The sequence below is a fragment of the Acinetobacter calcoaceticus genome (assembly GCF_051947995.1).
Taxonomy (GTDB): Bacteria; Pseudomonadota; Gammaproteobacteria; order Pseudomonadales; family Moraxellaceae; genus Acinetobacter.
In genome coordinates this window covers 230687-288357 of the sequence record NZ_JBLVVH010000001.1, presented here as the reverse complement: position 1 = coordinate 288357, position 57671 = coordinate 230687, and the positions used below count along the sequence as shown (strand labels likewise).

General features: G+C 41.4%; 55 protein-coding genes (2 of these 55 running past the window's edge). 20 read left to right on the top strand and 35 right to left on the bottom strand.

Going from position 1 to position 57671, the window contains the following annotated elements; translation table 11 throughout:
* The 6 genes from ACNQO6_RS01440 to gloB form a co-directional block, all read right to left on the bottom strand.
* On the bottom strand, nt 1-698 hold the 5' portion of the coding sequence (locus ACNQO6_RS01440) for an EAL domain-containing protein (RefSeq protein ID WP_440208061.1). 2176 nt of this gene lie to the left of the window's left edge; only the first 698 of its 2874 coding nucleotides appear in the window; the start codon lies at nt 696-698; its stop codon lies off the left edge, out of view.
* A 119-nt stretch (nt 699-817) separates the two neighbouring features.
* Nucleotides 818-1534, bottom strand: coding sequence for a 16S rRNA (uracil(1498)-N(3))-methyltransferase (locus tag ACNQO6_RS01435; protein WP_440207885.1), 717 nt, complete (start codon nt 1532-1534; stop codon nt 818-820).
* A gap of 22 nt (nt 1535-1556) precedes the next feature.
* Nucleotides 1557-2393, bottom strand: a complete 837-nt coding sequence (gene metF, locus ACNQO6_RS01430) for a methylenetetrahydrofolate reductase [NAD(P)H] (protein ID WP_005229551.1) — start codon at nt 2391-2393, stop codon at nt 1557-1559.
* 73 nt (nt 2394-2466) lie between these two features.
* The gene (gene ahcY, locus ACNQO6_RS01425) at nt 2467-3849 is read right to left on the bottom strand and encodes an adenosylhomocysteinase (protein WP_004771530.1); all 1383 of its coding nucleotides are present in this window, start codon (nt 3847-3849) and stop codon (nt 2467-2469) included.
* Nucleotides 3850-4150: 301 nt separating this feature from the next.
* The gene (locus ACNQO6_RS01420; RefSeq protein WP_004771531.1) at nt 4151-4357 is read right to left on the bottom strand and encodes a hypothetical protein; all 207 of its coding nucleotides are present in this window, start codon (nt 4355-4357) and stop codon (nt 4151-4153) included.
* Between the two features lie 299 nt (nt 4358-4656).
* The gene (gene gloB / locus ACNQO6_RS01415) at nt 4657-5388 is read right to left on the bottom strand and encodes a hydroxyacylglutathione hydrolase (RefSeq protein ID WP_440207884.1); all 732 of its coding nucleotides are present in this window, start codon (nt 5386-5388) and stop codon (nt 4657-4659) included.
* 351 nt (nt 5389-5739) lie between these two features.
* Here gloB and ACNQO6_RS01410 point away from each other — a divergent pair, with 351 nt between their 5' ends.
* Together ACNQO6_RS01410 and ACNQO6_RS01405 are read left to right on the top strand one after the other, a co-directional pair.
* The gene (locus tag ACNQO6_RS01410) at nt 5740-6726 is read left to right on the top strand and encodes a hypothetical protein (protein WP_440207883.1); all 987 of its coding nucleotides are present in this window, start codon (nt 5740-5742) and stop codon (nt 6724-6726) included.
* Nucleotides 6720-7589, top strand: a complete 870-nt coding sequence (locus ACNQO6_RS01405) for a histone deacetylase (RefSeq protein WP_440207882.1) — start codon at nt 6720-6722, stop codon at nt 7587-7589. Before ACNQO6_RS01410 ends, ACNQO6_RS01405 begins: the two co-directional genes overlap by 7 nt.
* Nucleotides 7590-7641: 52 nt before the next feature.
* Here ACNQO6_RS01405 and ACNQO6_RS01400 read toward each other — a convergent pair whose 3' ends face one another.
* The 9 genes from ACNQO6_RS01400 to ACNQO6_RS01360 all read right to left on the bottom strand — a co-directional run bounded on the left by ACNQO6_RS01400 (nt 7642) and on the right by ACNQO6_RS01360 (nt 17040).
* Nucleotides 7642-8337: a methionine ABC transporter permease gene (locus tag ACNQO6_RS01400; RefSeq protein ID WP_004654491.1), complete on the bottom strand. Its 696-nt coding sequence runs from the start codon at nt 8335-8337 to the stop codon at nt 7642-7644.
* Complete coding sequence (locus ACNQO6_RS01395) at nt 8334-9362, bottom strand: methionine ABC transporter ATP-binding protein (RefSeq protein WP_343580254.1); 1029 nt, start codon at nt 9360-9362, stop codon at nt 8334-8336. The genes ACNQO6_RS01400 and ACNQO6_RS01395 overlap by 4 nt, the downstream gene beginning before the upstream one ends.
* A 72-nt stretch (nt 9363-9434) precedes the next feature.
* A complete protein-coding gene (locus ACNQO6_RS01390) occupies nt 9435-10310 on the bottom strand; it encodes a MetQ/NlpA family ABC transporter substrate-binding protein (RefSeq protein ID WP_262754487.1) in 876 nt (291 codons plus the stop codon).
* A 610-nt stretch (nt 10311-10920) separates the two neighbouring features.
* Nucleotides 10921-12207: a phosphoribosylamine--glycine ligase gene (gene purD / locus ACNQO6_RS01385; RefSeq protein WP_343580251.1), complete on the bottom strand. Its 1287-nt coding sequence runs from the start codon at nt 12205-12207 to the stop codon at nt 10921-10923.
* 178 nt (nt 12208-12385) lie between these two features.
* A complete protein-coding gene (purH, locus tag ACNQO6_RS01380; RefSeq protein ID WP_199972475.1) occupies nt 12386-13960 on the bottom strand; it encodes a bifunctional phosphoribosylaminoimidazolecarboxamide formyltransferase/IMP cyclohydrolase in 1575 nt (524 codons plus the stop codon).
* A gap of 80 nt (nt 13961-14040) precedes the next feature.
* Nucleotides 14041-14310, bottom strand: coding sequence for a DNA-binding transcriptional regulator Fis (gene fis, locus ACNQO6_RS01375; RefSeq protein WP_001086304.1), 270 nt, complete (start codon nt 14308-14310; stop codon nt 14041-14043).
* 374 nt (nt 14311-14684) lie between these two features.
* The gene (locus ACNQO6_RS01370; RefSeq protein ID WP_343580246.1) at nt 14685-15545 is read right to left on the bottom strand and encodes a DUF3426 domain-containing protein; all 861 of its coding nucleotides are present in this window, start codon (nt 15543-15545) and stop codon (nt 14685-14687) included.
* A gap of 14 nt (nt 15546-15559) precedes the next feature.
* Nucleotides 15560-16462 carry a 50S ribosomal protein L11 methyltransferase gene (gene prmA / locus ACNQO6_RS01365; protein ID WP_005229571.1) on the bottom strand — a complete coding sequence of 301 codons (903 nt, stop codon included), beginning with the start codon at nt 16460-16462 and terminating at the stop codon, nt 15560-15562.
* Between the two features lie 185 nt (nt 16463-16647).
* Entirely contained in the window at nt 16648-17040 is a 393-nt protein-coding gene (locus tag ACNQO6_RS01360) for a hypothetical protein (RefSeq protein WP_032871982.1), read from the bottom strand.
* Nucleotides 17041-17291: 251 nt separating this feature from the next.
* On the opposite strand from ACNQO6_RS01360, the gene mnmG reads away from it, so the two are divergent.
* Nucleotides 17292-19172: a tRNA uridine-5-carboxymethylaminomethyl(34) synthesis enzyme MnmG gene (gene mnmG / locus ACNQO6_RS01355; protein ID WP_440207881.1), complete on the top strand. Its 1881-nt coding sequence runs from the start codon at nt 17292-17294 to the stop codon at nt 19170-19172.
* A gap of 118 nt (nt 19173-19290) precedes the next feature.
* A complete protein-coding gene (locus ACNQO6_RS01350) occupies nt 19291-19623 on the top strand; it encodes a DMT family transporter (RefSeq protein WP_005229577.1) in 333 nt (110 codons plus the stop codon).
* A 64-nt stretch (nt 19624-19687) separates the two neighbouring features.
* Here ACNQO6_RS01350 and ACNQO6_RS01345 read toward each other — a convergent pair whose 3' ends face one another.
* Together ACNQO6_RS01345 and ACNQO6_RS01340 are read right to left on the bottom strand one after the other, a co-directional pair.
* Nucleotides 19688-21142 carry a hypothetical protein gene (locus tag ACNQO6_RS01345; protein WP_440207880.1) on the bottom strand — a complete coding sequence of 485 codons (1455 nt, stop codon included), beginning with the start codon at nt 21140-21142 and terminating at the stop codon, nt 19688-19690.
* A gap of 278 nt (nt 21143-21420) precedes the next feature.
* Nucleotides 21421-21642, bottom strand: coding sequence for a DUF6500 family protein (locus tag ACNQO6_RS01340; protein ID WP_436869714.1), 222 nt, complete (start codon nt 21640-21642; stop codon nt 21421-21423).
* A 319-nt stretch (nt 21643-21961) separates the two neighbouring features.
* On the opposite strand from ACNQO6_RS01340, the gene ACNQO6_RS01335 reads away from it, so the two are divergent.
* The 4 genes from ACNQO6_RS01335 to ACNQO6_RS01320 all read left to right on the top strand — a co-directional run bounded on the left by ACNQO6_RS01335 (nt 21962) and on the right by ACNQO6_RS01320 (nt 27425).
* Nucleotides 21962-24169, top strand: a complete 2208-nt coding sequence (locus ACNQO6_RS01335) for a TonB-dependent receptor (protein WP_440207879.1) — start codon at nt 21962-21964, stop codon at nt 24167-24169.
* A gap of 310 nt (nt 24170-24479) precedes the next feature.
* Nucleotides 24480-24665 carry a hypothetical protein gene (locus ACNQO6_RS01330; protein ID WP_343580235.1) on the top strand — a complete coding sequence of 62 codons (186 nt, stop codon included), beginning with the start codon at nt 24480-24482 and terminating at the stop codon, nt 24663-24665.
* 329 nt (nt 24666-24994) lie between these two features.
* Nucleotides 24995-26314 carry an NCS2 family permease gene (locus ACNQO6_RS01325; RefSeq protein ID WP_440207878.1) on the top strand — a complete coding sequence of 440 codons (1320 nt, stop codon included), beginning with the start codon at nt 24995-24997 and terminating at the stop codon, nt 26312-26314.
* Between the two features lie 112 nt (nt 26315-26426).
* Nucleotides 26427-27425 (top strand): adenosine deaminase, encoded by a 999-nt coding sequence (locus ACNQO6_RS01320; protein ID WP_343581716.1) that lies wholly within the window; start codon nt 26427-26429, stop codon nt 27423-27425.
* 56 nt (nt 27426-27481) lie between these two features.
* On the opposite strand, the gene ACNQO6_RS01315 is transcribed toward ACNQO6_RS01320, so the two are convergent.
* Nucleotides 27482-28039 carry a cytochrome b gene (locus ACNQO6_RS01315; RefSeq protein ID WP_440207877.1) on the bottom strand — a complete coding sequence of 186 codons (558 nt, stop codon included), beginning with the start codon at nt 28037-28039 and terminating at the stop codon, nt 27482-27484.
* 225 nt (nt 28040-28264) lie between these two features.
* Here ACNQO6_RS01315 and ACNQO6_RS01310 point away from each other — a divergent pair, with 225 nt between their 5' ends.
* Together ACNQO6_RS01310 and rnhB are read left to right on the top strand one after the other, a co-directional pair.
* Nucleotides 28265-28648, top strand: coding sequence for a hypothetical protein (locus ACNQO6_RS01310; protein WP_396512983.1), 384 nt, complete (start codon nt 28265-28267; stop codon nt 28646-28648).
* 43 nt (nt 28649-28691) lie between these two features.
* A complete protein-coding gene (gene rnhB, locus ACNQO6_RS01305; RefSeq protein WP_343581714.1) occupies nt 28692-29258 on the top strand; it encodes a ribonuclease HII in 567 nt (188 codons plus the stop codon).
* 56 nt (nt 29259-29314) lie between these two features.
* On the opposite strand, the gene csrA is transcribed toward rnhB, so the two are convergent.
* The 3 genes from csrA to alaS all read right to left on the bottom strand — a co-directional run bounded on the left by csrA (nt 29315) and on the right by alaS (nt 33853).
* A complete protein-coding gene (gene csrA / locus ACNQO6_RS01300) occupies nt 29315-29578 on the bottom strand; it encodes a carbon storage regulator CsrA (protein WP_004771563.1) in 264 nt (87 codons plus the stop codon).
* A gap of 237 nt (nt 29579-29815) precedes the next feature.
* Nucleotides 29816-31096, bottom strand: coding sequence for an aspartate kinase (locus ACNQO6_RS01295; protein ID WP_343581712.1), 1281 nt, complete (start codon nt 31094-31096; stop codon nt 29816-29818).
* 66 nt (nt 31097-31162) lie between these two features.
* Entirely contained in the window at nt 31163-33853 is a 2691-nt protein-coding gene (gene alaS, locus ACNQO6_RS01290) for an alanine--tRNA ligase (RefSeq protein ID WP_440207876.1), read from the bottom strand.
* Between the two features lie 257 nt (nt 33854-34110).
* On the opposite strand from alaS, the gene ACNQO6_RS01285 reads away from it, so the two are divergent.
* The 6 genes from ACNQO6_RS01285 (at nt 34111) to ACNQO6_RS01260 (ending at nt 39768) form a co-directional block, all read left to right on the top strand.
* A complete protein-coding gene (locus ACNQO6_RS01285) occupies nt 34111-35136 on the top strand; it encodes a type I glyceraldehyde-3-phosphate dehydrogenase (protein WP_440207875.1) in 1026 nt (341 codons plus the stop codon).
* A gap of 39 nt (nt 35137-35175) precedes the next feature.
* On the top strand, nt 35176-35484 hold the full coding sequence (locus tag ACNQO6_RS01280; protein WP_440207874.1) for a hypothetical protein: 309 nt from the start codon (nt 35176-35178) through the stop codon (nt 35482-35484).
* Between the two features lie 69 nt (nt 35485-35553).
* Nucleotides 35554-36648, top strand: coding sequence for a hypothetical protein (locus tag ACNQO6_RS01275; protein WP_440207873.1), 1095 nt, complete (start codon nt 35554-35556; stop codon nt 36646-36648).
* A 177-nt stretch (nt 36649-36825) separates the two neighbouring features.
* A complete protein-coding gene (locus tag ACNQO6_RS01270; RefSeq protein WP_396512979.1) occupies nt 36826-37992 on the top strand; it encodes an ATP phosphoribosyltransferase regulatory subunit in 1167 nt (388 codons plus the stop codon).
* A gap of 59 nt (nt 37993-38051) precedes the next feature.
* Nucleotides 38052-39371 carry an adenylosuccinate synthase gene (locus tag ACNQO6_RS01265; RefSeq protein ID WP_343581007.1) on the top strand — a complete coding sequence of 440 codons (1320 nt, stop codon included), beginning with the start codon at nt 38052-38054 and terminating at the stop codon, nt 39369-39371.
* A gap of 79 nt (nt 39372-39450) precedes the next feature.
* The gene (locus ACNQO6_RS01260; protein WP_440207872.1) at nt 39451-39768 is read left to right on the top strand and encodes a putative quinol monooxygenase; all 318 of its coding nucleotides are present in this window, start codon (nt 39451-39453) and stop codon (nt 39766-39768) included.
* A 329-nt stretch (nt 39769-40097) separates the two neighbouring features.
* Here ACNQO6_RS01260 and ACNQO6_RS01255 read toward each other — a convergent pair whose 3' ends face one another.
* Entirely contained in the window at nt 40098-41105 is a 1008-nt protein-coding gene (locus tag ACNQO6_RS01255) for a helix-turn-helix transcriptional regulator (protein ID WP_440207871.1), read from the bottom strand.
* A 211-nt stretch (nt 41106-41316) separates the two neighbouring features.
* On the opposite strand from ACNQO6_RS01255, the gene ACNQO6_RS01250 reads away from it, so the two are divergent.
* From ACNQO6_RS01250 to ACNQO6_RS01235, 4 genes are all read left to right on the top strand, one after another.
* Complete coding sequence (locus ACNQO6_RS01250) at nt 41317-42867, top strand: circularly permuted type 2 ATP-grasp protein (RefSeq protein ID WP_440207870.1); 1551 nt, start codon at nt 41317-41319, stop codon at nt 42865-42867.
* A gap of 67 nt (nt 42868-42934) precedes the next feature.
* On the top strand, nt 42935-43537 hold the full coding sequence (locus tag ACNQO6_RS01245; RefSeq protein ID WP_440207869.1) for an alpha-E domain-containing protein: 603 nt from the start codon (nt 42935-42937) through the stop codon (nt 43535-43537).
* Nucleotides 43534-44313: a transglutaminase family protein gene (locus ACNQO6_RS01240; protein WP_440207868.1), complete on the top strand. Its 780-nt coding sequence runs from the start codon at nt 43534-43536 to the stop codon at nt 44311-44313. The genes ACNQO6_RS01245 and ACNQO6_RS01240 overlap by 4 nt, the downstream gene beginning before the upstream one ends.
* Before the next feature lie 16 nt (nt 44314-44329).
* The gene (locus ACNQO6_RS01235; RefSeq protein WP_343581000.1) at nt 44330-45064 is read left to right on the top strand and encodes a proteasome-type protease; all 735 of its coding nucleotides are present in this window, start codon (nt 44330-44332) and stop codon (nt 45062-45064) included.
* A gap of 48 nt (nt 45065-45112) precedes the next feature.
* Here the strand turns inward: ACNQO6_RS01235 and alr are convergent, their stop codons facing one another.
* The 13 genes from alr to ppsA all read right to left on the bottom strand — a co-directional run.
* Nucleotides 45113-46183 carry an alanine racemase gene (gene alr / locus ACNQO6_RS01230; RefSeq protein ID WP_262474905.1) on the bottom strand — a complete coding sequence of 357 codons (1071 nt, stop codon included), beginning with the start codon at nt 46181-46183 and terminating at the stop codon, nt 45113-45115.
* A 59-nt stretch (nt 46184-46242) separates the two neighbouring features.
* Nucleotides 46243-47688 (bottom strand): replicative DNA helicase, encoded by a 1446-nt coding sequence (gene dnaB / locus ACNQO6_RS01225; protein WP_343580997.1) that lies wholly within the window; start codon nt 47686-47688, stop codon nt 46243-46245.
* Nucleotides 47689-47869: 181 nt separating this feature from the next.
* Nucleotides 47870-48169 (bottom strand): TM2 domain-containing protein, encoded by a 300-nt coding sequence (locus ACNQO6_RS01220; protein WP_262474906.1) that lies wholly within the window; start codon nt 48167-48169, stop codon nt 47870-47872.
* A 114-nt stretch (nt 48170-48283) separates the two neighbouring features.
* Entirely contained in the window at nt 48284-48730 is a 447-nt protein-coding gene (rplI, locus tag ACNQO6_RS01215) for a 50S ribosomal protein L9 (protein WP_004771583.1), read from the bottom strand.
* Nucleotides 48731-48742: 12 nt separating this feature from the next.
* On the bottom strand, nt 48743-48970 hold the full coding sequence (gene rpsR, locus ACNQO6_RS01210; protein ID WP_000090661.1) for a 30S ribosomal protein S18: 228 nt from the start codon (nt 48968-48970) through the stop codon (nt 48743-48745).
* Between the two features lie 11 nt (nt 48971-48981).
* Complete coding sequence (gene rpsF / locus ACNQO6_RS01205) at nt 48982-49365, bottom strand: 30S ribosomal protein S6 (protein ID WP_004638540.1); 384 nt, start codon at nt 49363-49365, stop codon at nt 48982-48984.
* Nucleotides 49366-49742: 377 nt separating this feature from the next.
* Nucleotides 49743-50621 carry a heme o synthase gene (gene cyoE, locus ACNQO6_RS01200; protein ID WP_440207867.1) on the bottom strand — a complete coding sequence of 293 codons (879 nt, stop codon included), beginning with the start codon at nt 50619-50621 and terminating at the stop codon, nt 49743-49745.
* Nucleotides 50622-50631: 10 nt separating this feature from the next.
* Nucleotides 50632-50961 carry a cytochrome o ubiquinol oxidase subunit IV gene (locus ACNQO6_RS01195; RefSeq protein WP_004771585.1) on the bottom strand — a complete coding sequence of 110 codons (330 nt, stop codon included), beginning with the start codon at nt 50959-50961 and terminating at the stop codon, nt 50632-50634.
* On the bottom strand, nt 50961-51581 hold the full coding sequence (cyoC, locus tag ACNQO6_RS01190; protein ID WP_005229636.1) for a cytochrome o ubiquinol oxidase subunit III: 621 nt from the start codon (nt 51579-51581) through the stop codon (nt 50961-50963). Before cyoC ends, ACNQO6_RS01195 begins: the two co-directional genes overlap by 1 nt.
* 4 nt (nt 51582-51585) lie before the next feature.
* Entirely contained in the window at nt 51586-53577 is a 1992-nt protein-coding gene (gene cyoB / locus ACNQO6_RS01185) for a cytochrome o ubiquinol oxidase subunit I (protein ID WP_440207866.1), read from the bottom strand.
* 3 nt (nt 53578-53580) lie between these two features.
* Nucleotides 53581-54633, bottom strand: coding sequence for a ubiquinol oxidase subunit II (gene cyoA, locus ACNQO6_RS01180; protein WP_343581444.1), 1053 nt, complete (start codon nt 54631-54633; stop codon nt 53581-53583).
* A gap of 298 nt (nt 54634-54931) precedes the next feature.
* Nucleotides 54932-55696 (bottom strand): RDD family protein, encoded by a 765-nt coding sequence (locus ACNQO6_RS01175; RefSeq protein WP_343581443.1) that lies wholly within the window; start codon nt 55694-55696, stop codon nt 54932-54934.
* Nucleotides 55697-55764: 68 nt separating this feature from the next.
* On the bottom strand, nt 55765-57671 hold the 3' portion of the coding sequence (gene ppsA / locus ACNQO6_RS01170; protein ID WP_004771590.1) for a phosphoenolpyruvate synthase. 472 nt of this gene lie beyond the right edge of the window; only the last 1907 of its 2379 coding nucleotides appear in the window; the start codon falls outside the window, past its right edge; the stop codon is at nt 55765-55767.

Below are 57671 nucleotides of genomic sequence, written 5' to 3'. Positions count from 1 at the left end.
TCATGCTGCAGTTGCTGGCATAGTTCTTCTGTCCAGTGATTATGCTGTTCTGCGACATCAATCAGTTGTTTATTCTTTTCAAGTACCAGCGCAAGATGTTTATGAATCTTGTAGGTCGCCTGAGCACAAAGTACGGTTGCAAAAAACGATGAATAGTAGGCCAGATAGAATAAGTTATGTTCATGATCCCGATGCAAAAGCTGGGAAATGAGTAATGGGGTAATACTCGGGATGAAAAATAAAAAGAAATAACGAATATGTTGCGTTAAAAAGGTGAGTGCAATGATATGGGAGGCGGTAAGCAGTAAAGCTGTGAGCGTTAAAACATGGGAGCCAATCAGATTCGGAACATCAGTGCCTAAATAATCATTAATAATGACCGTATTGGCGCCAATCAATAGGCCTGTAAAAAAACAGATGAGCTGGAAAATAAGGTTGGTTTTACGGGCATAGCGAACCGCAGAATAACGTTTTAACAGAAAATGACAAATACCGGAAAAACTTAACAGGATGACAAGCGTTATACTCATCCAGGTGGTAAAAATATTGGATTCAAACGTATAAAAAACGCCAAACAGCGCATAATCTAACAGGCAAATACAAAACACGCTTATGACAAACAAGCGGACATGATTTGGATAACTGATTTGATCCGTATAGATAAACTGTGGCAAGCTTTTGTCCTGAACCCCTAACATATCAAGCATAATCCTTTTCATTTTTTATCTATGTGCACAGTCTTTGTTTTTTTGTAAACATAGTCACTTTTCGTTTTAAATTAACGCTAAACAAAAGGGAAAGCAATGCTCGGGCAGCATTAGCGGGCAAAGTGATAATTCAAAATGGATAAAGCCACAACCGGCGCGGTTTCTGTTCTTAAAACCCGGTCTCCAATACACCAGTTTTTAAAATTATTTTGATTGGCCGTGTTAATTTCTGCTTCACTTAAGCCACCTTCGGGGCCAATCAGTAAGGCCAGCTCAGGTAAACTATTTAACAGTACATTTTCCTGATCTTTATTCGGGGCAAGCACAAAACGGGATGCTGGTAAGTCGGACTCAACCCAGTCGCTCAGTGAAATAGGCGCAAGAATTTCCGGTACACGGTTCATGCCGCATTGTTCACATGCGGCAATGGCAACAGACTGCCAGTGATCCAGTTTCTTTTGATCACGATCATACTTTAAACGCATTTCGCAACGTTCACTGGTTAAGAGCTGAATCGTGGTAACACCGAGTTCAGTTGCCTTCTGGATCGCATAATCCATACGATCACCTTTACTCATGACTTGTCCTAAGATCACTTTAAAAGGTGCAGTACGATCTGCTGCATCAAATTGATCGACTGAAACAAAGGCATTTTTTTTGTTGATCTGAGTCAGTGTTACGACATATTCGCCACCTTTTCCATTGAAAAAGATGGCCTGTTCTTGTTCTTTGGCACGAAGCACGCGTACCCAGTGATGAAATACCGATTCTGTTAATTCAATGGTATGGCCAGTATTTAATTCGGTTTCGATATAAAAACGATTCATGCTTGGGTAGGGCTCGTACAAATTAGTTTAAACCAAGATCAACAACCAGTTGTCGAGTCGGTTCGGTTTGGTTCATTGAGTAGAAGTGCAGGGTTGGTGCGCCACCCGCGATCAGTCGCTCGCACAGATTCACAATCACTTCGTGACCGAAAGCTTTGATACTTGCGCTATCATCACCATAGGCAGCAAGTTGCTTGCGGATCCAGCGTGGAATTTCGGCACCTGTACCATCAGCAAAGCGGATCAGGTTACTGGCATTAGTAATCGGCATGATACCTGGTGCAACTGGAATATTCACGCCTGCTTTGGCAATTCGTTCAATAAAGTAGAAATATGCATCTGGATTGAAGAAAAATTGGGTAATGCCTGCATTAGCGCCTGCATTGACTTTCTCTACAAAACGCTGGATATCCCCATCGAAACTGTCTGCCTGTGGGTGCATTTCAGGATAAGCCGCCACTTCAATGTGGAAATGGTCACCTGAGTGTTCGCGAATAAAGCGAACCAGATCCTGAGCATAAGGGAGTTCACCCAGGCCGACCTGACCTGACGGTAAATCGCCACGCAATGCCACAATACGATCAATGCCTTGAGATTTATATAAGTCTAAAAGCTCAGCGATACGTGCCTTATCATCCCCGATACAAGACAAGTGCGGTGCAACAGGGGTGCCTTGACCATTAAAGTCATTGATCGCCGCTAAGGTACGTTCACGAGTAGAACCGCCAGCGCCATACGTAATGGAGAAAAACTCTGGATTTAACAGTTGTAGTTCTTGGTGAACAACACGTAACTTTTCCGCACCCGCATCAGTTTTTGGTGGGAAAAATTCAAAAGAAATAGGAACACGCTTGGTCATTTCAAATCCTTTTTAACTCGCCTGGAAAATTTTAGAAAAAAGGGCAGTCCGTAAAACGTCTGCCCTGATGTTCTTAGTATTTATAAGCGTCAGATTTGAACGGGCCTTCCACTGGAACGCCTAAGTAATCTGCCTGTACTTGCGTCAGTTGTGTTAATACACCACCGAAGCCAACAACCATTGCTGCAGCAACTTCTTCGTCTAATTTCTTAGGAAGTACTTCTACGCGAATCGCCGCTTGTTTTTGATCGGCAGGCAAATCAGCAAATTTCTCAGCGAATAAATGCATTTGACCTAAAACCTGGTTGGCGAAAGAACCATCCATGACACGTGATGGGTGACCTGTGGCATTACCAAGGTTGACTAGTCGACCTTCTGAAAGAAGGATCAAATAGTTGTTTTCATCTTCTGAACGATATACTTGGTGTACTTGTGGCTTTACTTCAACCCACTTGTAACCACGGAGGTAAGCTGTATCGATTTCAGTGTCAAAGTGACCAATATTACATACAACCGCACCCGCTTTTAAGCTATCTAACATGGCTGAATCACATACGTGGTAGTTACCCGTAGTGGTCACAACAAGGTCAGTATTGCCGAGTAGATCGTGATTGATGTCTTCTTTCTTGCCAGTTTGTACGCCATTTTTGTATGGAGAAACAACTTCGTAGCCATCCATACATGCTTGCATTGCGCAAATCGGGTCCACTTCAGTGACACGTACGATCATGCCTTCTTGGCGTAAAGATTGAGCAGAACCTTTACCCACATCACCATAACCGATCACAAGTGCACGACGACCAGAAAGTAACATGTCAGTCGCACGTTTGATCGCATCGTTTAATGAATGACGGCAACCGTATTTGTTGTCGTTTTTCGATTTAGTGATCGAATCATTCACATTGATGGCAGGAACTTTAAGTGAACCGTCTTTCCACATTTCCAATAGGCGTTGTACGCCTGTAGTGGTTTCTTCGGTAATGCCGTGGATGCGTTCTAACAGTGCAGGGTATTTTTCGTGAACAAGTGCAGTCAAGTCACCGCCATCGTCCAGAATCATGTTGGCATCCCAAGGCTGACCATTTACATTGATCTGTTGCTCTAGGCACCATACATATTCTTCTTCTGTTTCACCTTTCCAGGCAAATACAGGCACGCCGCTTGCAGCAATGGCAGCAGCAGCATGGTCTTGAGTCGAGAAGATGTTGCATGAAGTCCAACGTACTTCTGCGCCAAGTTCAACCAATGTTTCAATTAAAACGGCAGTCTGGATGGTCATATGGATACAACCCAGAATTTTTGCGCCAGCAAGTGGTTTAGCAGCAGAATAACGCTTACGTAAGCCGATCAAAGCTGGCATTTCTGCTTCAGCAAGTTTGATCTCTTTACGACCGTAGTCAGCAAGGGAAATATCGGCAACTTTATAATCTGTAAATGAAGCATTCACCGCGTTCATCAGGATCTCCTAGAAAAAATAGTATGGATCATTCTGTTCGCGGATGCCGTTGTTGGCTAAAGCGAATGTTTAACCGATCGTCGAGCCTGGCAAATTGATCTTTAGTACCGATCAATTGTCGCAGCATCCCTCGACTGGGCAATATGATACTTGGAAATCGGTTTCGTTCCAATGAAATTTTTATTGGAAATGGCTAGAAAATGAAGAATTAAAAAGGGAGATAAAATTGGAACTATGCTTATTTTTATAAATCAAGGATTCCAAATCCCTTTGAAACCCTCGTGTTTTGGAAATTTTATCATTAGGCTTTTAAATGATCTTCGAATTCTTCACCCAACTGCATTGCTAAAGCATTACCAGAGAGATCGCCTGTCACCAAACCATATTCTTTTTTAAAGCTAAAGGTAAAACCACGGTTATCTGTAAGATTTTTAACTGAATATCCCAATTTTTCTAACCAAATACGGAAAGCCAATACGTTTTTTGCTTTAACAACTCTGTTTTTCATGCCAGAGATCTCCTTGTGAACATGTATTTATTAATAAGGGTCAGCCAAATTTTTTTAAAGGGGCAATACATAGAATTATTTTGCCACGTGTAAGTAATGTAAAATTAGCGTAATTTTTCTAGGTATAATCTTATCTGATGGTTTTTCATCTATTTGAATTTATTAATTAAAATGTTTTTGTCTTTCTGTGTTTAAAAATTATTTTTTAAATAAATATTTCATGATAAATGTAAAAAATGATTTCATTTTCTACCTTAAATGAAACGTAGAAAATGAATTGCTCAAATTAACATCAATAATTAAAACTGATCTTTCAGGCTACGGATACGCGCGAACTCCTCAGCACTATCGGTACGTAAAAAAGGATTGGTTGCAAGTTCCAGTTCAATGGTGCTCGGCAAGGTGATTTGCTCTGCATCGCGTAATGCTTTGACCTGTCGCATCCGTTCTTGCAAGGCGACATTATGTGGCTCGACAGTCAAGGCAAACTCGCCATTGGCAAGGGTATATTCATGGGTGCAATACACTTTGGTCTGGATAGGTAATGCGGCCAGTCGATTTAAGGAATGGTACATTTGTTCGGCTGTGCCTTCGAATAAGCGCCCGCAGCCCATTGCAAACAGGGTATCACCACTGAACAGGCTATCCATTTCTTCAATAAAATAAGTGATATGACCTAAGGTATGACCTGGTGTTGCGATCACCTCAATTTTCAGATCATTAAAGTGAAAATGATCATTGTTCTGTAGCGGATTTGAGATGAGAGAGATTTTGCTCAATTCATCTCGCGGCCCAAAGACTTCAATATTCTGATTGGCCAATAAGCCAGGGACACCACCGGTATGGTCTGGATGCCAATGGGTCAGCCAGACCTGTTTCAGCGTGAGTTGATGTTGCTGGCAAAAGGTGGTGACCAGATCGGCTTCTGTGGGATCGACCGCAATAACTTCTTTGCTGCGTGTATCTTCCAATAACCAGATATAATTTTTTAAGGCATTTTTGACGTCAATGACATGAATCTTATAGTGCATGACCGAATCCTGGAGCTTTATTGCATGTGGTTATTGTGGGTGGGGTACTAAACGTTTAGTGCCTGTCTCTAGTTTAAGTGCAAATGTCATTCAGTGCAAAAAAGCGCTGCATTTGTACAGTAATACTGACTTTTTAAGGCAGATTCTGACGTCGATATCCACGCAATTTATTAATAGTTGACAAGTGTTGTATTTTCATTAAAGATGAAAGAAAAGTTTTATAAGTGAATGATTTATATTCATCTTTAATCCTATAAGAAATACTTTATTAAAGCTAAACTATTTAAAATTAGATTTAACAAAATAAGGATGAGGTCGTTGTAAATCATCATAACAAAGCAGGGGGAGCTTATGTCTGATGTGGTTGATCACGAAGTGGTCATGATTTTTAAAAAATATTTATATCCGCTCTCTGCCAAACTAACAGAAATGTTGAATGAACACTTTAGCCATCAAACAGAACGCAGAGGTTGTGGCTATACACAAGCGACGCGAGTGATTGCAGAGTTTGTTTCGCAGGTGCGTGATCCGGTTGGGTTTCAGGATTTACGCATTTTTGAAGATTATGAAAGCAAAGCGCTGAAAAATATTCTCAATCAAGCGGGTTCATATGGTCTGATACTAGAAACGTGGCGGAATCTTGATATCAATTTAGGAGTCCAACAGACTTTAAAGCGTTTAAACCAGCAAGAGAGCTTTGCACAGAATTTACAGCAAGAAGTCGACTTTCAAGCCAAACTCAGACATATTCATCAATATGCCCAGCTCGAAGAAAGTAAACTGATCTGTCAGTTGCTTGCCGATATTATCCTTCCTCATACAGCGCAGGATTTTGGCATGATCGAATGTCAGGCTTTGCCTGAAAAGCCTAAGGTGGGTTCTTGTCCCATGGCGGAAAAATTCTTTTTGCGCATTGCACATCACCGTTTATTGCGGCAGGGTGAAATCAATATTTTTGTAGATCAACATGATCAGCCGGTGATGATGGAAAAGCTGAATATGGGGGATAACCATTCCTGTATCAGTCTGGTTCCTTTAATGATGAATGGTGTGCGATTACCGGCAGGCAGTTTATTCTCTACACATTATGAGATTGAACAACTCGAAAAACATAAAAACAAGCAATATAAGGGATATGTGATCCCGATTGCTAAAATGAATGGTTTCTGGTTTTTACGTCTAACCACCTTGGCTGTATCGCCACAACATCGTGCGCGGGCATTCGGCTATCATTTTAAACAACAGGTCGATAATGGATTATTCAGACCGGATAGCACTGAGTTAAGTCAGCTGATGGATATTGCCAAAGATCAGATTTATGTAGGACATCCATGCTAAAGGCTTGTTACTCTCCACGCTACTTTGCACAGACGCATACCAATAGTATGGAAAAACTCACCGCTGTTGCCGATGTGCTGCGTACGCAGCACATGGCAGAGCTGGTTGATCCAGGGCTGATTGATATTGAGATCTTAAGAAAACTACATCATCCACACTACGTCGATGCTTTTCTATCAGGGCAATCGGCATTTGCAACCATTCAAGGTTTTAAGCCATGGAACGAGCAGTTGAGAGATGCGATTTTATCGGTTCAGGCGGGTCAATTGCGAGGCGCTGAGATTGCCTTGAAAGAAGGAATCGCTGCCAATATTGCCCAGGGATTTCATCACGCCAGTTATGAATCGGGTGCCGCGTATTGCACTTTTAATGGTCTGGCACTGGTCGCCAAGCAATATCCTGAGAAACGGATCTTCATTTTGGATTGTGATCAACATGGGGGGGATGGTACGGCTATTTTTACCAACCGTATGACCAACCTGATTAATTTTGGCATTTTTGGCATCCGTTTTGGCTGCAAGGCGGGTGAACGTAGTCTGACCCGATATATTCATCCGAAACATGGAAATTTTGATTTGTATCGAGAGGCGATCTTTGAGGCTTTTCAGTATGCATCACGCTGGGAATCGGATCTGATGATTTATCAGGCCGGGATGGACTGCCACCAGCATGATAAATATGGTTCCAAATGGTTGACCACTGAGTTGCTATTTGAACGGGATCGTATTGTCTTTGATATGGCCAAGAAAATGAAAATTCCACTCTTGTTTGTATTGGCGGGGGGATATCAGGCGCTGGATGATTTGGTGCCTTTACATGTCAATACATTCAAGGCTGCCAATGAAATCTATTTTTCCAACTAAAAGCTAAAAAACAAAAAACGCTCAAGTTGAGCGTTTTTTATAAACTCATGGATTAGCGCAATTTAGCCAACCAATCCCCAAGCATCTGTACCATTTGCACCAGTAGCAATAACACGATTACGGTTAAAATCACCACGCTGGTGTCGAAACGTTGATAACCGTACGAAATTGCCAAGTCACCGATACCACCTGCACCGACGGCACCTGCCATTGCTGTTGCACCGATCAGGGAAATTGTGCCTGTGGTCAGGTTAAGAATCAGGGAGCTACGTGCTTCGGGAATAATAAACTTGAAGATGATCTGCCATGGTGACGCCCCCATGGCCTGAGCGGACTCAACAATACCTTCATTGACTTCGAGCAGAGAGGTTTCAATCAAACGACCTAAGTATGGCCCAACATAGATTGTGAGCGGTACAATCGCAGCCCATGTGCCAATCGATGTACCCACCAGCATTTTGGTGAGTGGAATCACAGCGATCAAAAGAATAATGAAAGGCAGGGAGCGCAGGGCATTCACAATCGGATTGAGGAAATAATAAATCGCACGATTTTGTAAAATACCGCCAGTGCGGGTCACGACCAGGGTGATACCCTGAATCAAGCCCCAAATACAACCAAATAGCAAAGAGAAGAAGACCATCTGGAAAGTTTCTTGCAGTGCCGTTACAAACTGGTCGATCGAGAGCGAGCTATGCCAAAAAGGAGCAGTGACTTGCGTGAGCCATTGTACAATTAAATCTCTCATTGGCTGACCACTCCAGATTGTTCTACTTTCACGCCTTGAAGTTCAAGGAACTTTACGGTGTCTTGAATGATCAACGGATCGCCCAGCAGTTGAATAAACATTTGTCCGATCACGGTACCATTAATCTCGGTCATGTTGGCAAACAGAATATTTAAGCTGACATCAAACTGTTTAATCGCAGCCTGAATCACGGTTTCCTGTGCAGAAGTGCCCAGAAACTGCAGGCTATAGATACTATTGTGATGCTGGTGTTCAAGATTACTTAAAATATTGACAGGTAACTGCTGCTGTAAAACCGTTTGAATAAAGGTTTTGGTGGTTGGATGTTGCGGCTGGCTGAAAATATCCAAGGTTGGACCAGTTTCAATCACATGTCCTGATTCCATTACGGCTACATAGTCACATACCGATTCGATCACATCCATTTCATGGGTGACCATGACAATGGTAATGTTCTGTTCCTGATTGATCTTTTTTAAGAGTGCCAGAACTGATTTGGTGGTTTGTGGGTCAAGTGCGGAGGTTGCTTCGTCACAGAGTAGAATCTTAGGGTGATTGGCTAGCGCACGTGCGATACCAACACGTTGTTTTTGACCACCTGAAAGTTCATCAGGGTAGGCATCTTTTTTATGTTTTAGATCGATAAAATCGAGTAATTCAGCCAGACGTTTATCCCGTTCAGCTTTACTGTGCCCCAATAATTTAAGCGGCATCTCAATATTTTCAGACACGGTTTTGGTCTGAAGAAGATTGAAGTGCTGAAAGATCATGCCAATATTTGCACGTTCTTGACGAAGTGTGCGTGCGTCCATCGCAGTAAAGTCTTTTTGATTGATAATAACTTGTCCCTGCGTCGGGCGTTCAAGCAAATTAATCAAACGGATCAGTGTACTTTTACCTGCACCACTATAGCCGATAATGCCAAAGATACTGCCGTCCGGGATCTCTAAATTGATCTGGTCCAGTGCATTGATCGTTTGACCTTTCAACTGATAGTGTTTCGAAATGTTTTTAAATTGGATCATGTTCGTCAGTACTATGGCAGAAAAGAAAAAACAGGCAAAATCACTTTGCCTGTTTTATTTGAGAGCATTATATTACGAATTTGCTTCGGTGAGGTAGCTTGTTGGTTTGTTCACGTCAACTTTCGTACCCGCGAAGTGTTCTTGCACATATTTCTTCACCGCTTCAGTGTGGTAAAGCGTGCCAACTTTTTGCAATACAGGATCGTCTTTACGCGATTCTGCAGTGGCTAAAACGTTTACATTTAGCTTGGTGCTTTGATCTACAGGCTCATAGAAGATCGCATCTTTCAGAACGTTTAAACCACCTTCCATTGCAAGCGTATTACCTAATAAAATCGCATCAACTTCGTCTTTAACACGTACAGCTGTTGCCATTTGAATCGGTTTGATCACAATTTTTTTCGGGTTTTCGGTAATGTCGGCAGGTGTGCCTTTTACCGGATCAAAGTCAGCTTTTAACTTGATTAAGCCCGCGCTTTGTAAAAGTAATAATGCACGTGATTCGTTTGCGCCGTCATTTGGAATCGCAATGGTGGCACCTTCGGCAAATTCGTCAACTTTTTTGACTTTGCTTGAGTAGATACCCATTGGCTCTAAATAGGTGGTTGAAACAGGTGCAATCTTATCTTTATTGGCAGCATTAAATGCCACAAGGTAAGCGTAAGACTGGAATGCATTCAGATCAACTTCTTTGTTTGCTGCTGCAGTATTCATTGCAACATAATCAGTGAAGTTTTTAATTTCAAGTTTTAGACCTGCAGCTTTAGTTTCAGGTAAAGTTGCAATATAACGCCAGATATCGGCGTCAGAACCTGTAGAAGCGATTACAACAGTTTGTAATGCAGCAGCATCACCTTTTTGCTCGGTAGATGCGGTATCCGGTTGTTTACTGCAAGCAGCAAGTAATAACACCGATACACTTAAAAAAAGACTAATCAGCTTTTTCATGTATAAATCCTAATCGGAATAATGTCGAGAAAATCAGCTTTTCTCGAGCATTAATGATTGCAATAGGTTTGTATGTTGTAAATTGGCATCGTCCTCAAACAATCACGTGAATTATTCTTGAGGTTTTCAGTAGAGTCCTTTCCACAACACGCGAAAAATAAATGAATATTCATGTTCCCATTCAGTATATATACAGCGGGAAATAAGGTATTCATATCTTTTTCTAATCAAATTTGGATTTAGCTGCAATTTGTTTTGTTAGGCTAAATATTCTAATCATTTGAAATCAAAGAAAAAGAATACTGATTTAACATAAAAACAACATCTAAAATTTCGGCAATCATAGCAATAATTTAGTGCAGGGGACAGAGCAACAAAGTGTACTGTGAGGTATAAGACTATGATTATTTAGGAGAAATTACAGCATAAGTAAATATAAATTGATGATAGTTTTATGGTTTTTTTAAAAAAGTGCTGTAGCAGGTTGAATTAAAACATAAATATATATTTTTCTGAATTTTATATTTAAATAATGAATATAGAAGTGGAAATTATGCAATTTAAGGAATAAAAAAAGCCTTCCGAAGAAGGCTTTTTTTACAGGATTTACTTATTCTGCTTTTTCACGGGCGATGGCGCGATAGCCAATGTCGCTACGGTATTGCATGCCAGTGAAAGTGACCTGACCACACACCTCTAGTGCATTAATTTGTGCTTCAAGTACCGTATCACCTAATGCCGTAACGCAGAGTACGCGACCACCTGCAGTAATCACATGACCATCAGCACTCATTGCTGTACCAGCATGGAAAATTTTGGTGTCTTCCGGAGATTGACCAAGACCTGAAATGACATCGCCTTTGCGTACAGTTTCAGGGTAACCACCAGCAGCAAGCACGATACCAATCGATTTACGCTCATCCCATTCAGCTTCAGCTGGCAAGTTACCTGCAATACCTGCTTCTACCAAATCAACCAAAGATGATTTTAAGCGCATCATGATCGGTTGGGTTTCTGGATCACCAAAACGGCAGTTGAATTCGATCACACGTGGCTGACCTTGTTCATCAATCATCAAGCCCGCGTATAAGAAACCTGTATAAACGTGACCGTCCGCAGCCATACCATCAACGGTTGGGCGCATCACTTCATTCATGACACGTTCAAAGACTTCCGCAGTCACCACAGGGGCAGGAGAGTAAGCACCCATACCACCTGTGTTTGGACCTTCATCGCCTTCAAAAATACGTTTATGATCTTGCGATGTTGCCATTGGCAAAATGTTGTTGCCATCGATCATGCAAATGAAGCTGGCTTCTTCGCCTGCAAGGAACTGCTCAATCACTACACGTGAACCTGCATCACCGAATTTGTTGCCTGCAAGCATATCGTCAATCGCAGCGAAAGCTTCTTCGTTGGTCATGGCCACGATCACGCCTTTACCCGCCGCAAGGCCATCTGCCTTGATGACAATAGGTGCGCCATTTTGCTCTACATAAGCTTTAGCGGCATCGACTTCAGTAAAGACATCATAAAAAGCGGTTGGAATGTTGTGACGTTTCAAGAAGTGTTTCGCAAATGCTTTTGAACCTTCTAGCTGCGCTGCATATTGGGTTGGCCCCCAGATTTTTAAGCCAGCTTCGCGTGCTGCATCCACCACACCATTCACTAAAGGTGCTTCAGGACCAACGATGACCAATGCCACATCATTTTCTTTGGCAAAAGCAATAATCGCTGGATTGTCTAAAATATCGAGTTCAACATTTTCACATTTGTCTTCAGTTGCAGTACCTGCATTACCTGGTGCCACAAAGACTTTAGTGACTTTTGCATCTTGTGCGATTTTCCATGCAAGTGCATGTTCACGGCCACCGCTACCCAAAACTAAAATATTCATTATAAAGTTATTTCCCTTTTTCCGTATCTAAGAATATACCTGTTCAGAATAAAAAAGTCCCTCTGAATCTCCCCCAAACCCCTCTTTGCGAAAGAGGGGAGCAAGCTTATTCGGGTGAAAAAGTAAGTCCCCCTTTTTAAAGGGGGATTTAGGGGGATTGCGTTGAGACTCAGATCATTTAGTGACGGAAGTGACGCATACCCGTAAACACCATGGCAATACCAGCTTCATCTGCTGCTGCAATGGTTTCTTCGTCACGCATTGAACCGCCTGGCTGGATAATGCATTTAATGCCAGCTTTAGCAGCGTTATCAATACCATCACGGAACGGGAAGAATGCATCAGAGGCCATGACTGCACCTTCAACCACTAAACCAGCATGTTCAGCCTTAATGGCTGCAATACGTGCCGAGTTGACGCGGCTCATTTGACCTGCGCCTACACCGATGGTTTGGCGGTTTTTCGCATACACGATCGCATTTGATTTCACATATTTTGCAACTTTCCATGCAAAGATAAGATCATCAATTTCCTGTTCAGTCGGCGCACGTTTGGTCACAACTTTCAGGTCATCTTTAGTGATCATGCCCAAGTCTTGGTCTTGAACCAATAAACCGCCATTCACGCGTTTATAGTCAAGCTGTGGCGCACGTGCATCAATGGCCGGAAGTTCACCACAGACCAGTACGCGTACATTCTTTTTCGCACCGGTGATTTCAAGTACACCTTCTGCAATGCTTGGTGCAATAATCACTTCAACAAATTGACGATCAACGATTGCTTGTGCTGTCGTAGTGTCTAATTCGCGGTTGAATGCAATGATGCCGCCAAATGCTGATTCAGGATCGGTTGCATAAGCAAGATCATAAGCTGCCTTGATGCCATCCAGTGAAACTGCAACACCGCAAGGGTTAGCATGTTTAACGATCACACAAGCAGGTTTCGCAAATGATTTCACACATTCAAGTGCGGCATCGGTATCTGCAATATTGTTATAAGAGAGTTCTTTGCCTTGTAATTGCTTGGCAGTAGAAACAGAGGCTTCTTTTGCATTTTCTTCAACATAGAAGGCTGCGTTCTGATGCGGGTTTTCACCATAACGTAAATCTTGTGCTTTATTCAGTTGCGTATTGAAGGTACGCGGGAAGAGATCCGCTTCGCCTTCTGCTTTACCCACGCGTGCACCTAAATAAGAAGCAATCATGCCATCGTATTGTGCTGTATGCTCAAATGCTTTAACTGCTAAATCGAAACGTGTTTCATAAGACAGTGTACCATTTGCTTTTAGCTCGGCTACGACTGTGTCGTAGTCTGCTGCATTAACGATAATACCCACTGAAGCGTGGTTTTTCGCTGCCGCACGAACCATGGTCGGACCACCGATGTCGATGTTCTCGATTGCATCTGCAAGCGAGCAGTTTGGCTTTGCTACCGTTGCCGCAAATGGATACAGGTTAACAATCACCAGATCAATCGGATCAATGTTGTGTTCTTGCATCACCGCTTCGTCCAGACCACGACGCGCCAAGATGCCTCCATGAATTTTTGGATGCAGTGTTTTAACACGGCCATCCATCATTTCAGGAAAACCTGTATGTTCAGAAACTTCTACGACGGCAATATTGTTGTCTTTAAGCAACTTATAGGTACCGCCCGTAGATAAAATTTCTACCCCTAGCGCTACAAGATTTTGAGCGAATTCAACGATTCCGGTTTTGTCGGATACAGAGATTAAAGCACGTTTGATAGTCATGATTTTAGTCAACAGTTTGAAGTCTACAGATTAAAACAAAGGCAAAAAAAATGCCCACGAGAACGTGAGCATTTTATCAATTATTCACTCATTAAACCGTGAGCTTTTAACTTTTTGCGTAAAGTTCCGCGGTTAAGGCCTAAAATCTCAGCAGCACGCGTTTGGTTGCCACGAGTATATTCTAAGACCACAGATAAAAGAGGTTTCTCCATTTCTGCTAAAACCATGTCATACACTTGAGATGGTTGCTCACCTTGCAATTGTGCAAAATAATGACGAACTGCGCGATCTACATGGATGCGAAGAGCGACATCAGATTGAGCCGTAAAAATAGGAGATTTGCTATTCATGCGTGTTAATCCGAAAAATCAAAATATCACTTGGGTAAAGTGATATAAATGTGGTCTAAATTACTGAGCCCTGTTTTAGATCCTAAAACAGTGACTCTAAAACAAAAGGACTATTAGCTTGCCACAAATCCTCGAGTTGTGTAAAAAATAAGCGTAACAATAGTTAAATATTTGTTACTGCCTACTTTCAAAAACAAAAAAACCAACAATGCGCTTATTGGGTAAAAGCACAGTTCGTTTAACGATTTTATTGTCTGTAAATTACGAGGAGTAAGTGGGTCAAAGCATTCGTGGCGCGTATCATACCACTGTCAGCGAAAAAGTGAGCAAATTAACTGCACTTTTTTTTGTTTTTTTGTCACTTTTTTGAGCTTTTAGGGCTGTACAAATTCTAAACTATAGTCATTGAAGCTATTTTTGCTTTTCGGAATGGTAAATTCGAAGCGAAAAGGGCTATTGGATGGAATACGCTGAATGGTTTTTAAACTGTCGACTAAATAGTCTTGGGGTTTTAAAACGGTATAAGAAATCGCTTCACCATCTTGTTTGAGTACAACCTTGATTGGAGGAAGTACTACACTATTTTTATCCAGGTTAACCAATACACCAGAAAAGCCTGTAGCATCATGCTCAACCCGTTTCAGTTTAACTTTCTCAAAGGTGAGAGACTGGTATTGTTCATTATTTATCTTGCAGCTGAGAACACCACAGACATAATTAAACATCTGATTTAATGCCGGGCTTTCATGCATCAGTTTCGGGTTAAACCATAAAATCTGGAAAGCAAAGACCAGAATCAGGGCAATATTACCGATTCCCCAAAGGGTGTAATACAACCAGCCATGTTGTTTGTCACTATTTTCCTGATCAATCAAAACCGCATCTTCTGAAAGATTTAGGTTGGGCAGGGCAGTGACCGGCTCGGTATTAAAATAATTCAGGTTATTTAAATAAGTGAGTAGGTCAATATTGGAGTTTTCAATTTTCTGATCGAAGATCCTCAAGATCTGCATCTGTTTTTCTGCAAATGAGCTATCTGGCTGGATCGATGAAAACAGCGAGCGATTAACTGGTGTTGGCGTCGCTTCACTGTCTGTTTCGAGCAAATTGGTTAATGCATTAAAGTTAATCACGCATTTTGGGCAACAAACCATACCCTGTGCAACACTGAGTTGTGAAAGGGTCACTTTGTACACAGTTGAACATTTAGGGCAGCGGGTTTGTTTTTCACTCATAATTTATAAAATTCTCAGCTTGTTTTTCGTTTTCCTGAAATGCGGCACCAGTTTTCTTCACGCTTTTCAATTTCTAATATATCAAAAAACTCGGCGTAAACGCTAGAAACATCAGCAACTTGCTCTTCAATTACACCTGCTAGTGCGAACTCGCCCTCATTTTTTAATAAAGTTGAGAATTCAGGCGCAAGTGCCATTAGTGGGGCTGCAAGAATATTGGCAACCAGAATATCAGCCTGTTGAGGTTTGAATTCCTGATCAAACTCTTCAGGTAAGCCGACATATAGACGGTCAAGCACGCCATTTAACTCGGCATTCTGTTTAGTTGCGAGTACAGCTTGCGGGTCGATATCCGTTGCATAAACTTTTTTAGCACCTAATAAAAGGGCAGCAACGCCTAAAATACCTGAACCACAGCCATAGTCGATGACAACTTTATCTTTGACATCGGTTTTGCCTAACCATTGTAAGCATAAGAAAGTGCTGGCATGGTTACCTGTACCAAAAGCCAGACCTGGATCAAGCTTGATGTTGGTTGCATCGGCTTCAGGCGGTTCTAACCATTCAGGAACAATCCAGAATTTTTCACTGATTTGAATCGGTTCGTAATAATCCATCCAGGCACGTTCCCACACCTGATTTTCAAGGTATTCATGGCGCATCGGCACATCTGGAAGTTGAGCTTTAAGGAAAGTTTCCAAAGCATCTACATCAATCGGGTCATCTTCTTCTTGTTGGTAAATACCTGTAACGATGACTTTATTCCACAATGGAGTTTCGCCTGGTAATGGCTCAAGCAGGGCCTGATCTTCTGCATCATCTAAAGTAACACTCACCGCGCCCAATGAAAGAAGCAATGTTTCGGTCAGTTCAACTTGATTTTGATCAACAGTAATATGAATTTGTAGCCAGTTCACAGGAAAACCTAAATAAATGTATTTGTGGGTATTGTAATAGATTAAAACTTATTAAAGGGATTATAAAATAGACAGATTACAATTTTAAGGACAAATATTTGACGGCGTGAGCGCTATTACATTGTTTTTAGATTTTATAGACAAAAAAAAGAAGGTCATGAAGACCTTCTTTATTGTTGCTGCAATTATGGCGCAGTCTGTTCAACATCAGGAGCAACTGGCGGAGCAGGTGTCGCTGCCGGTGCACTCATCGCAGGCGCAGCTTCCATTGGAGCACTGCTCACTGGACGTGGAGCGGACTGGGTTTCAGAGAGACGACTTTGTGTGTCTACAGCAGCGTTAGAAGCCGGCATTGGCGGTTGGAATGCGAGTTTACCTGCTTCATTAGGTTCACACGAACCGTTGAAAACAACGCCTTTATACGCAAATGAAACTGGGTCACCTTGTTTTTTGCCTTTACAAACCTGTTGATACTTTTTGGCTTGTGGGTCTTGGGTAGCTTTGGTATCCGCCGCATGTGCAGCTACGCTAAAACATAGGCTACAAATAAGAGATGAAAATAAAAGCTTTGTGTTCATATCATTTTCCTAAAGTATTTGTTATGCACTTTTTAGGATAAGAAATTCATCAGATAAAACAGTGGTGTTCGGGTTAATAGTTTAGGCAGCTCTGTTAAGTATAAGATGAAAATGCAACAGAACGTTTCTTTTTGTATGTTTTGTCAGCATAACTGAGGCTTAGAATCAATCAGAATGTTGACGGTTTTTGCCAATTTGCTGCAAAACTCCTATATAATACTCTGTCATTTTTTGAATACATATTTACCACTATGCACTATCCTAAAGTTTACGACGTTATCGTAATTGGTGGCGGTCACGCTGGTACGGAAGCGGCACTTGCTGCGGCACGTATGGGAAGACAAACATTATTGTTGACGCATAATATTGAAACTTTGGGTCAGATGAGCTGTAACCCAGCAATTGGTGGTATTGGTAAATCGCATCTGGTCCGTGAGATTGATGCCCTTGGTGGCGCAATGGCGCTTGCGGCGGATAAAGGTGGTATTCAATTCCGTATTCTCAATTCGCGTAAGGGCGCTGCCGTTCGTGCGACACGTGCACAGGCAGATCGCGTACGTTATAAAGCTGCAATTCGCGATACGCTGGAAAATCAGGCCAATCTGGACATCTTCCAGCAAGCGGCAGATGACTTGATTGTTGAAGGCGATGCAGTGAAGGGTGTTGTGACCCAGATGGGCATTCGCTTTGATGCCAAAACTGTGGTACTGACAACCGGTACTTTCCTCGGTGGTGTGATCCATGTCGGTTTACAAAACTCGAGTGGCGGCCGTGCAGGGGATCCACCATCAATTGCACTGGCTCATCGTTTACGTGAACTTAAACTTCCTGTGGGACGTTTAAAAACAGGTACCCCACCACGCATTGATGCTCGCTCAGTTGATTTCTCTGTCATGACACCACAACCGGGTGATTTCCCATCACCAGTGATGTCATTTATGGGTGATGCATCAATGCACCCTGAGCAAGTCAATTGCTATATCACGCATACCAGTGAAAAAACCCACGAAATTATCCGTGGGGGTTTAGACCGTTCACCAATGTATACCGGTGTAATCGAAGGTGTTGGTCCACGTTATTGCCCATCGATTGAAGATAAAATTCATCGTTTTGCAGATAAAGATTCACATCAGGTATTCCTTGAGCCAGAAGGCTTAGATACCCATGAGCTTTATCCAAATGGTATTTCGACTTCATTGCCATTCGATGTACAGTTCAATTTAGTTCGTTCGATTCGTGGTATGGAAAATGCCCATATCCTTCGTCCGGGTTATGCGATTGAATATGATTATTTCAATCCACAGGCTTTGAAGTTCACACTTGAAACCAAAGCGATTCAAAATCTGTATTTTGCTGGCCAAATTAACGGTACCACAGGCTATGAAGAAGCAGGTGCGCAAGGTTTACTTGCAGGCTTAAATGCTGCACGCCGTGCTTGGGAGCAGGAAGAGTGGACGCCAAAACGCGATCAGGCTTATATGGGCGTATTAGTTGATGACCTGATTACATTAGGCACCAAAGAGCCGTACCGTATGTTTACCTCACGTGCGGAATATCGTTTGATGCTGCGTGAAGACAATGCAGATCAACGTTTAACCACGATTGGTCGTGAGCTGGGTCTGGTGGATGATGAGCGTTGGGCTGCTTATAGCGAAAAAATGGAAGCTGTTGAGCGCGAAACATCTCGTTTACAACATTTGTGGGCTGCACCAAACAACCCAATGGGTAAAAAATTCGTTGAAATGACGGGTGCCGATCTCAGCAAAGAATGTAGTGCGGTTGATTTGTTGAAACGTCCAAATATCAATTTCAGTCAAATTGCGGAATTAACCGGTTCGGAAGTTTCACAACAAGTCGGCGAGCAAATTGAAATTGCGGTGAAATATGAAGGTTATATCAATCGCCAGCATGAAGATGTTGCGCAATTGAAGCGTCTTGAAGAAACCAAGATTCCAGCTGATTTTGAATATGAGGGTATTTCAGGTTTATCGCGTGAAATTACCTTGAAGTTGAAGACAGTTCGTCCAGAAACCTTGGCGCAGGCAAGTCGTATTCCAGGTGTAACACCAGCTGCTGTTCAGTTGTTGATGATCACGATTCGTAAAAACAATATGGCGAAGAAGTCAGCTTAAGCTTTTATTCGACACATTCAAATAAACATTAAAAAAACACCCTTTTCATAAGGGTGTTTTTTTCTCTGAATATTTTATTCCTATCATCATAAATATAGATTTGCTGAGGTGCGGTTAAATGAAAAACTGGATTATTTTGTTTATCGCGATTATTGCGGAAGTGATTGCCACGTCAGCCTTGAAAAGCAGTGAAGGTTTTACCAAGCCGCTCGCTTCAATTGTCGTTGTGCTGGGGTATGTGATTGCATTCTACGGTCTTTCTTTGACGCTTAAAACCATTCCAGTCGGGATTGCCTATGCCATCTGGTCGGGCGTCGGGATTGTTTTAATTACCATAGTAGCCTGGTTCGTGTTTGATCAAAAACTGGATATTTGGGGAATTATTGGAATTGCGCTGATTATGAGTGGTGTACTGATCTTGAATCTGTTATCTAAATCCAGTTCGCATTAATTTTTAAAATAATAAAAAACCGAACTGGTTGAGTTCGGTTTTTAGAGGGAATTTACAATTTAGGTTATCGGCCTGCAAAATCAAATACACCATTTAAGGTAATATGATTGTTAACTTCATTTGCTGGAGAGTTTTTAGAGGTCAGTATTGTATTCTTAAAACTGATCTTGTTCTTCGCGATGTCATAACTAAGCCCTGTACATGCTTCAGTATAACCGCAGTTATATTGGTATTCAGTATATTCTACCAATAAGCCCGTTGTAGGATTTTTACCTATACGTGTATCTTTGAAATCAATCTTCTCAATTTGATTGTTGCGAATTTTGACTTGTAATGCATTATTTCCAAACTGCTGTCTATCATGGTTGATGACATCAAAATATAGTGCAGGCTGAACCAAAGAGAAGCTGCTTTCATTTTTAAGAATTGGTGAGATTTGAAGTTGTGTACTCGGTATATTGACCGTTACTGAACCATCGAGTTGTAGCTGTGCCTTGGCACATTCTGGCTGAATTGGAAAATTAGGAAATAATGGAGGCAGGTCTTTTTTATCTTTATATATTGCTTGATTAAATGTTAAAGAGATATTGTCCGCATTTTTGTTTGATTGAAGGGTTGCTACATCTTCAACCGGGAAGGTTAGTGTCATCGCACTACACATACCAGACATATAAAATGAGGTTTCGGTTGAGAGTCGCGAGTATTGAATCAGGTTATTTTCAATTCCAGTACTAAACTGGGCTAATTTTAAACTGCTGTCTATGCCGTTATTTGCATGAGTACCAAATAAGATTACTTTAGTTTTTGGATCATAAACGGCTCCCATTAATGAGACCGGTTTTTGATTGGAAAGTAAGCTAGATTGACTGGTTTTTCTGATATTGTTAAAAGTCTGTGGCGGTCTAGATAAAGAACCAGTAATTTGCCCATTCAACGTGATGTAGCTTTTTTCAGTAGAAAGCTGATTATCTGGATTTTCTATGGGTGAGAGACGAACAGTTGGCAGGTTTGAGAGTTTTGTATTATCAAAATTAATTTTGCTAACACCTGTCTGCTCATCAAAACTTAACTCAATACCCTTGCATGGTTCAAATAGAACCGTGTTTGAACAAGAGAAAAAGTCTTCTTTTGAAAAACTAAAAATATCAGGTTTTAAATAATTTTCTCCAATCGAGATGTTCAGTACTTTTTTGAGAATTGGATCGTAATTAACATGAAGTGTCTTATTGATATCATTTTTATCAAAATTGTAGCTCAAAATAATTGAGCTACTTCCACTATCAAAATGATGCGTAACTGAATAGGCATTTATTTTATCATTCTGATTACTATTGCTACTCGATATCTGAATGGCTGGTTCTGCATCCTTTTGCAGGCTTAAACTGCTTTGAAACTCAGTAGTAAATGGAGTAGGGGAAGTTGTATTGTCTTGAGGCGTTTTACTATCATTTCCACCCCCACAAGCTGAAATTATCATTGCTGTGGTTAAAATGGTAATACCAGATTTAATCTTTAACATTTTTAGTTTTCTACATGGATTATTTTAGAAAAGAATAATATCTATTCATAACGCTCTTTCAAAGTGTTTTAAATAATATTTGCGATAAACGATCGGTCTACAGATTAGGTTGAGTGGGACGATAGATAATTTATAAGGTCTTTTTTAATCTTTTGCTTTTAATTCTGCTACTCAATGTTCGTTTGGAATTTAAGTTAGTTATAAGCTTCTATTAAAAGCAAACGTGCTGCTGAATAAACGCTTTGGTCCTTCAATTTGTCATCCCCATGACTCATTTTTTAAGTAGATTCACTCAAAATTAAAGCTTTAATTTTGGTTGCTTTCTCAAAATGATCAAGCTGATGTTTCATAATCCACCAGTGAGCAGCTTCCATTAAACGTTCAGGATCATCATTTTTATTGGCAAAGAAAGCATAAAAAGAAAGTCCGACATCACTGCCTTTTTTGGCAATTTTTTCATCACAGATTTGAATGATTTTGGCTTTAAGTTCTTTTCTCATTTTTTATAGAAAAACAATTGATGGCTAGACGGGTTGATTCTAGCACTTCCGAGCTAAGTCTTTATTGAATATTGGGGCAATTTCTCCTGCTTGCACAATTATCTGGTTCATGCCTTTTTGTGAGTGGGGAGAAGAAGTATACGTGACTGATTCAGGTTGAGTAGAACCTTGGTCATTGTCTAGGTTGTTTAAGAAAACGTCTAAAAAATGGAATTGGTAGAAAATATAGTGAAAATGAGAATGATTTTTATTAAAATTGTGGCGTTTGTTTATTTTTTAATTTTTTTTTAATTTTTCGTCTGAATTTTTTGAGAGTTTTATGAGTAATTTTCACTTGGGTGGGAACAGCAATTCTGCTTTTAAGCTGAGCTTGTTAACCGTGATGATGTTGCAAGCGCATTATGCATTTGCAGATGAAGCAACAACGCCAACGGCAGTGATGCCTACCATTAAAATTGAAGCGATGAGTGAGCTTGATCCAGTCAAGAGCTATATCGATTATGAACAGGCAAGCATCACGCGTAATGGTTTAAAGAAAAAAGATATTCCGCAGACCATCGATACGATTGATGTGCAAAAGTACAAAATCTATGGTGCCAATGATCTGAGTGTCATGTTACAAGGTACGCCAGGTGTAACCACAACTTATGATACACGTGGTGACGGTATTATGATTCGTGGTTTTAGTGCTGACACCAGTGATATTTATCGCAATGGAGTACGGGAAGGCGGGCAGGTACGCCGTAGTACTGCAAACGTTGAACGAATTGAGATTTTAAAAGGTCCTGCTTCTGTACTCTATGGACGTGGCGCAGGCGGTGGAGTTGTGAATATGGTAACCAAGTTTGCCAATTTTGACTCCAAAAGTTCAGTGGGGCTCTTTGGCGGTTCTTATGACAATATTGGTGGTACCTTAGATATTAATCAGGTTGTGAATGATAATTGGGCGGTACGTTTGGTTGGTGAAAAATCTGATACCAACAGTTTCCGTTCAGGTATTGGCACAAAACAATCGATGTTCTCCCCAAGTGTGACCTATCGTAGTGATGATGAAAAGTTGTTGTGGACAACGGAATATACCTACGACAAATTAGATCGTACTCCTGATCGTGGTCCATCATTTTCAGTATTAAAGCGTTTTCCTGAAAATATTTTAAGAGAGACAGGCTTTGCAACTCCATCAGATTTCATCGTGGATGAATTGCAAACGGTACGTACCGATCTAAAATATGAATTTGCGCCAGACTGGAAATTTCATTGGGCGCTGAGCTATCGCCAAGCCAATCAAGATTTCGATAATTTCTTTGGTGGAAGTTATTGTACTGATGATACGAAAGGATGCAAATCTGGCTATATCAAGCAATCTTATGCCTGGCAAGAAACCATGAATAAGACCACGACAAACACATTTGATATTACGGGCAAATTTAATACGGGTAAATTAGAACACCAGCTCATGGTTGGGGCGGATTGGTCGCATGAGGATCGTGAACCTAAACTAGGTAATTATTCAAGCGGTGATAAAGCCGGATTATATTATCAATTAATTAATCCATATAATGTGAAAGACTATCAGACTTCTTTTGATCGTAATCATGGTCGGCCAAAAGCAACCTCTTATACCCATCAAAATAATGATAGTTTGGCATTCTTTGTACAGGATCTAGTCTCTTTAACACCGACTGTAAAGATGATGTTGGGTGCCCGTTATGACCAATATGAAGTAAAAACTCGTGATACTTTAATTGATTCAAAAACATATGGGCAGTCAGTCACAATGAATGCTGAAACTTTTAGTCCGAATGTGGGCTTTGTCTGGCAGCCAGTCGATAACCAGAGTTTTTATACCTCCTATAGCAAAAGCTTTGCACCATTTGGTGGTAGTGCGGGAGTTTCGCCATTCACAAATGGTACAGTTGATTTGAGAACTGTGAATGCAGAGCCACAATATAATGAGCAATATGAAATTGGTGTAAAAAGTGATTGGTTCAATGATCGTCTAAATACTCAGTTTTCCGTATTCGATATTCGTAAAAAAAATATTCGTTATCGTCCTGATCCAGATAATCGCCCTTTTGATTATGTTGTAGGTGGTGAACATCAGTCTAAAGGAGCTGAATTCAGCTTTATCGGGCGAGTGCTTGATAATGTGTTTGTTCGTGGTGGGTATGGATATACAGATGCAAAAGTAAAAGATGATAAAGATCCCAAATCTGCCAGTGCTGGTCATTATTTAGCAAATGTTGCAAAAAATACAGGCAACTTATTTGTGCGCTATCTACCAGTAGAAAATATCTATACTGAAGTTGGTGCGACGTATAATGGTTCTTTCTACACTAATTTATCCAATGCTCCAGATACAAAACTTGATGGCTGGACACGTTTAGACGCTGCTTTGGGTTATAAGGGAGAACATTGGGGAGCAACCTTCGCTGTAAGTAACCTCACTGATAAAGTTTATTGGAGATCCAATACTATGCCTGGTACGCCACGCAACTTCTTGGTGCGTTTAAATTACCAGTTCTAAATCAGTTGATTCACTTTCCTTTTAAGCATCTCTGTATCAGCAGGGATGCTTTTTTCTTGGGGAGGTCTAAAATAATCTGTAAAAATAAAGATATACTTTATATCTATCTTATTGAATTATATAAAATGCCATTGCTTAAAAAGCGGTAATATTCTAATATTTAACTGTATGAAAATTAAGCAATAAGATCTTAAGAATAACTGTATAATTGTGATGTGGTTCTCATTTTTGGTTTTATTATGCTTGTTTCTACTCTGTTTAATACTTTTTTGTTAGTATTAAAGAAAACATTAAAATAGAGATAATAATAATGAAGATTACACTAACGCTACTTCTGAGTTTTGCCATAATCGTTTTAGGGTATGTAGCCTATACCGATGCGCAAATGAAAAAACGTCAGGAGCTCATGAAAATTGTGCAAGATGCGGAACACAGTCTTGATACAATTCAGCATGATCCCCGTAACCATTTATCCTCGTATAAGGGCAGTAATTAGAAGTCTATCGCTTCACCTAGGGAAGGCGATCCGGTTGTTTACATGAGATTGTCGATTAAGTGGTCTTTTTTTACTTTGCGATGCGCAAGTTTTAAATAGAATCTGTTAAAATATTTACCACTAAATAAAAAGCTGCATCAAGATATGCGGCTTTTTACGTTTTGATAGCGAAATTAAATTTATACATGTTGTCTATGTAACAAGTACCAAGCTGGCATATAGATTGCTTTCTAGCTTCGAGTACTCTTTTGTGCAAATTCAAAAAAGATTGTCGCACAAGAGTATAGATTTCACGTCCTACGATCTTAGATTTTAACAGGTGCTATGTTATGACAACGCCTAATGCTTCAGCTGGTTTGTTAGAACGCTTATTTAAATTAAGCGATAACAAAACTAACTTTAGAACAGAAGTTTTGGCAGGTGTAACCACATTTTTAACCATGTGTTACATCATTATTGTAAATCCGCTCATTCTTTCTGAAACAGGAATGGATCACGGAGCGGTGTTTGTTGCGACCTGTCTGGCTGCTGCAATCGGCTGTTTAGTCATGGGGATTATTGCAAATTATCCAATCGCACTGGCACCTGGTATGGGCTTGAATGCTTATTTTACCTATTCTGTCTGTTTAGGTATGGGTGTGCCTTGGCAAACTGCATTGGCTGCTGTTTTTGTTTCAGGGATTATTTTCCTTGCAATCAGCTTCTTCAAAATCCGTGAAGCAATTGTCAATGCGATTCCAATGTCACTTAAATTTGCGATTGGTGGTGGTATTGGCCTGTTTCTGGCTTTGGTTGCTTTAAAGAACTCAGGCATTATTGTTGCAAATCAGGCAACTTTGGTTGGGCTGGGTGATATTACACAGCCAACCGTCTTGCTTGCCTTATTTGGTTTCCTGCTCATCGTAGTATTACATCAGTTTAAAGTACGTGGCGCTATCATTATCAGTATCTTGGCTGTGACAGCAATTGCAACCTTGATGGGCTTAAATGAATTCAAGGGTGTAGTCGGTGAGATTCCTTCGATTGCACCGACATTCATGCAAATGGATTTTGAAGGTCTGTTTACAGCCAGTATGGTGGGTGTGATCTTTGTTTTCTTTATTGTCGACTTATTTGACAGTACCGGTACACTGGTTGGGGTTTCGCATCGTGCAGGTCTATTGCAGGATGGTAAATTGCCACGTTTGAAAAAAGCCTTATTTGCTGACTCAACTGCGATCGTTGCAGGCGCTGCATTAGGTACCTCATCAACGACACCTTATATTGAATCTGCGTCAGGTGTAGCTGCTGGTGGTCGTACAGGTTTGACTGCTGTTGTTGTGGCATTCTTATTTGTAGGCTGTTTATTCCTTGCGCCGTTGGCTCAATCTGTACCAGGCTTTGCAACTGCACCGGCATTATTGTTCATTGGTGTGTTGATGATCCAGGGGATCACCAATATTGACTGGGATGATATTACTGAAGCCGTTCCTGCATTTTTAACGATTGTATTTATGCCATTTGCATATTCAATTGCTGATGGTATTGCCATGGGCTTTATTAGCTATGCACTGGTTAAATTATTCACAGGTAAAGCGAAAACTGTACCATATATGGTCTGGATCATTGCTGCACTTTGGGTGTTTAAGTTCGCTGCATTTGGCGGTTAATCCAAGATTTATTATTTTTACATCATTCTTTGCTTGAATGATTGTTCAGGCAAGGAACCCGAAAAGGGTGTCCATTTGGTAACACCCTTTTTTCTTTAGACGTGGAGTTCATATGAATCAAATCGAGCTGATTCGTGCCTTACCTAAAGCCGAATTGCATGTGCATATTGAAGGGACTTTCGAACCGGAACTGATGTTTGCAATTGCACAGCGTAATCAGATTCAGATTCCTTATCAATCTGTTGAAGAAGTGAAGCAGGCGTACAACTTTCATAATCTTCAATCATTTCTAGATATTTATTATGCAGGCGCGAATGTGCTGGTACATGAGCAGGATTTTTATGACCTTGCCTGGGCATATTTTGAAAAATGTGCAGAAGATCGTGTTGTGCATACCGAAATGTTCTTTGATCCGCAAACGCATACAGAGCGTGGCGTGGCGTTTGCAACGGTACTGGCGGGTCTGAAACGTGCCTGTGAAGATGCAAAAGAGAAATTAGGCATTAGCTCTCAATTGATCATGTGCTTCTTACGCCATCTGAGCGAAGAAAAAGCATTTGAAACGCTTGAACAGGCTTTGCCTTTTAAAGATGACATTATTGCCATTGGTTTAGATTCAAGTGAGGTGGGGCATCCTCCTTCGAAATTTGAGCGTGTATTTGCCAAAGCGCGTGAAGCAGGTTTCCTGATTGTGGCGCACGCAGGTGAAGAAGGTCCACCAGAATACATCTGGGAAGCGCTAGATTTGTTGAAAGTCAATCGTATTGACCATGGTGTGCGTTCGGAAGAAGATGAACAACTGATGACACGTCTGATTGCAGAAAAGATGCCTTTGACCGTTTGTCCGCTCAGTAATTTAAAGCTTTGTGTTGTGAATGACATGGCTGATCACAACATTCGCCGTTTATTACAGAAAGGCGTTCACGTGACGGTTAATTCAGATGATCCTTCGTACTTCGGTGGTTATATGAATGATAACTTTATTGCCATTCAGCAGGCGCTGGATCTGAGCAATGAAGAATTAAAGCAGCTTGCAATCAACTCTTTTGAGGCTTCATTCATCTCTGATGAAGAAAAGCAAAAGTGGATTGCTGAAGTCAACACGCTTTAATCGTCCAGATCATTAAAAAAACCGCTTCAAGCGGTTTTTTTAATGATCTGAACATTTTATTTTTTAGGCTGGCGTAGCATGCTGAGTAGCACATTATCTTTATCAATTACATGATGTTTGATGGCCGCTAAGGCATGCCCAGCAACCAATAAGCCTGCAAACCATGAAAGATAAATATGGATGGGTTTAACAATGGCCATCAGATCGGGGTTGTCCTGTACTAAGCGTGGAATTTCGAATAAATACAGAACGGGTGCAGGGTGTCCGGCACTCCAGCTAAATAAACAGCCGGTAATCGGTAAAGCTAATAACATTAAATACAGCAAGAAATGTCCAATATGGGCCAAGCTTTTCATCATGGGTGACATGGTGTCTGGCAGTTGCGGAACGGGGTGGGTGTAGCGCCAGAAAATCCGGATCACCACCAAGAAAATAATCGTCGTGGCAATATTCTTGTGAAGTGTGATGACATCGCCTTTAAAGCTGCCATCAACCTCATAGCTCAGAAAATTACCACTGTAAAAACCAATCAACCAGGCAGTGATAAAAATTGCAGCCATGAGCCAATGAATAACTTGTGCCGTACGTGTGTAATATTGTGATGAGGTTGACATTGCAACATCCTGGCATTTTTATAAATGGATTTTTTTATTCTAATAACACCTTGTTATTTCTCATACAATGGAAATGTAACGGAGCGTTTTATGCTTAGAACGGTTATACAAAACCTTGCTCAGTTATAATTGTTATATTATGTAAAGTTTGCGCTGAGTCATATCATAAAGCCACTCATTTAGGCACAATACGCCTGCCAAAAATTTAGATACAGGTAAGAAATCATGAAAAAGTTGGTACTTATTGTTGCCCCTGTTGTTTTAGCTTTAACAGGATGTGTAACACCAGATGGCAGCAACTCGGCTGGCACGACATCTCAGCAATTGGGTATGGCGGCATTAAAAGTTGCGGTAAATGCAAAATGTATTAATGAGATTAATACCTTACCGGCTTGGAAAACAGCAACACGTGTAATGACAGCTGAACAACGTGAAAATATCCAGACTGAGGTCTGCGGCTGTGTTAGCGAAAAAGCGCCAAACAGCGTAACAGCAGTTGAATTAGCGACAGCTGCGATTGATCCTACTGCTCGTGCAACCATTGTGACTCAAGTGGTTTCACAAACTGTAAATGCATGTGTGGCGGAAACGTTTAAGAAAGCAGGTTAATAAGATCAGGCTGAGTCATCAGCCTATTTTTGAGAGAAGTAGTATGACAATTGCGGGTGTAGATGAAGCGGGACGTGGGCCACTTGTGGGTTCTGTCGTTGCCGCTGCCGTCATTTTAGATCCAAATAATCCGATTCAAGGTTTAAATGATTCTAAAAAACTAACAGAGAAGAAGCGCGAAAAATTATTCTTGGAAATTCAGGAAAAGGCATTGGCATGGTCTATTGCTGAAGCAACCCACGCTGAAATTGATGAGTTTAATATTTTACAGGCGACTTTTCTGGCAATGCGTCGTGCGGTAGATGGTTTGCATACCCAGCCGTTAAAAGTGATTGTAGATGGTAATCAGATTCCAAAAGGAATAACGATTGCGTGTGAAGCAATTGTCGGGGGAGATGCAAGTCATGCCGAGATCAGTGCGGCCAGTATTCTGGCCAAGGTCACACGTGATCGCCAGATGCAGGTGCTTGACCAGCAATATCCGGACTATGGCTTTGCCAAACATAAAGGATATCCAACCAAGGCTCATTTTGAAGCGATCGCGGCCCATGGTGTGATTGATGAACACCGCCGCAGTTATGGACCAGTGAAAAAAGCACTAGGTCTATAAACAATTAAAGCGACTATAAATAGTCGCTTTAATTGTTCAGAAAAGAATTCTGCACATTAACGGTTGAAGTTATTATGACGAGGGAACTCGTTATTATCTTCTTCATAAGAATGTTGATAATCTTGATCAAGATGTTGCAGATGCTCATGCATGGCACGTTCATGTTGGATACGTTGGTAAATTTCCTCACGATGCACAGAAACTTCTTTTGGAGCATTTACACCAATACGCACCTGATTGCCTTTTACGCCAAGCACAGTAACACTGACTTGATCCCCAATCATTAATGTTTCTCCGACACGACGGGTCAGAATCAGCATGTTTATCTCCTTGCTAAACGCTTAAACTTGCGACAGGGAATTCATTGTTCGAAAGCACAGCCTAATATACAGAAAATTCTAACAGAAATATGTAAAAAACATTCTTTTTCGTAAGTTCTGTGAGAATCTTCTTAAAAACCTCAGGGCTAATATAACAGAGCCACTATAAAAAAAACTATAGTGGCTCTGTTTTTTTTCTTATTTACTCACAAGTAAATATGTTTAAGCAGCTATTAATTAAGCACGAGCACTGCTTTCACCGTGTTCACGGTCAAGGCCAAAAGCTGTATGTAAACAACGAACTGCCAACTCAAGGTAGTTTTCTTCGATGATGACAGAAACCTTAATTTCTGATGTAGAAATCATGAGAATATTAATGCTTTCTTCAGCCAGTGCAGTGAACATTTTGCTCGCTACGCCTGCATGAGAGCGCATACCGACACCCACGATTGACACTTTTACGATGTCATCACGCGTTACGACTTCACAACCTTCAATGCTATTAGCGGTTTGGTCTAAAATCGCTTTTGCTTTTGCCAAGTCGTTACGGTTGACCGTGAAAGTGAAATCAGTTGTACCATCTTCTTCAACATTCTGGATGATCATATCCACTTCAATGTTGGCATCACTGATAGGTGACAAGATTTTAGAGGCAATACCTGGCTCATCAGGAACACCCAAAATGGTTAATTTTGCTTCGTCACGGTTAAATGCAATACCTGCAATGATTGGTTGTTCCATGTCGTCTTCTGCCTCAGTCGTAATTAGTGTGCCTACGTTTTGTTTGAAATCTTCATCAAATGCGCCATCATCTTCATTATCAAAGCTTGATAATACGCGTAATGGCACTTGATATTTGCCTGCGAATTCAACAGAGCGAATTTGTAACACTTTTGAACCTAAAGATGCCATTTCAAGCATTTCTTCAAAAGAGATACGGTCGACTTTTTTCGCTTTTGGCGCTACACGTGGGTCAGTGGTATAAACACCGTCCACATCGGTATAGATCTGACATTCATCTGCTTTTAATGCCGCTGCAAGGGCAACACCAGAAGTATCTGAACCACCACGGCCCAGTGTTGTGATATTGCCATTGGCATCATAACCTTGGAAGCCAGCAACAACGATTACACGTCCTGCATCTAGGTCGGCCGTCATCACATCGGTATCAATCGATTCAATACGTGCTTTGGTAAACGCGCTATCGGTTTTGATCCCAACCTGACGACCTGTATATGATTTAGCTTCTACACCAATTGAATTCAGTGCCATAGCTAACATGGAAATCGTTACTTGTTCACCCGTTGACACCATTTGATCTAATTCACGTGGGTCAGGGGTGCTGGTAATGGCTTTGGCAAGCGCAAGTAAGCGGTTGGTTTCACCACTCATTGCAGATACGACCACGACCACCTTGTGACCATGATCATGCCAGCGCTTGACACGACGAGCAACATTTAAAATGCGCTCAGGAGTACCCATAGAGGTACCGCCATATTTTTGAACGATTAATGCCATAGTTGTTCCATATAAGCCATGACCCTGAGAGGCATCAGGGTCAGTTACACAAAAGTGAAGTTCTGTTTATTGCTCAAGCCAGGCAGGTAATGCTGCCATCACTTGATCAAACTTCTCGTTAAGTGGCGCGCCACCTTGTGCTAAGTCAGGTTTACCACCACCTTTACCACCCAGCTCTTGAGCCAAGTGTTTGATGATGTCACCTGCTTTTAGAGTTGCAGCATATTGTTTAGCGACAGAGGCGATTAAACTCACTTTATCACCATCAACACCAGCTAAAATAATGACTGCATCTTCCAATTTTGATTTTACGCTGTCATGTAGATTGCGTAATGATTTGGCATCCAAACCTTGTACAGTGGTAATCAAAGTTTGACGACCCGCAATTTCTTTTACTTGATCCAGTAAGTCAGCCGCCTGGAAGCTGGCTAATTTTTGGTTAAGTTGCTCGATTTGCTTTTGCAGGCTAGACGCGGTTTCGACAATCGCTTCAACTTTTTCAACTGTCTGATCTTTTTGTGCTTTTAATAAGCCATTGATGGTTTGGATATCAGTTTCAGCTTTTTGAACCACTTCAAGTGCTTTGGAACCCGTCACGGCTTCAATACGACGAACGCCCGCAGCTACGCCACCTTCAGAAGTGATTTTGAACAAGCCAATATCACCCGTGCGCTTCACGTGAATACCGCCACAAAGTTCGATTGAGAAGTTTTTCTCTTCAATCACTGAACCCATCGACAATACACGTACTTCTTCGCCATACTTTTCACCGAACAGCATCATTGCACCTTTGGCTTTTGCTGTATCGATATCAAGCAATTCAGTGGTTACCGCAGTATTTGCAATTACTTCAGCATTAACTAAGCGCTCGATCTGTTGCAACTGTTCAAATGAAACAGGTTGATCATTGGCAAAGTCAAAACGTAAAACGTCACTTGCAACCAAAGAACCTTTTTGTTGAACATGCTCACCAAGAATCTGGCGTAAAGCTGCATGTAAAAGGTGAGTCGCTGAGTGGTTACGCGCTGTTGCAGCACGGATGTCGGCTTTCACCGTTGCTTCAACATTTTGAGCTGCTTTTAGGCTACCCATGGTCACGATACCTTGATGGACAAAAGCACCACCAGATTTTTTAGTATCTTGTACTTCGAAGATACCGGTATCGTTCTTGAAGATACCTGTGTCACCGATCTGACCGCCGCTTTCCGCATAGAAAGGGGTTTGATTTAGAACGATAAGTGCTTCGTCACCTTCGTTGATTTCATCAACCTGAACGCCATCTTTGTAGATCGCAACAATTTGACCTTGGCCTTGAGTCGCGTCATAGCCATCAAACTGAGTTTCGCCTTCAACTTTGACAATGCTGTTATAGTCAACTGCGAATTTACCTGCATCACGTGCGCGTTGACGTTGTGCAGCCATTTCAACTTCGAAGCCAGCTTCATCAATGGTCAGATCACGTTCACGTGCAATATCAGCAGTTAAATCAGTTGGGAAACCGTAAGTGTCATACAGTTTAAATACGGTTTCACCTGGAATGACATTGCCTTTCAGTTGAGCTAATTCACCTTCAAGTAATTTCAGGCCTTGCTCAAGTGTCTTCGCGAATTGCTCTTCTTCTTTCAGCAGTTGCGCTTCAATGCGTGCTTGCTGTGCAGCAAGTTCTGGATAAGCATCGCCCATCACTTCAATCAGCGGTTGCAACATCTTGTAGAAGAATGAACCGGTCGCACCGAGCTTGTTACCATGACGTACTGCGCGACGAATAATACGACGCAACACATAACCACGACCTTCATTTGAAGGGTTAACACCGTCAGCAATCAGGAATGAGCATGAACGTGCATGGTCTGCAATCACTTTTAAAGAGGCAGGGTATTCAACTGGTTTATTTTGAGCTTTCGCTTCAGCTTCAATTGCAGTGGTATCTAAACCAATGATTTCAGCTGCTGCTTTTAATAAGTGTTGGAACAGGTCAATTTCATAGTTTGAATTAACGTGTTGCAATACCGCAGAAATACGCTCCAAGCCCATACCTGTATCGACAGAAGGTGCTGGAAGAGGGTGCATCACACCATCTGCAGTACGGTTGAACTGCATGAAAACGTTGTTCCAGATTTCGATGAAACGGTCGCCATCTTCTTCAGGTGAACCCGGTAAGCCACCCCAGATGTGATCGCCATGATCATAGAAAATTTCAGAACATGGTCCACATGGACCTGTATCACCCATTGCCCAGAAGTTATCTGATGCGTACTGTCCGCCTTTATTGTCTCCAATACGGATAATACGATCTGCATCTAGGCCGATTTCTTTATTCCAGATATCAAAGGCTTCATCATCAGTGTGATAAACCGTGACATATAAACGATCTTTCGGTAAACCTAACCATTGTTCGCTGGTCAAGAATTCCCAGGCAAATTTAAGCGCGTTTTGTTTGAAATAATCACCGAAAGAGAAGTTACCTAACATTTCAAAGAAGGTATGGTGACGTGCGGTGTAACCTACGTTATCGAGGTCATTATGCTTACCGCCTGCGCGGACACATTTTTGTGATGAAACGGCACGGACATAATCGCGCTTTTCTAGACCTAAGAAACAGTCTTTAAACTGGTTCATACCAGCATTGGTAAATAGCAACGTTGGGTCGTTGGCGGGAACGAGAGAACTCGACGCGACGCGTGTATGCCCTTGCGATTCGAAATAACGCAAAAATGCTTCACGGATTTCAGCTGATGTCATAAAGCGAGTACTCACAACCAAGACACTCCATAATTTTGAATTTGGCTATATGCAACAAGGTACGTTGTTTTTAAGGATTTACAATCGAACCCGGTGCGTGGCATAGATTTTAAAAGTGCTAAATTATAACGGAAAATACCCGCCTCACCAACGATTTTACAAGCAATATCATATAAAACTGTGTTTAAGCTAAAAATCTATATTCAATAGGGCAACTGATGTTTTACCATATAGCACAGAAAAGATGATGTTTTGATGAATAAGGACGCTACATGCAACGTATCGCTATCAATGGATTTGGTCGAATTGGTCGGAATGTATTACGTGCATGGTTTGAAAGTCCTAAACAGTTTCAGTTTGAAATCGTTGCGATTAATGATGTAGCAGATGTGCAAACGCTGGTACATTTATTTAAGTACGATACCACGCACGGTCGCTTTGCTGGACATGTTGAAATTCTGATTGAAAATGAATGTATTTTTCTGAACATTCAGTCCAATCAACGCCAATTAAAACTACAAGTTCTGAAGCAAGAGCAACCTGAATTATTGCCGTGGGCAGATTTAAATATTGATGTAGTACTGGAATGTACCGGTCTATTCCGTTCACGTGTCGATGCAACCCGTCATGTCGAGGCAGGTGCGAAGCGTGTCATTATTGGGGCGGCGCCTTTTGACTCTGTAGATGCTGCGATTGTCTATGGTGTCAATCACAATGAGGTCAAAGCAAGCGATCAGATCATTTCCAGTGTCTCATGTACCACACAGGCTTTAGTGCCGCTGGTTAAAATTATTGATGATGCCTTTGGTATTGATACTGCATTAATGACAGAAATACATGCAGTTACAGCGGACCAGTCAGTATTGGATCATGCGCACAGGGATTTGCGTCGCGCACGTGCGTCTGGGCAAAATATTATTCCAACAACATCGAGTGCATTAGGTGCGCTAAAACAGGTCATGCCAAAAATGGAAGACCGGATTGATGGTTACTCTATTCGTGTACCGACCATTAATGTGGCAGCGATTGATTTAAGCTTTGTTTCGCACTCAGCCATTACCGTGCATAAAGTCAATGAAGTTCTCACTAAAGCGGCTCAGTTTGATTATGCGCAGATTATGCAAGTGACAGATGAGGATCTGGTGTCGAGTGACTTTAATCATTCACCTTATTCTTTAATTGTGGATTTAACCCAAACCATGGTGGTGGGACACCAAGCAAAAGTTTTTGCGTGGTATGATAATGAGTGGGGATATGCAAATCGTTTACTGGATTTGTGTGAATCTTTTTGTACTTAATATTTTAAATAAGATATAAAAAATAATGTGGGGTATTCAATGACATTGATTTGGGGATTTATTGTTATTTTATTGGTGGCGGTGGTTTTTTTATTCTGGCTGCAGTTTAAAAATGTAGACGTACAAAACCAAAACGTTCAAGTTTTGCATCTTGAAGAAAAAGTTGTGCATTTGGAGTTACATCTTAAAAAGAGTCTGGAAATTATGCAGGACCTTGCCAAGAAAATGCATGTGCAACAGGAAGTGCTGGATCGGACCGTGGCAAATATGGCGGCATTAGAAAAGCAAAATGTTGAAATGGTCAATGTGTTAGAAATAATGGTGAAAGGTAGTAACAAGAGCCATTAAAATACATTTTGTATGATATGGTTGATTTATATAATATGATTTTTATAACAAATAATATGAAGTGATTTTATGAAGTCGAATTTTAAAAATAAGGGTATTTGTATTCTCGCAAGCAGTCTGCTGCTATCGGCCTGTGGTGGGGGGGGCTCTGGTCATAATGACGGAGCTAAAGTTGAAGAAAAACCAACTCAGGAAGATGTGCTTTACCAAGTTTATTATCAGGAACCCAAACCTACTGACAATATTGTTGAAGACTATTTTGAGATAACAAACTATTTTATTAAGAATAATCAGATTAATTTTAATAAGTCACATAACGAGCCGTTAGATCAGAAGGTATTGACTGAAACAAAAGTGATAGCAAAAGGTACGCCACAATCGAATGTCGTTAAACGGCTATCTTCTACGCAATGGCTTTATGAACGCACACCTGAACTTAAGCAGAATTTAAACTTTCAACTGGTAAAATTAGAAGGTCAAAATATTTTTGATCGGGTAATGCCGGGTTATAGAGATCATTTTGATTTAACAGCGAATCCTGATCGACTTGACCAGAATTTAATTAAATTTTATTCCACTTATAAAGATGCTGTATTTCCTCAGGGGAGTTACTGTTATCGACTAAAACAGAGCCAGTGGAATCAAGCTTATATTGAATCTGATTTTTCCTTCTCTGATTCTCCAACTTTTAATGAGCAGAAGCGGCAAATTATAGATCGATATAATAATCTGGGCGAGGATAAGAAGTATTTCAGACTTTTAGATACACAGTGGCATGGTTATAAACTGATTGGATTGGAAAACTTAGAGACGGCTGAAACAGACAGTAAATTAGGAAATAGTGAAAATCAAAGTACCAATAGCCAATTTTTTTCTAGTCATGTATGGGATGCAGACAAGCATTTAGCCTATGAAAAAAGTCATCCTTATCAAGGTGTAGATAGCCCAATTGATTTATGGATAAAGCAAAATCAACGTTTGAATAATGCCAAATTAGAGAACGGCTGTTTTGCATTCAATACTCAGGCAGCTGATGCAATCAAAAAATTGAATCTGATCAACTGGAAGCAAGGCGATAGTTCAGATGTTGGGCAGTTCTTAGGGATAAGAACAACGATGAGACTTTCAAATGTAATCACTCAATCTGTTGAATCTAATCATTAATTTTATATTCGAGTTGAGATAGACGGATTATAAAACTATAAAGATTTATGCAAATTCGAAGGTGCATCACATAAATCTTCGTGCTACACTACGCTGAATCGGGCATTCACCCGATTTTTTTATGTGGTTGCTTTTTGTGTGGATGCCTCCACATTGAACAGATTTTAGGTTTGGAACATGACCATTTCAGAGACGTGGTTGCTCCCTGACGGGGTAGCAGATGTATTGCCCGAACAAGCGCAAGTTGTTGAAACATTGCGTAGAGAAGCGCTAGATTTCCTCGCAGTTCGAGGTTATCAATTGGTGTATACACCATTTATTGAATACATTGAATCGTTGTCTTTACTTTCAGAATCGAATCAAGATTTAGATCTAGTTACGTTCAAGGTCATTGACCAGCTGTCAGGCCGTTTGCTTGGCGTTCGTGCGGATATGACACCGCAAGTTGCACGTATTGATGCCCATGTACGTCCAGTCGAAGGCGTGGCGCGTTATTGCTATGCAGGTTCAGTCTTGCATACCAAACCACAGAATTTTAATGCAACGCGTGCGCCTTTACAGTTAGGTGCAGAGTTGTATGGTCATGACAGCATCGAAGCTGATGTAGAAATGGTCAATGTAATGCTCGCTTTGATTGAGCACACACATACGCTTGAAGGAGCGCATCTAGATCTGGGCCACGTCGGTTTATTCCGTAGTCTGGTGAAGCATGCGGGCCTGAATAAAAATACCGAAAGTGAACTTTCTGACTTATATCAGCGTAAAGCCTTGCCTGAGCTGGAAGAATTTACCCAGAGTTTGGCGATGGGTGCAGATTTTTATGCTTTAGGTCGTTATGCAAGTGATCTGGATGCATTGCAGGCACATTTAAGCCAGGAAATTTTAAATGATGTTGATTTCAAGATTGCCTTTGATGCATTGAAAACAACATTGGCGCAAATTCAGTCAAGCTGGCCGAATCTGAATGTAGGTGTCGACGTGGTTGAATTACGTAGTTACCACTATCACACGGGCTTGATGTATGCCATTTATGCACCAAATCGTGCTGCGCCACTGGCTCAAGGTGGGCGATATGATGGTATTGGTGAACACTTTGGTCGTGCCCGTCCAGCAACAGGTTTCAGTTGTGATTTATATGCGCTAGGTGCAACACAGTTTGTCGACATCGAAACTGTTGTCGCGCCAAAAGGCAATCAACAAGATTTATTTAATGCAATTGCAGATGCGCGTAGCCAAGGTTTACGTGTGGTGCAATTGTTAGGTAATGATGATTTAAGCTCAGTGCCCTATGCGACCCATCAGATGGTGTCTCAAAATGGTCAGTGGGTGATTGAAAAGATTTAATTGCCAAGTGATTTAAGACTTGGTTTCCAATTTTAACAGCATGATGTAATGAGGCTATTATGGGCAAAAATGTTGTGGTACTTGGTACCCAATGGGGCGACGAAGGAAAAGGTAAAATCGTCGACCTGCTCACAGATCAAGCGGCTGCGGTAGTACGCTATCAAGGCGGTCACAACGCAGGACATACTCTTGTCGTAGGTGGTAAGAAGACTGTATTACACCTCATTCCATCAGGTATTTTACGTGAAAACGTATTGTGCTTAATCGGGAATGGTGTGGTTCTTTCTCCTGAAGCATTAATTAAAGAAATGGCAATTCTGGAACAAGAAGGCGTACCTGTTAAAGAACGTTTACGTATTTCTCCAAACTGTCCATTAATTTTGCCAAACCACATTGCGCTTGACCAAGCACGTGAGAAAAAACGTGGTAACGCGAAAATTGGTACCACAGGCCGTGGTATTGGTCCTGCTTATGAAGATAAAGTTGCACGTCGCGCTGTACGCGTCGCTGACTTGATCCGTGGTGGTGCATTGCTTGAAGAAAAACTCAAGGAAATGCTTGAGCTTCATAACTTCCAGCTTTCTCAATTCTATGGTGTTGAAGAAGTTAAGTTTGAAGATGTACTTGCGCTTTGCAACCAATGGCGTGAAGTGCTTGAGCCACTAGTGATTGACGTGACTAAGGTGTTACATGATTACCGTAAAGAAGGTAAGGCAATCATGTTTGAAGGTGCACAAGGTTCGTTACTTGACATCGATCACGGTACCTATCCATACGTAACCAGCTCAAATACCACTGCGGGTGGCGTAAGCTCTGGTTCAGGTATGGGGCCACTGCATTTAGACTATGTCTTGGGTATTACCAAAGCATATACAACACGTGTTGGTGCTGGTCCATTCCCAACTGAATTGCACTATGATGCTGCAACCGATACTGGTGATGCGATTGGTCGTCACTTAGGTACAGTCGGTCATGAATTTGGTGCGTCTACTGGTCGTCAACGTCGTTGTGGCTGGTTCGATGCAGAAATTCTACGTCGTTCAGTTGAAGTAAACTCATTGTCTGGTATTTGCTTGACTAAACTTGACGTATTAGATGGTTTAGAAGAAGTGAAAATCTGTGTCGGTTATGAAGATGTAGATTCAGGCTGTGCCGGTTCTTCTGATGCGATTTCATTCGAAAGCTTGAAGCCGATCTATGAAACCATGCCAGGTTGGAGCGAGTCGACTGTCGGTTTAACTCAAATCGATCAACTTCCTGCAAATGCATTGGCTTATGTACGCCGTATCGAAACGTTAATTGGTTGCCCAATTGATATCGTTTCAACAGGTCCTGACCGTGCAGAAACAATCGTATTGCGTCATCCATTTTCAGCATAAGCTGAGTTGATGATAAAAAAGCTCTCATGAATTTGAGAGCTTTTTTTTATGGAAAAATTTCAGAAAAATAAGAGCCAATATGACCTTAAAGCTGATTGCAGAAGACTTTATTCAACCCGAATACATTGAGATGGTTTTACCGCTTTATCAAGAGCTTGTTGAAAAAACTAGAACTGAAGCAGGATGTATTGCTTACGACCTTTACCATGATCATAAGCAGAAAGGGCATTTTGTTTTTATTGAAGAATGGGATGATCGGGCTGCACTGGATTTACATGTACAGTCTGAGCATTTTCAGCGCTTGGTGCCGCAAATTGATCAATATCAAACACAAGCTGGACGTTTTACGCATCTACATCGTTTTGAGACCTTGTTTGAGAATCAAAATGATCAGTAATATGGCTTTGATCTAGCAAATGCTGATAGCAAAAAAACAGCTTTGGATTCCAATCTTTGTTATTTCACAGCCTTAAAAATCCTCGTTATATTAGCTTTACGTTCAAACAAAGAGGGTTTTAACTATGACGAAAAAGAGAATCCGTTACAATGGCTATGAATTGGCGTGCCGATGTTGATTTGCATTACAGCGCTAAAAAAGGTGCAAACCAATTTTGATCAAGGCGGGGAGAGAGATTGGTTTGACATTTAAAATAATAAAAATAATGTTGAGTGATTAATAATAAAATCTATAAAAAGTCAAAGAGAACCGAAAGGTTCTCTTTTTTATTACTCATTTTCTTCAATTTCTTTCACTGCATTATAAACAGCAGCAGGTTCAATATTCAGAATCTTTTTACCAAAACTTCTGAGCCACCACACCAGTTGTGAAGTAAAGGGAACAGTTGCAGAAACTTCAACAATATTCTCTTCCAAAGCCTGGATGACCTGATCTTTGCTAAGCTGACTTTCGTAGAAGCTTTTAGCGGTACTCTCGCTCATGGTCAGTTTTAACTGAATCTGTTCAGTTGGCTTGTTATAGTCGACCCGGAAACCAAGAGCACCTGATTCAATATAATTATCAATATCAAAATTCACAGGATGTAAGGCACGATTGTCCAGTACGGTTGCTGATTTAAAACGATGTAAGGCGAAGGTCTGGACTTCGGTTTTATCATTACGGGTACAGATCAGGTAAATCACGGCACCTTTTTGCACCAATGCCAATGGATTCAGGATATAGGTCTTATCTTCACCCTGATGGGTTCTGGCACGATAAATACATTCAATCTGTTTATCTTGTAATAAACCTTCGTAAATCGCCTGTTGTGCATGTTTGTCCACCACAGGTGGAATTAGAGGCTGCGTCGCAGGTACGATTCGAACACGGTTAATCCATTGTCTCACGTTGTTCTGGGTTGAAAGGCTACGCTTGGCAAGGTCAAACCACGGCATCATTTCTTCTAGCAAGCTGGGTGGAAGCAAGTGACGTAAATGTTCTTCTACCATCATGAAGGTCACTGCTTGTGAACTGGTCATGTGTGGCAAGCTCTGAATAGGCGCGTCAGAACGCCAGCGCCAGCCTTGAGGGACGGTTTTATTACTCTCTATAGGGAAGCGTTGCGCGATCTGATTTAAATCGCGCTGAATGGTTCTCAGGCTAATATCAATGCCTTCACGTTCTAAAATTTCTTGTAATTCTCGGGTGCCCATCCATTTTCCGGTCGAAAGGCGGGATAAAATCTGCCACTGGCGATAAAGGCTATTTGAAGTTTCTTTTTCTTGTACGGATGACATAAGCGTAATACGTAATTCAATGGTCTAAAGCACACACAATAAAAAAACTATACTTATTTAGCAAGCCCATCCGATCCAGATTACGTATTTACGACTGAAATGAACACGCTTTTGCTTAAATATTTTAGTTCTGGTTGAAATTTGATCATTTGTGTAAGTGGCATTGAAATTGCTTTATTTGAATATAAATAAATGATGAGACGAGGTTTCTATGTCAGAACAAGAGAATAGCCTACATATAAGTACAGATTATTTTACAGTAGAGTCAAATACAGCAGTTTCCATTGATACATCAACATTTATTCCTCAACTTCATGTAACGACAAATCTATTCGAACAGCTTAAATCGCAATTTTTTAATGAAATGTTAGATGATCAAAGTTTTAATGGTGAGGCATCGAAAAAAATTGAACAATGGCTAAGTATGCGTAGTCTTGACGATTTAAAGACTTTGGAAGCACAAGCCAAACAGCATTTTCTTTATCAGGGGATCACCTTTAATGTATATGGTGATCAGGAAGGTGCGGAACGGACCATCCCGTATGACCTTATTCCACGTGTCATTGAAAAGAAGCAATGGGAGAAGATTGCAACAGGCTGTGCACAACGTGTGAAAGCGCTGAATCTATTTTTAGATGATATTTATCATGGTCAGCATATTTTAAAAGAAGGTTTAATTGCCGCAGAACAGGTGATTGCCCATGAAGCCTTTCAACCACATATGTTGAAGCATCGGTTAAAGGGAAAAATTTATTCACAAATCAGTGGTATAGACATTATTCGTGATGCTCAAGGTGAGTTCTTTGTACTTGAAGATAATTTACGTACACCATCTGGTGTGTCTTATATGCTGGAAAGCCGAAAAATCAGCCAGAAACTGATGCCAGATTTGTGTAGCAGCAATAATTTACAAGGGATTGAGCAATATCCAAGTCTGTTAAAAGCAATATTGGAAGAAAATGCCTATGTTGACCGGCCTTTGATTGTGGTGCTCACACCAGGACGTTTTAACAGTGCCTATTACGAACATTCATTTTTAGCGCGTGAAATGGATGTGCCTCTGGTAACCAGTCGGGATTTATTTGTTGAGGATGAGAAAGTTTTTGTCAAAACTATTCATGGCCGTCAGCAAGTGGATGTGATTTATCGCCGTGTTGATGATGATTTCCTTGATCCGCTCAGCTTTAGACCCGATAGCAGCTTGGGTGTGGCTGGTTTAATGTCTGCCTATCTACAACATAATGTTGTGATTGCCAATGCCCCAGGTACAGGCGTGGCTGATGACAAGTCGATTTATCCTTATGTAGATCAGATGATTCAATTCTATTTGGGAGAAGTCCCGATTTTAAATAATGTACCGACCTATCAATGTCGTGAGGCTGAGCAGCTTGATTATGTCTTGAGGAATTTAGAAAAGCTGGTAGTTAAAGAAGCACAGGGTTCTGGGGGCTATGGCATGTTGATTGGTCCGCAAGCAGATCAGCAGCAGATTGATTGTTTCAGACAGAAACTGATTGAGACACCACATTTATATATTGCACAACCGACATTGGCTCTGTCTGTTGCGCCAACGTTGACCCCAGAGGGGCTGGCTGAACGTCATATTGATTTACGCCCATTTGTGTTGAGTTCACCTTATCGCACTGAAATTGTGCCAGGCGGCTTAACCCGCGTTGCCATGCAGGCAGGCTCATTGGTGGTGAACTCTTCTCAAGGGGGAGGGATTAAAGATACATGGGTCGTGGAAAGTTTACATTCCTAAGCGGTACGCCACAGCTTGAATACAATCCAAGCTAGGGCGTGGATATAAAGAAAAAAGGAGGAATTCTATGCTTTTGCTTAGTTCAAGTGCTCAACATATTTACTGGTTAGGACGTTATCTATTCCGTATCGCCTATGTTGCAGAACAACTGCCTTTTGTGGATGATCAGCAGGCCTCAGAATTTGCGCAAGCGCTTTGTTTGCATATTGATGATGCAGAAAACTTGAATCAATTCATGTTAGACCGGCAACAGCCTTATTCTTTATTGAGTCAACTAGAGATAGCACGGGACAATATTCAGGAATTAAGAGGTTTGTTGACGGCACAGGCCTATGCTGAACTAAATTATTTGATTAAAAGTACGGTTGCCGACGGGCTGGCTATTCAAGCTGCAGTGGAGCGTTGTTGTGATATTCTAAAAGCGGAACAGGAAGATATTTTTCTATTCTTTCATATTGGGCAATGTATTGAGCAAATAGATACCTATTTTAGATTCCAACATCATCTTGATCCGATGTTTGATAGGATTGATCCGACTTTTGAGCAGTTATTTCAGTTGGGATGGCAAGATCTACAACCCAGTTGGCAGATCTTAAAAGAGCAGCCATACTTGGACCAGTTTTATGCATTTACCTATAAATTGGAAAATCAGTTTGAGGCATTCTCATGAAACTTATGGTGAATCACCAGACGCATTATCGCTATACCGAAGTTGCACGGAATAGTGTCCAGTCAATCAAAATGATGCCGCAGAGTTCTCGGCATCAGAGCATTGAGAATTGGCAGATTAGTGTACCAGGGCAGTATTCGTGTCAGCGTGATGCGTTTAACAATTTGTGGATTACCGCAACACAACGCCATGAGTATCGCTATTTGACAATTATGGCTCAAGGCGTGGTGGATTTGCATGCAACAGAGGTCGGCTATGTCGAAACCGATATTTCACCGATGATCTTTTTACAACGGACTGCGATGACCTGTTGTGACCTGACTATGACAGATTTTGCACAGTCAGTTGTTGCTGCAAAAAATAGACAAAATCTGATTGTTTTATCAGAGAAAATTTTAGAGCAAGTCCCTTATCAACCCGAGAGTACCTCAGTTACGACCTCTGCAATTGAGGCCTTTTATGCAGGTCAGGGGGTGTGTCAGGATCACGCCCATATATTAATTGCCATGTGTCGTGCGCTACAATTACCAGCACGTTATGTATCTGGCTATATCTATGATAAAAATCAACCGCACCTTGCCAGTCATGCATGGGCCGAGATTTTTGTGGATAATGAGTGGTATTGTTTCGATGTGAGTAATCAGAGATTCACACCACAAAATCATATTTATGTTGCGGTTGGGCGTGACTATCTAGATGTTGCACCCGTGCGCGGTATTCGTGAGCAAGGTGGCGTAGAAAGTATGATGTCTGTGGTACAGGTTTTGGCATGTTAAGTAGAAAGAGAGAAAGATGACCTATTGTTGTGCATTAAGATTAGAGCAGGGTTTGGTATTGATTAGTGATACCCGAACAAATGCCGGGGTCGATCATATTTCTGTATTTCGTAAGCTACATACGTTTGGGGTGGAGGGCGAGCGCTTTATTGCTTTGCAGACAGCAGGTAATTTGGCGACCACTCAGGCGGTGATTGGGCATTTGCAAAATGCTTTGGCGCTGCATCAGGAACCCAATTTATATAGTGCCAACACGATGTTTGAAGTGGCAGAACTGGTGGGGAAAACCCTGCGCAAAGTGCTGGAAGACATTACCTCAGATACGCAGGAACAGATGAATTACTCTTGCAGTATTTTGGTGGGAGGACAGATCAAAGGCGAAGAAATGCAGCTGTATAACGTCTACCCACAGGGTAATTTTATTTGTGCAACCACGGATACGCCGTATTTTCAGATCGGTGAAAGTAAATACGGTAAACCTATTCTTGATCGTGCATTATATTATCGAATGCCGCTAGATGATGCCTTGCGTTGTTCACTGATTTCATTTGATTCAACTTTACGTTCCAATGTATCGGTTGGCTTACCTCTGGATGCCCTGGTTTATCATAAAGATAGTTTTAAAATTCCAGAGGGTAAACGGATTAGTGAGGATGATCCTTACTTTAGCCAGATTAGTAAGCAATGGTCGGAAACCTTAAGACGTGGTTTGCAAGAACTTCCAAAGCCGACAGCAGATTATGATCTATAAATTGAGCACAAATAAAAAATCCAGGCATAGCCTGGATTTTTGGTGTTTTTAAATGACTTTACGTCGTGGGCGATTGCTCAAACGGCATAATAACTCATAGCCAATGGTGCCGTTTGCAGTAGCAACATCATCCACGAGACGATGTGCGCCCCAAAGCTCCACTTTCGTACCAATCTCGGCTGTAATATTCGTCACATCAATCGCCATCATATCCATACTGACGCGTCCAACCACTGGAACCAGTTGCTGATCAATGGCTACAAAGTTCTGCTGAATATAGGCACGTGGATAGCCATCGCCATAGCCAATCGAAACAATGGCAATTTTTGAAGGGCAGGTTGCGGCATAAGTGGAACCATAGCCGACACATTCACCTTGTTGAATCTGGTTCAAAGCCATGATTTCTGCGCTAAAAGTCATTACTGGTTTCAGATCGAGCGCATGCACATTCTTATCGGCAAAGGGGGAAGCGCCATATAGCATGATTCCCGGGCGGACAAAATCAAAATGCAGTTCCGGATATTTATAAATCGCTGCTGAATTGCAACATGAGGCTAAAATTGGTGCACATGCCTGTTTAACCTGTAAGAATTGTTCTATTTGCTGTTCATTCAATGGATGATCGACATCTGCATTGGCAAAATGCATGGCAAGTACACAGGTAAAACCTTCTGCTTTTAAACGCTGGATGACCTCGATAATTTCGGTCACTTTAAACCCTAAACGGTTCATTCCGCTATTCAGTTTGACCCAGACCTTTAATCCTAACGCATTATATGCTTGCTTGTGCTGGATTAGCCATTCGACTTGCTGGCTATGGTGAACGATACATTCAAGTTTCTGTTCAATGACCTGTGTCATTTCGTCTTCAGAAAATATACCTTCAATCAGCGTGATCGGCTGATGATAACCCAGTTGCCTGATCTCTAGCGCTTCTTCTAAACAGGCGACACCAAAGGCGTCTGTGGCGTCCAAGGCGGCTAAGCAATCTTTAACTCCGTGTCCGTAAGCATTGGATTTCACCATGCTGACAATTTTTGAATGTGGAGCAAGTTGTTTAACGCGGTTGAAATTATATTGTAGTGCATCACTATCAATATAAACTGTTGCTTGGCGCACCCTGATTTCTCCTTTGGGACGACTTGGAAAGTAGATAAAGCAGCTAAATAGGGGAAGAGTTATTCCTCATCATCATACTGGGCATAGAACTCAGGTGAGAGGTTACTAAAACGGGTATATTGACCTTCGAAAGCAAGACGCACGCTACCAATTGGACCGTTACGCTGTTTACCAATAATGATCTCGGCGGTGCCTGCTTCTTTGGATTCCTTGTTATAGACTTCATCACGGTAAATAAACATGATCAAGTCGGCATCCTGCTCAATCGCACCGGATTCACGTAAGTCGGACATCACTGGACGTTTGTTTGGACGATTCTCCAAACTACGGTTTAGCTGTGATAGGGCGATAACAGGACATTGCATTTCTTTGGCAAGTGCTTTCAGGCTTCGGGAAATTTCCGAGATCTCGCCGACACGGTTATCGCCCATACCGGGTACTTTCATCAACTGCAAGTAATCGACCATGATACAACCGATTTTGCCATCATGCATTTTGGCTACACGACGCGCACGGGCACGAAGTTCGGTTGGTGGTAGGGCCGATGAGTCATCGATATAAAGATGCATTTCCTGTAATTGCAGAATGGTCCCGGTGACTTTGGTCCATTCATCCGCATCCAGATTACCCGAACGTAAATGTCCTTGATGGACTTTACCCATGGCAGAAATCAAACGCATAGCAATCGAGTCAGCTGGCATCTCCATAGAGAATACCAGCGCTGGTAAGCGGTTATATTGCAATACACTTTCAACCAGGTTCATCGCGAATGTGGTTTTACCCATCGATGGACGTGCTGCGACAATAATCAAGTCACCTGGTTGCATGCCTGAGGTTTTATTATCCAGCTCTAGGAAGCCCGTGGTTAAACCAGTAATGTTGCCGTCTAGTTTAGACAGTTCATCTAATTTGGTGATAACGTCCGCAGTCACAGAACTGATCGATTTTGGCCCAGAATCTTTTTTATTGTTGTTGTGCTGTTCCGCCAAAGAGAAAATACTGGTTTCTGCTAAATCAAGAATTTCACTGACTGGACGACCTTTGGTGTCATAGGCATTTTGTAAAATATCACTGCTGATCTTGATCATGTTACGCAGCGTTGAAAATTCCTTGATTTTATTGGCATAAATTTCAAGGTTGTAGAAGCTTGATGGGGAGTCTGCCATCAATTGCATTAAATATTCTTCACCACCAATGGCATCAAGCAGATTTTGTTTGAGCAACCAGTCATTGACCAAAACTGCATCATAAGGCGAGTTTTCTTGGGCTAGTTTTTCAATGGCACGATAGATATATTTGTGACGCGTTGCATAGAAATCATTTTCTTTAAGTAAGTCACTAACTTGCTCAAAAGATTCTGCAACCGTCATTAGTGCTGCCAAGACCGCTTGCTCGATGGCAAGGTTATGCGGTGGGGTACGGAATTCTTTTAGCTGACCTGAGTCACTCACTTTACTCTCTGTGTTTGGAGAAGTTTTTGTAAAATTGGCATTCGCCTGTGACATAACAAGACCTAATAAAAAAGATGAAACAATACCGAGTGACTATCTTAATCCAAATGAAGCTGATCTGGACAATTTAATTCAGGGAAAATTGTGTAAGTGGTGCAATAGCATAATAGATAGTCATTTCTGCTATTGCATCCTGATTGGTCAGATCAATGTGAGAAAAAGGAGCCGTTTCACTTTAAGATTGTGCAAACCAGTCCTGCACGAACTTTCCATTTTTTAAGCGATAAGCTGAAAGACCGTAGCGAAGATCATTCTTTTGCGCATCTTTCACAAAGCCAGTGTCTTTGCCCAAAGAATAGAGGAAGGCATCCAGTAGCAGCAGGGTGGCATCAATAAACCACCAAAAGCCTAACCCACCAAAGGTGATTAATTTTAAAACGCCACTGGTCTTTTTACCGAGATAGAAACGATCTATTCCAAAAAAACCTAAAAACATGGCGAGTACCAAAGCAATGATACGATTCTTCTTTTGCATATCGGTGGCCCTATAGAGTGAGAATTATAAAATTTAAAACTTAATTCGAAGTCTTTTTGTATTTTTTAGACATAAAAAAAGAGCATGTAAAACATGCTCTTTTTTTTGCAGAAATTACTCAGATACGATAGTAACGAGAACTTCAGCAACAACATCATGATGCAATTGGATTGCGATGTTGAATTCACCAGTGTGACGAAGCGCACCGTTTGGTAAACGAACTTCTGCACGGTCTACAGCAAGACCAGCATTAGTTAAAGCATCAGCGATGTCACGAGTACCGATAGAACCGAAGAGTTTACCTTCATCACCAGCTTTCGCAGTGATAACGATGTTTACTTCGTTCAATTGTTCAGCACGTGCATTCGCAGCAGCTAATACTTCAGCTTCTTGTTTCTCAAGTTCAGCACGACGAGCTTCAAAAGCAGCAGTGTTTGCTTCAGTTGCAGCTACAGCTTTACCTTGAGGGATCAAGAAGTTACGACCGTAACCAGCTTTAACTGATACTTTGTCGCCTAATTTACCAAGGTTTTTAATGCGTTGTAATAAGATAACGTCCACAGCTCACCTCACTTACTTATGGTTGTCAGTGTACGGAATCAAAGACAAATAGCGAGCTTGTTTGATAGCTAACGCTAATTGACGTTGATAACGAGCTTTAGTACCTGTAATACGGCTAGGAACAATCTTGCCGTTTTCAGTGATGTACTGTTTTAAAGTGTCGATATCTTTGTAGTCGATGTACGCAACATTCTCAGCTGTAAAGCGGCAGAACTTGCGACGACGGTAAAAACGTGCCATTGATGTTCTCCTTATTCAGCTTCTTGAACTGCTTGTTGTGCTTCTTCACGTTGAGCTTTACGCGCACGTTTTTCTTCAGCACTCTTAGCAAGTAAAGATTCTTCAGTAATTGCGTGTTCACGACGGATGATGATGTTACGAATGATCGCGTCGTTATAACGGAACAATTCTTCTAATTCATCAAGAGTCGTTTGACCACATTCAACATTCATAAGAATGTAGTGTGCTTTGTGAATTTTGTTAATCGGGTAAGCCAATTGGCGGCGGCCCCAATCTTCTAAACGGTGAATTTGACCTTCAGCTTCTTTGATCTGAGAGATATAGCGTTCAACCATACCTACAACTTGATCGCTTTGGTCTGGATGTACCAATAGTACGATTTCGTAGTGACGCATTGTCAGCTCCTTACGGTTTAAGCAGCCCCTGATTATAAAAATCAGAAGCAAGGAGTCATAACTTAAAAAAGTTACGTCGCAAATTGCGAAGCGGGGATTATATTCAAATCAGCGTGATAAAGCAAATGTAGTGTGGTTTGGTTTTTTTATTTTTTATAGTGAAATACAAAAAAGCATGTTGCTATTAATGTGAAAAATGCTTTATCAGATCAACGTAAAGTTCGGGTGTGATGAGGGGCTTGCTTTTAATTAAGTAGAAAAAACTGTACAGGGGATGAGTATAGAGCATTCATTTAGGCAATAAAGAAGCGAATGTTTTTATTGCACGAAATGAGTATAGCAAGGGAGAATAAAAAGATAGAGCGTTCTCTATCTTTTTAAAAAATAGGGAAGAATGGTGCAGGGCTTTTAAAGGTAAAGCTAAAGCTTAAACTGATGACAGTAATAAGAATTACTGAAAAAAGGAAAAAGCGTTTCGCCCAAAGTTGATCATCTTTAGCCTTAAATCCTAAAATACCAATGTAGAACCAATAAATACAAAGTGCATTACAGATCACCAGGAAAATGATATTGGTGTATCCATATACAAATAAAGCATTCATTGCAACGGTAAATAGAACCACATAAATCAGTGATTCAACTTTCGTTCTTAAAATCGAACGCGCTACAGGTAAAATCGGAACGCCTGCATTTTTGTAATCGTCAAAACGATAAATTGCGATTGCCCACGAATGTGGCATTTGCCATAAAGCATATGCAACAAAAATCAATAAGGCCGCCATATCGAACTGATGACTTACAGCCGTATAACCAATAACAGGAGGACTCGCTCCGGAAATACTACCAATGACAGTTTGATGGATTGTGGTGCGTTTGGTCCACAAACTATAAAAACCGACATAGACCACAAAACCAATCACTGCGAACAAAAATGCGTAAGCATTGACATAGAACCAGAGAATGCTAAAACCAATAATGCCCAAGACAAATGCATAGCACATTGCAACAGTAGGGGAAATGGTTTTAGTCACAAGTGCACGGTTCATGGTGCGCTGCATTTTTTGATCGATGTCTTGATCAATAACATTATTCACTACACAACCAGACGCAACGACAAAAGTTGTTCCGAGTAGGGTCAATAATAATAAGAGGAAGTCTATAGAGCCTTGGGCGGCTAAGAAGAAGCCGCCCAAGGTGGTAATAAAATTACCGAAGAGAATTCCTGGTTTAGTCAGGAATAAATACTTTTTCCACATGACAATCAGTTTAGATCATCATGTTGTAGTGTAGGTAATTCATAATCCACACAGAGCCGACTAGAAGTACAGCGATACATAAGATTGTGTAGATAAATGCAATAAGGTTCCAACGTTGATCAGACGATGTATTCATGTGCAGGAAGTACACAAGTTGTACAAGCACCTGAGCAACAGCAGTAATTGCAATTACTGTAACTAAAACGCCACGACTGAAACCACCCGCCATCACCATCCCGAATGGGATGATGGTGAGGATAACAGAAAGGATAAATCCAACAGTGTATTGTTTAAAGTTACCGTGTGACGCACCTGCAGCATTATGGTCATGACTACTCATTAGAGAACTCCCAGTAAGTAAACGACGCTGAATACACAGATCCAAACGATGTCAAGGAAGTGCCAGAACAAGCTTAAGCAAGCAAGACGACGTGTATTCGGTAAAGTCAAACCATTCTTTTTGATTTGATACATCAATACCAGCATCCAGACTAAACCAGAAGTTACGTGGATACCGTGTGTACCAACCAAAGTAAAGAACGATGATAAGAATGCACTGTGAGTAGGACCGTGGCCTTCGTGTACAAGGTGACGGAACTCATAGATTTCCATACCAATGAACGATGCACCAAAAAGGAATGTAATCAATAACCAGGTGATCACCTGATTTACATTCTTTTTATAAGATGCAAGTACAGCAAAGCCAAATGTTACCGATGAAATCAATAAGGCAAATGTTTCAGTTAAAACGAAGCCTAATGAGTCATGGAACAGGTCATATGCACTTGGGGTTCCTGGCGGGATATGACTGCTTAATACAGCGAACGCAATGAAGAGTGATCCGAAAAGAATCAAGTCACTCATCAAGTATGTCCAGAAACCAAAGACCGTTAAGTCTGTATCATCATGTTCATGATGACCATCGTGGCCGTGGTTGTCGTGATGAAGTACTTCAGCCATTTCCTTAGTCCTTCTTCAAGTGTTTTTCAAGTAAAGCATAGCGTTCGTTTTCAATACGCTCAACTTCGGCAGCAGGGACGTAGTAATCAACATTCTTGGTGAATGAGCTTACGATCAAGCTAACAACAGCTGAAACGAATGAAACAACAACAAGCCACCAAATATGCCAGATGAGTGCAAAACCAAGTACGGTAATGAACATCGCAATGACAAAACCAGCAGCACGATCAGTCGGCATGTGGATGTCTTCATATTTAGTGTTACGTGCGTATGCTACACCATTTTCTTTGTCAGTCCAGAAACGGTCAACGCCGCTTGCATCTGGTTCATGCGCAAAGTTATAGAATGGAGCAGGAGATGACGTTGCCCATTCAAGGGTACGGCTATCCCATGGATCGCCAGTATGGTCCATGTTGTCCTTACGTTGTAAGAAACCAACGATAATTTGCATCAAGAAGCATGCAATACCGATTGCAACAAGAACGGCACCGAATAACGCGATGGCCAAGTAAGGATCCCATTCTGGGTTGTCATATGTATTCAAACGACGCGTCATACCCATGAAACCAAGGATATAAAGTGGCATGAATGCAAAATAGAAACCGAAGAACCAGAACCAGAACGCAGCTTTACCCCATGCTTCATTGAGCTTCCAACCAAACATTTTCGGCCAGTAGAAGATGATGCCGGCAAACATACCAAACACCACACCACCGATAATTACGTTATGGAAGTGAGCGATCAAGAATAATGAGTTGTGTACCAGGAAGTCCGCAGGTGGAACAGCCATCAATACACCAGTTAAACCACCGATACCGAATGTTACAAGGAAGCCAAGCGTCCATAACATTGGTGTTGTATAGGTGATGCGACCTTTATACATGGTGAATAACCAAGAGAAGATTTTCACACCAGTCGGAATCGCAATAACCATGGTCATGATACCGAAGAACGCGTTCACGTTCGCACCAGCACCCATGGTGAAGAAGTGGTGAAGCCATACAACGAATGCAAGGACAGTAATCGCAATCGTCGCATACACCATAGACTTATAACCGAACAACGCTTTACGAGAGAAGGTTGCAACGATTTCTGAGTATAGACCAAATGCTGGTAATACCAAGATGTATACTTCAGGGTGACCCCAGGTCCAGATCAAGTTCACATAAAGCATTGGGCTACCGCCAAGCTCATTGGTGAAGAAATGGAAGCCGAAGTAACGGTCAAGTGTCAACATTGCAAGGGTACCTGTTAATACAGGGAATGATGCAATGATAAGTACTGCCGTACAAAGTGAAGTCCACGTGAAAATTGGCATATCCATCAATTTCATGCCAGGTGCACGCATTTTGATGATGGTAACAAAGAAGTTAACACCAGATAACAGCGTACCCAGACCAGAAACCTGAAGTGCCCAGATATAGTAGTCAACACCAACACCAGGAGAATATTGGATGCCAGATAGAGGAGGGTAAGCCATCCAACCAGTCGCAGCAAATTCACCCAACACCAGTGAAAGCATCATTAAACCAGCAGCACCGGCGAATAACCAGAAGCTTAAAGAGTTCAATAATGGGAAAGCAACGTCACGAGCACCAATCTGTAAAGGTACAGAGATGTTCATCATACCTACAACGAGACCCATTGCCACGAAGAAGATCATGATGACACCGTGTGCGGTGAAGATCTGGTCGTAGTGGTCAGGATGTAAGTAACCTTCACCGCCGCCTTTCGCGAGGAAAAGTTGTAGACGCATCATGATCGCATCGGCGAAACCACGCAAAAGCATGACCACAGATACAATGATATACATGATACCAATCTTTTTATGGTCTACAGTTGTAAACCATTCATTCCACAAATATCCCCATTTTTTGAAATAGGTGATACCGCCAAGCACAGCAATTGCACCAAGTGCCATAAAGACCATGGTGACAAGTACGATTGGCTCTGTCGGGATAGAGTCCCAACCCAGTTTACCAAAAATCATATCCATGTCTTATTCCCCTTGAGCAGCGTGTTCAGCTGCAGCATGAGTTTCTGCTGTTGCATGAGCAGCAGAGTGGTCAGCACCGTGATAGTTACTCATATAGTGGTTGATGATTGTTTCAAACAATTTTGGTTCAACTGATGAGTAATAAGTCACTGGGTGTGGCTTAGTCGGGAACGGTTTCATCGCTTCAGCTTTAGCAAGCGCTTCTTCATCACCAGCAGCTTTAGCACGGTTGACTAAATGCTCGATCTGATGCTTAGAACGATCGCCATCTTTCAGCGTTGCTAACTCAGCTTGGTCAAGCGTACCTTTTTGAATGGCTTCAGGGTTAATGCTTGTACCGTTACCAGCTTTAACTGCTTCTACCCACTGCGCAAATTCTGGTTCAGTTACACTGTGTGCTTTAAAGCGCATTTGTGAGAAACCGTAACCTGAATAGTTTGCCGAAAAACCACGGAATACACCTGGTTCATCTGCTAATAGGTGAAGGTGAGTTTGCATACCTGCCATTGCATAGATCTGACCACCTAACTGCGGGATGAAGAACGAGTTCATCGTGAAGTTAGAAGTAATCTTAAAGCTTACAGGTGTTTGTTCTGGGAAGCGTACTTCATTTACCGTTGCGATGTTTTGCTCAGGATAGATAAAAATCCACTTGAACTGTTCAGCGACAGCTTGAATAGTCAATGGTGCTTTATCTGATTCTAACGGACGGTAAGGGTCGTACTTGTGGGAACCCCACCAAGTTAACCAAGCTAAAATACCAATAATAATGACAGGAACACCCCAAACAACGATCTCAATTGTCGTAGAGTGTGCCCAAGTAGGTTTATAGTCTGCATCTTTATTCGACGCGCGATATTTCCAACCAAACCACAATGCCATAACAATTGATGGAATTACCACCAATAGCATTAAATAGATCGCAGTCATCATCAAGTTACTTTGACCTTGACCAACTGGACCTTTATTGTTTAGAAGTACCATATCACCGCCACACCCAGTCAAGAGCGCGGCCATCGCAGATAAAGACAATACAGCTAAAATCGTTTGTCTCATTTTACAACCTCGGTGAAGAGTCCCATTCCCTAATTAAATTATGGGATAGCGATTAAAGTGTCGCGTGATTGATAAGAATTGTTTAAAAAATGCTTAGCAATCACGCGACACCGCTACGTTGTTGGGCATTATGCCTCATATTGAAGAACTAAGCTACTGATAAAGTGGCCTGAAATGCTTGTTTTAAAACCCGATTTGTCTTGTAGGAATTAAGGTTGAGTTAAGTTCTTTTTGTATAAATATCAATTTAATATAAAAGAAAAGAGGAATAAATCCTCTTTTCTTTATCGATTTGTGATTACTGTTTAATTACCTTGGTTTTTGCCAATTTATCGTGCAGTGTTTGACGATTTTTGTTCAATGCGAAGAAAGCATAATCAACAATTGTAATAAATGGCATGAACAGCAGATTCAGAATAATGAATAAAACACTACGTAACCAGAAAGCTCGAATTGAGCTGACTTGTGTAAATGTTTCGGCATCTACAATTTTAATTTTTGCAATTTTCTTGCCAATGCTCTGACCTGATTTTGCAATAAAAAAAGCCTGGATCATCAGCATGATAATCAAGTAAGCAAAAATACTCATCCATGCTTCATTCGGGATGAGCTGCATTAACTGCTGTTGCAATTCAACGGCTTTACTCGATGCAACTTGAGCGGTCTGTAATTGCTTTTGAATTTCAAACAATTCTTTATATTGGCTTTCATTAAAAAAGAATGAAGGAATTGCTGCCATTGGCAACCAAAGCATCAAGTCCAGGACTTTGGCAAGCGCACGAGAGTGAAAAGCTGCCAACTCTGGTTTGGCTTTTTGCTCCACCTTGATTTTAAAAGAAGCGTTATCTGTTTCTGTTTTAACGGGAGTACTAAAAGCTGAGTAACCTACAGGTTCGTATACAAGTTTACCTTGAGTCAGCTCACCAAGTGTTTTCCATTCAGTCATACCTTCGTGCCAAGCCAGATCTGTCAATAAAACTTGTTGACTGGCAAGCATTTGGTTCACTTGTTCTAAACTATAGGGACCAGCTTGTTGATTGTTACGAGCCAAGTAAATTTGCATAATTTAAAAATCTCAATTACGAAAGATGAAAAAAGACCCTACGAGAGAGGGTCTTTTTCTAAAAAAGATTAGGCTTTCTTGATTTGCTCTTCAGCAAGGAAGAACCAGGTATCAAGCACTGAGTCAGGGTTCAATGACACAGATTCAATGCCTTGTTCCATGAGCCATTTCGCAAGGTCTGGATGATCCGAAGGACCTTGACCACAAATACCAACGTATTTACCTGCTTTACGACACGCATGAATCGCCATAGAAAGAAGGGCTTTTACTGCTGGATCACGTTCATCAAACAGGTGCGACACGATACCAGAGTCACGATCCAGACCCAATGTTAACTGGGTCAAGTCGTTTGAACCGATTGAGAAGCCATCGAAGTGTTCAAGGAACTGTTCAGCCAACAATGCATTGGTTGGAAGTTCACACATCATGATCACTTTGAGACCGTTCTCACCACGTTTTAGGCCGTTTTGAGCAAGTAATTCGATCACACGTTTAGCTTCAGAAACTGTACGTACGAATGGGATCATGATTTGAATATTGGTTAGACCCATTTCATCACGAACTTTTTTCAAGGCACGGCATTCAAGTTCGAAGCAGTCACGGAAGTTATCCGAAACATAACGGCTTGCACCACGGAAGCCCAACATCGGGTTTTCTTCTTCTGGCTCGTACAGTTTACCGCCGATCAAGTTTGCATATTCGTTTGACTTGAAGTCTGACATACGAACGATCACGGGCTTGTCTGCAAATGCTGCTGCAAGTGTAGAAATACCTTCAACCAATTTCTCAACATAGAATTCGATTGGAGAAGAGTAGCCCGCAGTACGCGCCATAACAGCAGCACGTGTTTCGCGTGGTAAGCTGTCAATGTTCAATAATGCTTTCGGGTGTACGCCAATCATACGGTTAATGATGAACTCAAGACGTGCAAGGCCGATCCCTTCGTTTGGAATCTGAGCAAAGTCAAATGCGCGGTCAGGGTTACCCACGTTCATCATAATTTTGAACGGTAATTGTGGCATAGAGTGAATTGAGTTGCGTTGCACTTCAAAGTCTAGCGCGCCTTCATAAATGAAGCCTGTGTCACCCTCAGCACATGAAACAGTCACTTCCTGACCATCAGCAAGTACTTCTGTTGCATTACCACAACCGACAATCGCAGGCACACCTAATTCACGTGCAATAATGGCTGCGTGACAGGTACGACCACCACGGTTGGTCACAATAGCCGCAGCACGTTTCATTACTGGTTCCCAGTCCGGGTCAGTCATGTCAGATACCAGTACGTCACCGTCCTGAACCTTATCCATTTCTTTAATCGACGTTACTACGCGGACTTTACCAGAACCGATGCGTTGACCGATTGAACGACCTTCACAAATTACAGTACCACGTTGTTTTAACAGGTAGCGTTCCATTGTACCGACATTCTGGCGGCTTTTTACTGTTTCCGGGCGTGCCTGAACGATATAGATTTGGCCATCATCGCCATCTTTCGCCCATTCGATGTCCATTGGAGAACCATAATGTTGCTCAATGATCAAAGCTTGCTTCGCTAATTCGTGAAGCTCATGATCATTTAAGGCAAACTGTTGGCGTTCCTGTTTTTCAACATCAACGATTACAACAGATTTACCCGCCGCACCTTCTTCACCATAAATCATTTTCTGGTGTTTAGAACCGAGGTTACGACGTAAAACAGAATGTTTACCCGCATTTAATAATGGTTTTGATAAATAGAATTCGTCAGGGTTAACTGCACCTTGTACCACCATCTCGCCCAAGCCATAAGATGCAGTAATAAATACCACATCACGGAAACCAGATTCTGTATCCAGTGTAAACATCACGCCGGCAGCGCCTGTTTCAGAACGAACCATACGTTGTACGCCAGCGGAAAGGGCAACAACACTATGTTCAAAACCTTGGTGTACACGGTAAGCAATGGCGCGGTCATTATAAAGAGAAGCAAATA

What these genes read in the sequence shown, in the direction of transcription:
- ACNQO6_RS01435 (WP_440207885.1), bottom strand. Translation starts at nt 1,534, where the DNA reads ATGAATCGTTTTTATATCGAAACCGAATTAAATACTGGCCATACCATT.
- metF (WP_005229551.1), bottom strand. Translation starts at nt 2,393, where the DNA reads ATGACCAAGCGTGTTCCTATTTCTTTTGAATTTTTCCCACCAAAAACT.
- ahcY (WP_004771530.1), bottom strand. Translation starts at nt 3,849, where the DNA reads ATGAACGCGGTGAATGCTTCATTTACAGATTATAAAGTTGCCGATATT.
- ACNQO6_RS01420 (WP_004771531.1), bottom strand. Translation starts at nt 4,357, where the DNA reads ATGAAAAACAGAGTTGTTAAAGCAAAAAACGTATTGGCTTTCCGTATT.
- gloB (WP_440207884.1), bottom strand. Translation starts at nt 5,388, where the DNA reads ATGCACTATAAGATTCATGTCATTGACGTCAAAAATGCCTTAAAAAAT.
- ACNQO6_RS01410 (WP_440207883.1), top strand. Translation starts at nt 5,740, where the DNA reads ATGTCTGATGTGGTTGATCACGAAGTGGTCATGATTTTTAAAAAATAT.
- ACNQO6_RS01405 (WP_440207882.1), top strand. Translation starts at nt 6,720, where the DNA reads ATGCTAAAGGCTTGTTACTCTCCACGCTACTTTGCACAGACGCATACC.
- ACNQO6_RS01400 (WP_004654491.1), bottom strand. Translation starts at nt 8,337, where the DNA reads ATGAGAGATTTAATTGTACAATGGCTCACGCAAGTCACTGCTCCTTTT.
- ACNQO6_RS01395 (WP_343580254.1), bottom strand. Translation starts at nt 9,362, where the DNA reads ATGATCCAATTTAAAAACATTTCGAAACACTATCAGTTGAAAGGTCAA.
- ACNQO6_RS01390 (WP_262754487.1), bottom strand. Translation starts at nt 10,310, where the DNA reads ATGAAAAAGCTGATTAGTCTTTTTTTAAGTGTATCGGTGTTATTACTT.
- purD (WP_343580251.1), bottom strand. Translation starts at nt 12,207, where the DNA reads ATGAATATTTTAGTTTTGGGTAGCGGTGGCCGTGAACATGCACTTGCA.
- purH (WP_199972475.1), bottom strand. Translation starts at nt 13,960, where the DNA reads ATGACTATCAAACGTGCTTTAATCTCTGTATCCGACAAAACCGGAATC.
- fis (WP_001086304.1), bottom strand. Translation starts at nt 14,310, where the DNA reads ATGAATAGCAAATCTCCTATTTTTACGGCTCAATCTGATGTCGCTCTT.
- ACNQO6_RS01370 (WP_343580246.1), bottom strand. Translation starts at nt 15,545, where the DNA reads ATGAGTGAAAAACAAACCCGCTGCCCTAAATGTTCAACTGTGTACAAA.
- ACNQO6_RS01360 (WP_032871982.1), bottom strand. Translation starts at nt 17,040, where the DNA reads ATGAACACAAAGCTTTTATTTTCATCTCTTATTTGTAGCCTATGTTTT.
- mnmG (WP_440207881.1), top strand. Translation starts at nt 17,292, where the DNA reads ATGCACTATCCTAAAGTTTACGACGTTATCGTAATTGGTGGCGGTCAC.
- ACNQO6_RS01350 (WP_005229577.1), top strand. Translation starts at nt 19,291, where the DNA reads ATGAAAAACTGGATTATTTTGTTTATCGCGATTATTGCGGAAGTGATT.
- ACNQO6_RS01345 (WP_440207880.1), bottom strand. Translation starts at nt 21,142, where the DNA reads ATGTTAAAGATTAAATCTGGTATTACCATTTTAACCACAGCAATGATA.
- ACNQO6_RS01340 (WP_436869714.1), bottom strand. Translation starts at nt 21,642, where the DNA reads ATGAGAAAAGAACTTAAAGCCAAAATCATTCAAATCTGTGATGAAAAA.
- ACNQO6_RS01335 (WP_440207879.1), top strand. Translation starts at nt 21,962, where the DNA reads ATGAGTAATTTTCACTTGGGTGGGAACAGCAATTCTGCTTTTAAGCTG.
- ACNQO6_RS01330 (WP_343580235.1), top strand. Translation starts at nt 24,480, where the DNA reads ATGAAGATTACACTAACGCTACTTCTGAGTTTTGCCATAATCGTTTTA.
- ACNQO6_RS01325 (WP_440207878.1), top strand. Translation starts at nt 24,995, where the DNA reads ATGACAACGCCTAATGCTTCAGCTGGTTTGTTAGAACGCTTATTTAAA.
- ACNQO6_RS01320 (WP_343581716.1), top strand. Translation starts at nt 26,427, where the DNA reads ATGAATCAAATCGAGCTGATTCGTGCCTTACCTAAAGCCGAATTGCAT.
- ACNQO6_RS01315 (WP_440207877.1), bottom strand. Translation starts at nt 28,039, where the DNA reads ATGTCAACCTCATCACAATATTACACACGTACGGCACAAGTTATTCAT.
- ACNQO6_RS01310 (WP_396512983.1), top strand. Translation starts at nt 28,265, where the DNA reads ATGAAAAAGTTGGTACTTATTGTTGCCCCTGTTGTTTTAGCTTTAACA.
- rnhB (WP_343581714.1), top strand. Translation starts at nt 28,692, where the DNA reads ATGACAATTGCGGGTGTAGATGAAGCGGGACGTGGGCCACTTGTGGGT.
- csrA (WP_004771563.1), bottom strand. Translation starts at nt 29,578, where the DNA reads ATGCTGATTCTGACCCGTCGTGTCGGAGAAACATTAATGATTGGGGAT.
- ACNQO6_RS01295 (WP_343581712.1), bottom strand. Translation starts at nt 31,096, where the DNA reads ATGGCATTAATCGTTCAAAAATATGGCGGTACCTCTATGGGTACTCCT.
- ACNQO6_RS01285 (WP_440207875.1), top strand. Translation starts at nt 34,111, where the DNA reads ATGCAACGTATCGCTATCAATGGATTTGGTCGAATTGGTCGGAATGTA.
- ACNQO6_RS01280 (WP_440207874.1), top strand. Translation starts at nt 35,176, where the DNA reads ATGACATTGATTTGGGGATTTATTGTTATTTTATTGGTGGCGGTGGTT.
- ACNQO6_RS01275 (WP_440207873.1), top strand. Translation starts at nt 35,554, where the DNA reads ATGAAGTCGAATTTTAAAAATAAGGGTATTTGTATTCTCGCAAGCAGT.
- ACNQO6_RS01270 (WP_396512979.1), top strand. Translation starts at nt 36,826, where the DNA reads ATGACCATTTCAGAGACGTGGTTGCTCCCTGACGGGGTAGCAGATGTA.
- ACNQO6_RS01265 (WP_343581007.1), top strand. Translation starts at nt 38,052, where the DNA reads ATGGGCAAAAATGTTGTGGTACTTGGTACCCAATGGGGCGACGAAGGA.
- ACNQO6_RS01260 (WP_440207872.1), top strand. Translation starts at nt 39,451, where the DNA reads ATGACCTTAAAGCTGATTGCAGAAGACTTTATTCAACCCGAATACATT.
- ACNQO6_RS01255 (WP_440207871.1), bottom strand. Translation starts at nt 41,105, where the DNA reads ATGTCATCCGTACAAGAAAAAGAAACTTCAAATAGCCTTTATCGCCAG.
- ACNQO6_RS01250 (WP_440207870.1), top strand. Translation starts at nt 41,317, where the DNA reads ATGTCAGAACAAGAGAATAGCCTACATATAAGTACAGATTATTTTACA.
- ACNQO6_RS01245 (WP_440207869.1), top strand. Translation starts at nt 42,935, where the DNA reads ATGCTTTTGCTTAGTTCAAGTGCTCAACATATTTACTGGTTAGGACGT.
- ACNQO6_RS01240 (WP_440207868.1), top strand. Translation starts at nt 43,534, where the DNA reads ATGAAACTTATGGTGAATCACCAGACGCATTATCGCTATACCGAAGTT.
- ACNQO6_RS01235 (WP_343581000.1), top strand. Translation starts at nt 44,330, where the DNA reads ATGACCTATTGTTGTGCATTAAGATTAGAGCAGGGTTTGGTATTGATT.
- dnaB (WP_343580997.1), bottom strand. Translation starts at nt 47,688, where the DNA reads ATGTCACAGGCGAATGCCAATTTTACAAAAACTTCTCCAAACACAGAG.
- ACNQO6_RS01220 (WP_262474906.1), bottom strand. Translation starts at nt 48,169, where the DNA reads ATGCAAAAGAAGAATCGTATCATTGCTTTGGTACTCGCCATGTTTTTA.
- rpsR (WP_000090661.1), bottom strand. Translation starts at nt 48,970, where the DNA reads ATGGCACGTTTTTACCGTCGTCGCAAGTTCTGCCGCTTTACAGCTGAG.
- rpsF (WP_004638540.1), bottom strand. Translation starts at nt 49,365, where the DNA reads ATGCGTCACTACGAAATCGTACTATTGGTACATCCAGACCAAAGCGAT.
- cyoE (WP_440207867.1), bottom strand. Translation starts at nt 50,621, where the DNA reads ATGTGGAAAAAGTATTTATTCCTGACTAAACCAGGAATTCTCTTCGGT.
- ACNQO6_RS01195 (WP_004771585.1), bottom strand. Translation starts at nt 50,961, where the DNA reads ATGAGTAGTCATGACCATAATGCTGCAGGTGCGTCACACGGTAACTTT.
- cyoC (WP_005229636.1), bottom strand. Translation starts at nt 51,581, where the DNA reads ATGGCTGAAGTACTTCATCACGACAACCACGGCCACGATGGTCATCAT.
- cyoB (WP_440207866.1), bottom strand. Translation starts at nt 53,577, where the DNA reads ATGGATATGATTTTTGGTAAACTGGGTTGGGACTCTATCCCGACAGAG.
- cyoA (WP_343581444.1), bottom strand. Translation starts at nt 54,633, where the DNA reads ATGAGACAAACGATTTTAGCTGTATTGTCTTTATCTGCGATGGCCGCG.
- ACNQO6_RS01175 (WP_343581443.1), bottom strand. Translation starts at nt 55,696, where the DNA reads ATGCAAATTTACTTGGCTCGTAACAATCAACAAGCTGGTCCCTATAGT.